General features: G+C 72.2%; 52 protein-coding genes and 1 tRNA gene (2 of these 53 running past the window's edge). 26 read left to right on the top strand and 27 right to left on the bottom strand.

The window, feature by feature from the left end; genetic code table 11:
• Both B0675_RS34650 and B0675_RS34645 read left to right on the top strand, forming a co-directional pair.
• Positions 1 to 436: the 3' end of an aldehyde dehydrogenase family protein gene (locus B0675_RS34650; protein ID WP_081223554.1), read on the top strand. The gene continues 953 nt to the left of window position 1, outside the view; the window shows 436 of its 1389 coding nt (coding positions 954-1389); its start codon lies off the left edge, out of view; its stop codon occupies positions 434 to 436.
• Between the two features lie 10 nt (positions 437 to 446).
• A complete protein-coding gene (locus tag B0675_RS34645) occupies positions 447 to 1529 on the top strand; it encodes a Zn-dependent alcohol dehydrogenase (RefSeq protein ID WP_081223553.1) in 1083 nt (360 codons plus the stop codon).
• A gap of 171 nt (positions 1530 to 1700) precedes the next feature.
• Here B0675_RS34645 and B0675_RS34635 read toward each other — a convergent pair whose 3' ends face one another.
• The 3 genes from B0675_RS34635 to B0675_RS34625 form a co-directional block, all read right to left on the bottom strand.
• The gene (locus tag B0675_RS34635; RefSeq protein ID WP_241540076.1) at positions 1701 to 2708 is read right to left on the bottom strand and encodes a DMT family transporter; all 1008 of its coding nucleotides are present in this window, start codon (positions 2706 to 2708) and stop codon (positions 1701 to 1703) included.
• Positions 2709 to 2828: 120 nt separating this feature from the next.
• Positions 2829 to 3554 (bottom strand): winged helix-turn-helix domain-containing protein, encoded by a 726-nt coding sequence (locus B0675_RS34630; RefSeq protein WP_179165495.1) that lies wholly within the window; start codon positions 3552 to 3554, stop codon positions 2829 to 2831.
• 106 nt (positions 3555 to 3660) lie between these two features.
• The gene (locus B0675_RS34625) at positions 3661 to 4302 is read right to left on the bottom strand and encodes a TetR/AcrR family transcriptional regulator (RefSeq protein ID WP_081223551.1); all 642 of its coding nucleotides are present in this window, start codon (positions 4300 to 4302) and stop codon (positions 3661 to 3663) included.
• A gap of 89 nt (positions 4303 to 4391) precedes the next feature.
• Here B0675_RS34625 and B0675_RS34620 point away from each other — a divergent pair, with 89 nt between their 5' ends.
• The 3 genes from B0675_RS34620 to B0675_RS34610 all read left to right on the top strand — a co-directional run bounded on the left by B0675_RS34620 (position 4392) and on the right by B0675_RS34610 (position 6649).
• Entirely contained in the window at positions 4392 to 5543 is a 1152-nt protein-coding gene (locus B0675_RS34620) for an acyl-CoA dehydrogenase family protein (protein WP_081223550.1), read from the top strand.
• Between the two features lie 130 nt (positions 5544 to 5673).
• Positions 5674 to 5928: a YiaA/YiaB family inner membrane protein gene (locus tag B0675_RS34615; protein WP_081223549.1), complete on the top strand. Its 255-nt coding sequence runs from the start codon at positions 5674 to 5676 to the stop codon at positions 5926 to 5928.
• 94 nt (positions 5929 to 6022) lie between these two features.
• Positions 6023 to 6649 carry a TetR/AcrR family transcriptional regulator gene (locus B0675_RS34610; RefSeq protein ID WP_081223548.1) on the top strand — a complete coding sequence of 209 codons (627 nt, stop codon included), beginning with the start codon at positions 6023 to 6025 and terminating at the stop codon, positions 6647 to 6649.
• A 128-nt stretch (positions 6650 to 6777) separates the two neighbouring features.
• Here the strand turns inward: B0675_RS34610 and B0675_RS34605 are convergent, their stop codons facing one another.
• The gene (locus B0675_RS34605) at positions 6778 to 7239 is read right to left on the bottom strand and encodes a MaoC family dehydratase (protein WP_081223547.1); all 462 of its coding nucleotides are present in this window, start codon (positions 7237 to 7239) and stop codon (positions 6778 to 6780) included.
• A gap of 106 nt (positions 7240 to 7345) precedes the next feature.
• Between B0675_RS34605 and soxR the strand changes: the two genes are divergently transcribed.
• Positions 7346 to 7888, top strand: coding sequence for a redox-sensitive transcriptional activator SoxR (gene soxR, locus B0675_RS34600; protein WP_241540075.1), 543 nt, complete (start codon positions 7346 to 7348; stop codon positions 7886 to 7888).
• A gap of 30 nt (positions 7889 to 7918) precedes the next feature.
• Here the strand turns inward: soxR and B0675_RS34595 are convergent, their stop codons facing one another.
• The 3 genes from B0675_RS34595 to B0675_RS34585 all read right to left on the bottom strand — a co-directional run bounded on the left by B0675_RS34595 (position 7919) and on the right by B0675_RS34585 (position 10823).
• Positions 7919 to 8986 (bottom strand): RNA ligase (ATP), encoded by a 1068-nt coding sequence (locus tag B0675_RS34595; RefSeq protein ID WP_081223546.1) that lies wholly within the window; start codon positions 8984 to 8986, stop codon positions 7919 to 7921.
• Between the two features lie 156 nt (positions 8987 to 9142).
• Positions 9143 to 9868, bottom strand: coding sequence for a 3-keto-5-aminohexanoate cleavage protein (locus B0675_RS34590; RefSeq protein WP_081224048.1), 726 nt, complete (start codon positions 9866 to 9868; stop codon positions 9143 to 9145).
• Between the two features lie 352 nt (positions 9869 to 10220).
• Positions 10221 to 10823, bottom strand: coding sequence for a hypothetical protein (locus B0675_RS34585; RefSeq protein WP_081223545.1), 603 nt, complete (start codon positions 10821 to 10823; stop codon positions 10221 to 10223).
• A 285-nt stretch (positions 10824 to 11108) separates the two neighbouring features.
• Here B0675_RS34585 and B0675_RS34580 point away from each other — a divergent pair, with 285 nt between their 5' ends.
• Positions 11109 to 13898 carry a penicillin acylase family protein gene (locus B0675_RS34580; RefSeq protein WP_081223544.1) on the top strand — a complete coding sequence of 930 codons (2790 nt, stop codon included), beginning with the start codon at positions 11109 to 11111 and terminating at the stop codon, positions 13896 to 13898.
• Between the two features lie 143 nt (positions 13899 to 14041).
• Here B0675_RS34580 and B0675_RS34575 read toward each other — a convergent pair whose 3' ends face one another.
• Positions 14042 to 15286, bottom strand: coding sequence for a DUF1343 domain-containing protein (locus B0675_RS34575; protein ID WP_081223543.1), 1245 nt, complete (start codon positions 15284 to 15286; stop codon positions 14042 to 14044).
• 197 nt (positions 15287 to 15483) lie between these two features.
• Here B0675_RS34575 and B0675_RS34570 point away from each other — a divergent pair, with 197 nt between their 5' ends.
• The 3 genes from B0675_RS34570 (at position 15484) to B0675_RS34560 (ending at position 18598) form a co-directional block, all read left to right on the top strand.
• Positions 15484 to 16248 carry an SDR family oxidoreductase gene (locus B0675_RS34570; RefSeq protein ID WP_081223542.1) on the top strand — a complete coding sequence of 255 codons (765 nt, stop codon included), beginning with the start codon at positions 15484 to 15486 and terminating at the stop codon, positions 16246 to 16248.
• Positions 16245 to 17906, top strand: a complete 1662-nt coding sequence (locus tag B0675_RS34565; protein ID WP_081223541.1) for an AMP-binding protein — start codon at positions 16245 to 16247, stop codon at positions 17904 to 17906. The genes B0675_RS34570 and B0675_RS34565 overlap by 4 nt, the downstream gene beginning before the upstream one ends.
• Before the next feature lie 98 nt (positions 17907 to 18004).
• Positions 18005 to 18598 carry a TetR/AcrR family transcriptional regulator gene (locus tag B0675_RS34560; RefSeq protein ID WP_081223540.1) on the top strand — a complete coding sequence of 198 codons (594 nt, stop codon included), beginning with the start codon at positions 18005 to 18007 and terminating at the stop codon, positions 18596 to 18598.
• Positions 18599 to 18730: 132 nt separating this feature from the next.
• Here B0675_RS34560 and B0675_RS34555 read toward each other — a convergent pair whose 3' ends face one another.
• The 7 genes from B0675_RS34555 to B0675_RS34525 all read right to left on the bottom strand — a co-directional run bounded on the left by B0675_RS34555 (position 18731) and on the right by B0675_RS34525 (position 24252).
• Complete coding sequence (locus B0675_RS34555) at positions 18731 to 19945, bottom strand: acyl-CoA dehydrogenase family protein (RefSeq protein ID WP_081223539.1); 1215 nt, start codon at positions 19943 to 19945, stop codon at positions 18731 to 18733.
• A gap of 6 nt (positions 19946 to 19951) precedes the next feature.
• On the bottom strand, positions 19952 to 20974 hold the full coding sequence (locus B0675_RS34550) for a phosphotransferase family protein (protein WP_081223538.1): 1023 nt from the start codon (positions 20972 to 20974) through the stop codon (positions 19952 to 19954).
• A gap of 148 nt (positions 20975 to 21122) precedes the next feature.
• A complete protein-coding gene (locus B0675_RS34545; RefSeq protein ID WP_081223537.1) occupies positions 21123 to 21419 on the bottom strand; it encodes a hypothetical protein in 297 nt (98 codons plus the stop codon).
• 288 nt (positions 21420 to 21707) lie between these two features.
• On the bottom strand, positions 21708 to 22037 hold the full coding sequence (locus tag B0675_RS34540; RefSeq protein ID WP_081223536.1) for a DUF202 domain-containing protein: 330 nt from the start codon (positions 22035 to 22037) through the stop codon (positions 21708 to 21710).
• Complete coding sequence (locus B0675_RS34535; protein WP_081224047.1) at positions 22034 to 22426, bottom strand: DUF202 domain-containing protein; 393 nt, start codon at positions 22424 to 22426, stop codon at positions 22034 to 22036. Before B0675_RS34535 ends, B0675_RS34540 begins: the two co-directional genes overlap by 4 nt.
• Positions 22427 to 22770: 344 nt before the next feature.
• Entirely contained in the window at positions 22771 to 23286 is a 516-nt protein-coding gene (locus tag B0675_RS34530; RefSeq protein WP_081223535.1) for an NUDIX domain-containing protein, read from the bottom strand.
• Positions 23287 to 23358: 72 nt separating this feature from the next.
• Positions 23359 to 24252: a DMT family transporter gene (locus B0675_RS34525; protein ID WP_081223534.1), complete on the bottom strand. Its 894-nt coding sequence runs from the start codon at positions 24250 to 24252 to the stop codon at positions 23359 to 23361.
• 299 nt (positions 24253 to 24551) lie between these two features.
• Here B0675_RS34525 and B0675_RS34515 point away from each other — a divergent pair, with 299 nt between their 5' ends.
• From B0675_RS34515 to B0675_RS34495, 5 genes are all read left to right on the top strand, one after another.
• Entirely contained in the window at positions 24552 to 26207 is a 1656-nt protein-coding gene (locus B0675_RS34515) for an FAD-binding dehydrogenase (RefSeq protein ID WP_081223532.1), read from the top strand.
• Positions 26208 to 26461: 254 nt separating this feature from the next.
• A complete protein-coding gene (locus tag B0675_RS34510) occupies positions 26462 to 27412 on the top strand; it encodes a hypothetical protein (RefSeq protein ID WP_081223531.1) in 951 nt (316 codons plus the stop codon).
• A 40-nt stretch (positions 27413 to 27452) separates the two neighbouring features.
• Positions 27453 to 29018: an APC family permease gene (locus B0675_RS34505; RefSeq protein ID WP_081223530.1), complete on the top strand. Its 1566-nt coding sequence runs from the start codon at positions 27453 to 27455 to the stop codon at positions 29016 to 29018.
• A gap of 123 nt (positions 29019 to 29141) precedes the next feature.
• The gene (locus tag B0675_RS34500) at positions 29142 to 29909 is read left to right on the top strand and encodes a molybdopterin-dependent oxidoreductase (RefSeq protein WP_081223529.1); all 768 of its coding nucleotides are present in this window, start codon (positions 29142 to 29144) and stop codon (positions 29907 to 29909) included.
• A complete protein-coding gene (locus B0675_RS34495; protein ID WP_081223528.1) occupies positions 29893 to 30537 on the top strand; it encodes a cytochrome b/b6 domain-containing protein in 645 nt (214 codons plus the stop codon). Before B0675_RS34500 ends, B0675_RS34495 begins: the two co-directional genes overlap by 17 nt.
• 104 nt (positions 30538 to 30641) lie before the next feature.
• Here B0675_RS34495 and B0675_RS34490 read toward each other — a convergent pair whose 3' ends face one another.
• Together B0675_RS34490 and B0675_RS34485 are read right to left on the bottom strand one after the other, a co-directional pair.
• The gene (locus B0675_RS34490) at positions 30642 to 32039 is read right to left on the bottom strand and encodes a gluconate:H+ symporter (protein ID WP_081223527.1); all 1398 of its coding nucleotides are present in this window, start codon (positions 32037 to 32039) and stop codon (positions 30642 to 30644) included.
• Positions 32040 to 32177: 138 nt separating this feature from the next.
• Entirely contained in the window at positions 32178 to 32702 is a 525-nt protein-coding gene (locus B0675_RS34485) for a gluconokinase (protein WP_081223526.1), read from the bottom strand.
• Between the two features lie 130 nt (positions 32703 to 32832).
• Here B0675_RS34485 and B0675_RS34480 point away from each other — a divergent pair, with 130 nt between their 5' ends.
• Positions 32833 to 33534, top strand: a complete 702-nt coding sequence (locus B0675_RS34480) for a FadR/GntR family transcriptional regulator (protein WP_081224046.1) — start codon at positions 32833 to 32835, stop codon at positions 33532 to 33534.
• A 17-nt stretch (positions 33535 to 33551) separates the two neighbouring features.
• On the opposite strand, the gene B0675_RS34475 is transcribed toward B0675_RS34480, so the two are convergent.
• The 4 genes from B0675_RS34475 to B0675_RS34460 form a co-directional block, all read right to left on the bottom strand.
• A complete protein-coding gene (locus tag B0675_RS34475) occupies positions 33552 to 33926 on the bottom strand; it encodes a YchJ family metal-binding protein (protein ID WP_081223525.1) in 375 nt (124 codons plus the stop codon).
• Positions 33927 to 33930: 4 nt separating this feature from the next.
• On the bottom strand, positions 33931 to 35328 hold the full coding sequence (locus B0675_RS34470) for a M1 family metallopeptidase (protein WP_081223524.1): 1398 nt from the start codon (positions 35326 to 35328) through the stop codon (positions 33931 to 33933).
• Between the two features lie 73 nt (positions 35329 to 35401).
• Entirely contained in the window at positions 35402 to 39277 is a 3876-nt protein-coding gene (locus B0675_RS34465) for a Pls/PosA family non-ribosomal peptide synthetase (protein ID WP_081223523.1), read from the bottom strand.
• A gap of 327 nt (positions 39278 to 39604) precedes the next feature.
• A tRNA-Leu gene (locus tag B0675_RS34460) sits at positions 39605 to 39689 on the bottom strand.
• 187 nt (positions 39690 to 39876) lie between these two features.
• Here B0675_RS34460 and B0675_RS34455 point away from each other — a divergent pair.
• The 3 genes from B0675_RS34455 to B0675_RS34445 all read left to right on the top strand — a co-directional run bounded on the left by B0675_RS34455 (position 39877) and on the right by B0675_RS34445 (position 42896).
• On the top strand, positions 39877 to 41202 hold the full coding sequence (locus tag B0675_RS34455) for a M20/M25/M40 family metallo-hydrolase (protein ID WP_081223522.1): 1326 nt from the start codon (positions 39877 to 39879) through the stop codon (positions 41200 to 41202).
• Positions 41203 to 41346: 144 nt separating this feature from the next.
• Positions 41347 to 41580, top strand: coding sequence for a chaplin ChpH (chpH, locus tag B0675_RS34450; protein ID WP_081223521.1), 234 nt, complete (start codon positions 41347 to 41349; stop codon positions 41578 to 41580).
• A 194-nt stretch (positions 41581 to 41774) separates the two neighbouring features.
• Positions 41775 to 42896, top strand: a complete 1122-nt coding sequence (locus tag B0675_RS34445; protein WP_081223520.1) for a chaplin — start codon at positions 41775 to 41777, stop codon at positions 42894 to 42896.
• 105 nt (positions 42897 to 43001) lie between these two features.
• On the opposite strand, the gene B0675_RS34440 is transcribed toward B0675_RS34445, so the two are convergent.
• Positions 43002 to 43190 (bottom strand): DUF5703 family protein, encoded by a 189-nt coding sequence (locus B0675_RS34440; RefSeq protein WP_081223519.1) that lies wholly within the window; start codon positions 43188 to 43190, stop codon positions 43002 to 43004.
• A 47-nt stretch (positions 43191 to 43237) separates the two neighbouring features.
• Here B0675_RS34440 and B0675_RS34435 point away from each other — a divergent pair, with 47 nt between their 5' ends.
• The gene (locus B0675_RS34435; protein WP_081223518.1) at positions 43238 to 43930 is read left to right on the top strand and encodes a hypothetical protein; all 693 of its coding nucleotides are present in this window, start codon (positions 43238 to 43240) and stop codon (positions 43928 to 43930) included.
• 191 nt (positions 43931 to 44121) lie between these two features.
• On the opposite strand, the gene B0675_RS34430 is transcribed toward B0675_RS34435, so the two are convergent.
• Positions 44122 to 46446 carry a helix-hairpin-helix domain-containing protein gene (locus tag B0675_RS34430; protein ID WP_081223517.1) on the bottom strand — a complete coding sequence of 775 codons (2325 nt, stop codon included), beginning with the start codon at positions 46444 to 46446 and terminating at the stop codon, positions 44122 to 44124.
• The gene (locus B0675_RS34425; protein ID WP_081223516.1) at positions 46443 to 47426 is read right to left on the bottom strand and encodes an aldo/keto reductase; all 984 of its coding nucleotides are present in this window, start codon (positions 47424 to 47426) and stop codon (positions 46443 to 46445) included. Before B0675_RS34425 ends, B0675_RS34430 begins: the two co-directional genes overlap by 4 nt.
• Before the next feature lie 310 nt (positions 47427 to 47736).
• Here B0675_RS34425 and B0675_RS34420 point away from each other — a divergent pair, with 310 nt between their 5' ends.
• Both B0675_RS34420 and B0675_RS34415 read left to right on the top strand, forming a co-directional pair.
• Positions 47737 to 48792, top strand: a complete 1056-nt coding sequence (locus tag B0675_RS34420; protein WP_081223515.1) for an LLM class F420-dependent oxidoreductase — start codon at positions 47737 to 47739, stop codon at positions 48790 to 48792.
• A gap of 225 nt (positions 48793 to 49017) precedes the next feature.
• The gene (locus tag B0675_RS34415; RefSeq protein WP_081223514.1) at positions 49018 to 49806 is read left to right on the top strand and encodes a hypothetical protein; all 789 of its coding nucleotides are present in this window, start codon (positions 49018 to 49020) and stop codon (positions 49804 to 49806) included.
• Positions 49807 to 49822: 16 nt separating this feature from the next.
• On the opposite strand, the gene corA is transcribed toward B0675_RS34415, so the two are convergent.
• Positions 49823 to 50821, bottom strand: a complete 999-nt coding sequence (corA, locus tag B0675_RS34410) for a magnesium/cobalt transporter CorA (protein ID WP_081223513.1) — start codon at positions 50819 to 50821, stop codon at positions 49823 to 49825.
• Positions 50822 to 50919: 98 nt separating this feature from the next.
• On the opposite strand from corA, the gene B0675_RS34405 reads away from it, so the two are divergent.
• From B0675_RS34405 to mshC, 4 genes are all read left to right on the top strand, one after another.
• Positions 50920 to 51606: a histidine phosphatase family protein gene (locus B0675_RS34405; protein WP_081223512.1), complete on the top strand. Its 687-nt coding sequence runs from the start codon at positions 50920 to 50922 to the stop codon at positions 51604 to 51606.
• A 120-nt stretch (positions 51607 to 51726) separates the two neighbouring features.
• On the top strand, positions 51727 to 52317 hold the full coding sequence (locus tag B0675_RS34400; protein ID WP_081223511.1) for a DUF3090 domain-containing protein: 591 nt from the start codon (positions 51727 to 51729) through the stop codon (positions 52315 to 52317).
• Positions 52281 to 53108, top strand: coding sequence for an SCO1664 family protein (locus B0675_RS34395; protein WP_081223510.1), 828 nt, complete (start codon positions 52281 to 52283; stop codon positions 53106 to 53108). The genes B0675_RS34400 and B0675_RS34395 overlap by 37 nt, the downstream gene beginning before the upstream one ends.
• 109 nt (positions 53109 to 53217) lie before the next feature.
• On the top strand, positions 53218 to 54447 hold the full coding sequence (gene mshC / locus B0675_RS34390; protein WP_081223509.1) for a cysteine--1-D-myo-inosityl 2-amino-2-deoxy-alpha-D-glucopyranoside ligase: 1230 nt from the start codon (positions 53218 to 53220) through the stop codon (positions 54445 to 54447).
• Between the two features lie 227 nt (positions 54448 to 54674).
• Here the strand turns inward: mshC and B0675_RS34385 are convergent, their stop codons facing one another.
• Together B0675_RS34385 and B0675_RS34380 are read right to left on the bottom strand one after the other, a co-directional pair.
• Positions 54675 to 55826: a PAC2 family protein gene (locus tag B0675_RS34385; RefSeq protein ID WP_081223508.1), complete on the bottom strand. Its 1152-nt coding sequence runs from the start codon at positions 55824 to 55826 to the stop codon at positions 54675 to 54677.
• Positions 55827 to 56129: 303 nt separating this feature from the next.
• Positions 56130 to 56244: the 3' end of a FadR/GntR family transcriptional regulator gene (locus tag B0675_RS34380; RefSeq protein ID WP_081223507.1), read on the bottom strand. It continues 557 nt past the right edge of the window; the window shows 115 of its 672 coding nt (coding positions 558-672); its start codon lies beyond the right edge, outside the window; the stop codon is at positions 56130 to 56132.

Genomic DNA, 56244 nt, shown 5'->3' with positions numbered 1-56244 from the left:
GCAGGAGAGGGTGCGGGGATACATCGAGAAGGGCGTCGCCGAGGGTGCCCGGCTCGTCGCGGGCGGCCCCGAATCCCCGCGCGAGCAGGGCTACTTCGTGAGCCCCACCGTCTTCGCCGACGTGACGCCGCAGATGACGATCGCGCAGGAGGAGATCTTCGGCCCGGTCCTGTCGATCCTCCGGTACGAGGACGAGGAGGACGCGCTGCGCATCGCCAACGGCACCGTGTACGGGCTCGCGGGCGCAGTGTGGGCGGGTGAGGAGGCCGAGGCCGTCGCCTTCGCGCGCAGGCTCGACACCGGCCAGGTCGACATCAACGGCGGCCGCTTCAATCCGCTGGCCCCCTTCGGGGGGTACAAGCAGTCGGGCGTGGGACGCGAACTCGGCGCCCACGGCCTCTCCGAGTACCTCCAGACCAAGTCCCTCCAGTTCTAGGAGCGTTCACGTGGTTCGCGCCGCAGTCCTTCCCGCCGTGGGTGCCCCGCTGGAGATCGCCGAGATCGAACTCCCCGAGCCCGGGCCGGGTCAGGTCCGGGTCCGGCTGGCCGCCGCCGGTGTCTGCCACTCCGACCTCTCCCTCTCCGACGGCACCATGCGGGTGCCGGTGCCCGCCGTCCTCGGCCACGAGGGCGCCGGCACGGTCGTCGCCGTCGGTGAGGGCGTCACCGAGGTCGCACCCGGCGCCGAGGTCGTCCTCAACTGGGCCCCCTCGTGCGGCCGTTGCCACGCCTGCTCGCTGGGCGAGGTGTGGTTGTGCGCCGACGCGCTCACCGGCGCCGGGAACGTCTACGCCCGTCGCGCCTCCGACGGCAGCGACCTGCACCCCGGTCTGAACGTCGCCGCCTTCGCCGAGGAGACCGTGGTCCCGGTCTCCTGCCTGCTGCCGGTCCCCGAGGGCATCCCCGTCACCGACGCGGCCCTGCTCGGCTGCGCCGTCCTCACCGGATACGGCGCCGTGCACCACTCCGCCCGCGTCCGCGAGGGCGAGACCGTCGCGGTGTTCGGGGTCGGCGGGGTCGGACTCGTCGCGCTCCAGGCCGCCAGGATCGCGGGCGCCTCGAAGATCGTCGCCGTGGACGTCTCGCCCGAGAAGGAGGCGCTCGCGCGCGCGGCGGGCGCCACCGACTACGTCGTCGCCTCCGAGACCACCGCCCGCGAGATCCGGGCCCTCACCGGCAAGCAGGGTGTCGACGTCGCCGTCGAGTGCGTCGGCCGGGCGGTCACCATCCGCACCGCCTGGGAGTCCACCCGGCGCGGCGGCCGCACCACCGTCGTCGGCATCGGCGGCAAGGACCAGCAGGTCACCTTCAACGCGCTGGAGATCTTCCACTGGGGCAGGACCCTCGCGGGCTGCGTGTACGGCAACTCCGACCCGGCTCGTGATCTCCCGGTGCTCGCCGACCACGTCCGCGCGGGCCGCCTGGACCTCGCGGGTCTGGTCACCGACCGCATCGGCCTGGACGACATCCCGGCGGCCTTCGACAACATGATCGCCGGCAAGGGCGGCCGGGCCCTGGTCGTCTTCTAGACGGCGCCCCACCACGCTCCGTTGAATCGCCGGAGGGGCTGGATCCAGCCCCTCCGGCGTTTGAGGACGAGGCCGTTCACGGCCGAACGGGGGGTCTGGGGGCGGCAGCCCCCAGGTACGGGACGGGAAGGGGCGGAGGGGACGAAGAACGACCTGTGGTGCGCCGGGGCGTCACGCCTCGTCGGCGTGGCACTCCGCCGACCGCTTCCCGCCGGCCGGCGCGGGCCCCGACACCGCGGCCCCTTCCCGCACGGCCGCCGCGGCCGCCGCCGTCCGCGGACGGGACCGGGACACCGCCACGCCCGCGAGGCACAGCACGCCGCCCGCCAGCGTCAGCAGCCCCGGCACCTCGTCGAGGAGCAGCCAGGACATCAGCACCACCAGGGCGGGCACCGCGTACGTGGTCGCGCCCATCCGGCTCGCGCTCGTGCGCGCCAGTGCGTACGCCCAGGTCGTGAAGGCCAGGGCGGTCGGGAAGACACCCAGGTAGACCATGTTGAGCGTCGCCGAGACGGGCGCGTCCGCCGCGTCGTGGACCAGCTGACCGGCGAAGGGCAGGCATACCACGGCCCCGATCAGACAGCCGTACGTCGTCACCTGGAGCGCGCTCGCCCGCCCCAGCGCCGGCTTCTGCGCGACCACCCCGCCCGCGTACGCGACGGCGGCGAGCAGACACAGCACGACACCGAGCACCGAGGAACCCCCGCCGCCCGACATCGACAGGCCCACCGCGACCGCGCCCGCGAACGACACCGCCATGCCCGCCAGCAGCCGGGGCGGCATCGCGTCCCCCAGCAGCCGCGAGCCGAGCAGCGCGATCAGGATCGGGCCGATGTTCACCACCAGGGCGGCCGTGCCGGCGTCCACCTGCTGCTCGCCCCAGTTCAGGGCCACCATGTAGAAGCCGAACCACAGCACGCCGGACACCGCGATCCCGCGCCAGGCGCCGCGCGGCGGCAGTCCCTCGCGCCGCACCGCGCAGACGGCCCCGAGCACCAGCACTCCCGAGAGCAGCCGCCCGAGGGCCAGCGCGCCCGGTGCGTACGCGGCGCCCGCGCTGCGGATCGAGACGAAGGCGGAGGCCCACAGCCCGACGGTGACGACCGCCGCGGCCGCGGCGAGCAGCCCCTCACGGCGGTGGTTCGAGCCGGACGATCCGGCGGGGGAGTCGTTCATCATGCTCCTGAGACTAGGGGCGGCGCGGCCGTCGGGCTCGCGGATATCGGACGGGGACGCCGGTGAGGGGAGCCGGTACCAGCGGTACGCCGGAGGGAACGATCCGGCGAGGATCGGTGCAGCTCAGTGGAGTGCGGTGGCCTCGATGCCGAGGAGGTCGGCGAAGGCGCGCTCGCCGACCGCTGTCACCCCGACCGCCCGGTCCGAGCCGATCCGGACGCACCAGCCGGCGTCCAGGGCGTGCCGGCACAGCGCCGCGCCCGCGGTGCCCGCGAGGTGCGGCCGGCGCTCCGTCCAGTCGAGGCAGGCGCGGGCCAGGGGCCGTCGGCCGGTGCGTTCGAGGGGGATGCCCGCGCCGCCGAACCAGCGCACACCGGCGTCGGTGAGCGCGAACCCCGTGTCCTGGCGCAGTAGTCCACGTCCGGTCAGCGCGTCGGTGAGGGCGATGCCGAGCCGCCCCGCCAGATGGTCGTAGCACGTACGGCCGCGGGCCATCGCCGAGCCGGTGCCCGACTCCCGCAGGGTGCGCGGCCGTTCGGCGGGGCGCGGCCCCACGTGCGCCGCGAGGTCCTCGACGAGCTGGGCGACGCGGGCGTCGGCGAGCCGCACATAGCGGTGCCTCCCCTGCCGTTCCTCGGTGAGGAGGCCGCCCACGACCAGTTTGCCGAGGTGTTCGCTCGCGGTCGACGGCGCGACGCCCGCGTGCCGCGCCAGTTCACCGGCGGTCCACGCCCGCCCGTCGAGCAGCGCGAGCAGGAACGCGGCCCGCGTCTCGTCCGCCAGCAGCCCGGCCAGTGCCGCGAGCCCCGGGCCCACCGGATCCTTCGACCTCGTCATGCGGTCCAGCATGCGACAGGGACCGTTCGGTGGCGGCCGAAGGGTCGGGGGAACCGGTGCCGGAGCGGTGGCGCACCGCTCGGAGCGGGCCGGGGGGGCGCCCCGGCACGGTGTCCGGTCAGGAGTCCTGCGTCCGTCGCGCGTACTGCACCGCGAGGCCGTCCAGCAGCGCACCGAGCCCGGTCTCGAAGGCCCGCTCGTCGATCTTGTCCTGCTGGTCCGCGAGGAGGTGCGCCTGACCGAGGTGCGGGTAGTCGGCGGGGTCGTACGCGCTCTCGTCGTCGACGAAGCCCCCGGCGAACGACCCCAGCGCGGAGCCCATGATGAAGTACCGCATCAGCGCGCCGATCGAGGTGGCCTGCGCGGGCGGCCACCCGGCGTCGACCATCGCCCCGAAGACGGCGTCGGCGAGCCGGAGTCCGGCGGGACGCCGGCCAGGCCCGCGCGCGAGCACGGGGACGATGTTCGGATGGTCGCGCAGGGCCGTCCGGTAGGAGACGGCCCAGTCGTGCAGCGCCGTCCGCCAGTCCCGGCCGTCCTCGAACATCGACAGGTCGACCTGAGCGCTCACCGAGTCCGCGACCGCCTCCAGGATCTGGTCCTTGGTGCGGAAGTGGTTGTAGAGCGAGGGACCGCTGACCCCCAGCTCCGCGGCGAGCCGGCGCGTCGAGACGGCCGCCAGGCCCTCGGCGTCCACCAGGGCCCGTGCCGTCTCGACGATGCGGTCGGTGCTGAGGAGGGGCTTGCGCGGTCGGGCCATGGCGCACATAGTAGGGCTGCGTCAGGAAACTAGCAGTGCTAATTTAAATGTACTGCTTTCAAGGGCCGCTATCTGTGGGGTGACTCGGCATGAACCTAGGTCTCAGCGAGGAGCAGACCGCCGTCCGGCAGCTCGCCAGGGACTTCGTGCAGCGCGAGATCGCCCCGCACGTCGTCGCGTGGGACCGTGCCGAGGAGGTCGACCGTTCGATCGTGAAGAAGCTCGGCGACATCGGCTTCCTCGGCCTGACCGTCGACGAGGAGTACGGCGGCAGCGGCGGTGACCATCTCGCGTACTGCCTGGTCACCGAGGAGCTGGGGCGCGGCGACTCCTCCGTGCGCGGCATCGTCTCCGTCTCGCTCGGGCTCGTCGCCAAGACGATCGCCTCCTGGGGGAACGAGGAGCAGAAGCGGCGGTGGCTGCCGGGACTCACCTCCGGCGAGTTCGTCGGCTGCTTCGGCCTCACCGAGCCGGGCACCGGTTCCGACGCCGGACAGCTGTCGACCCGGGCCGTGCGTGACGGCGACGACTACGTCATCAACGGCAGCAAGATGTTCATCACGAACGGCACCTGGGCCGACGTGGTGCTGCTGTTCGCCCGCTCCACCGACGCCCCCGGCCACAAGGGCGTCTCCGCCTTCCTGGTGCCGACCGACACCCCCGGTCTGACCCGCCGCACGATCCACGGCAAGCTCGGGCTGCGCGGCCAGGCCACCGCCGAACTCGCCTTCGAGGACGTGCGGGTGCCGGCGAGCGCCATGCTGGCGCCCGAGGGCAAGGGCTTCGCGGTCGCCATGTCCGCGCTGGCCAAGGGGCGGATGTCGGTGGCCGCGGGCTGCGTCGGGATCGCCCAGGCCGCACTGGACGCGGCGGTGACGTACGCGACCGAGCGCGAGCAGTTCGGCAGGACCATCGCACACCACCAGCTCGTCCAGGAACTGCTCAGCGACATCGCCGTCGACGTGGACGCGGCACGGCTGCTGACCTGGCGGGTCGCCGATCTCATCGACCGCGGGCAGCCCTTCGCGACCGAGTCCTCGAAGGCCAAGCTCTTCGCCTCCGAGGCCGCCGTGCGCGCCGCCAACAACGCCCTCCAGGTCTTCGGAGGCTACGGCTACATCGACGAGTACCCGGCGGGCAAACTCCTGCGCGACGCCCGCGTGATGACCCTCTACGAGGGCACCAGCCAGATCCAGAAACTGGTCATCGGACGTGCTCTGACCGGAGTCTCCGCCTTCTGACCCCGCCCCGGCCCACTCCGGCCCGCCCTCGGTCCTCCGCCGACGGCGGGCCGCCGTCGTCCCCGGTCTGAGTACGCCTCTGAGTACGACGGCGGATGTGGCCCCGGCCGGGTCCGTCGATCCTTCTCCCATGAGTGAGACACCGGTCAAACAGCAGAACACCGCCGCCTTCTACGGGCAGGCCGTGGCGTCCTTCTCCGTCGCCATGGCCGCCACCGCCCTCGGCATCTTCAAGCTCCAGGCCGACGCCTGGGTGCGGGCCTTCCTGGCCGTCGCCGTCCTCTACCTCGTGACGTCCGCCTTCACCCTCGCCAAGGTCATCCGGGACCGCCAGGACGGCCAGCGCGCGGGCGGCCGGGTGTACGACCCCTTCGAGAAGCTCTGACCTCCCAAATCCGGGACGGGGCGCAGGTACTAAGCGCTCGCTCAGGTTCGGGGGTATGGTGTTCACCCTGGCAGTGGAGAAGGGGCGAACAGCGATGAGTACGGCGCAGGAGACGCCCGGCGGCGAGACGCAGCCGTGGGCCGAGGTCACCCCGGATGCGGCACGGCGGCTGCTCGTCGCCGCCGTGGAGGCCTTCGCCGAGCGCGGGTACCACGCGACCACGACCCGCGACATCGCGGGCCGCGCCGGGATGAGCCCGGCCGCGCTCTACATCCACTACAAGACCAAGGAAGAGCTGCTCCACCGGATCAGCCGGATCGGCCACGACAAGGCGCTCGACATCGTGCGCTCCGCGGCCGAGGGGCGGGGCACCGCCGCCGAGCGGCTCTCCGACGCCGTGCGGTCCTTCGTGCGGTGGCACGCCGGCCAGCACACGACGGCGCGCGTCGTGCAGTACGAGCTGGACGCCCTCGGGCCCGACGCGCGCGCCGAGATCATCGCGCTGCGCCGCCAGGTGGACGCCGAGGTCCGCGGCATCATCGAGGACGGCGTCGCCGCGGGCGACTTCGACGTCCCGGACGTGCCCGGCACCACGCTCGCGGTGCTGTCCCTGTGCATCGACGTGGCGCGCTGGTTCAGCGTCGACGGGCCCCGGACACCGGACGAGGTCGGCGCGCTCTACGCCGACCTCGTCCTGCGGATGGTCGGGGCCAAGGCGTAGGGCCCGGCGGACGCGTGTCCACCGGGCCCCGAGTTCGTTCCTCGGCCCGCGGCTGACCGGCCCTTTCCGCGGGCCGGTCCCTTCCGGGGCGCGGACCGTCCTCCCGGATCCGGGGCGGTCCGGCGGTCTCAGAGGTAGTAGCGCGAGACGGACTCCGCCACGCAGACCGGCTTGTCGCCGCCCTCGCGCTCGACGGTGAACGCCACGGTCACCTGGACGCCACCGGGCACGTCGTCCACGGCGGTGATCGTCGCGGTGGAGCGCAGCCGCGAGCCGACCGGCACGGGAGCGGGGAAACGGACCTTGTTCGTCCCGTAGTTGACGCCCATCTTCACGCCCTCGACCGCGATCAGCTGCGGGCCGAAGAGCGGCAGCAGCGACAGGGTGAGGTAGCCGTGCGCGATCGTGGTGCCGAACGGACCCGACGCGGCCTTCTCGGGGTGGACATGGATCCACTGGTGGTCGCCGGTCGCCTCCGCGAAGAGGTCGATCCGCTTCTGCTCGATCTCGACCCAGTCGGTGTATCCCAGCTGCTCGCCCACCGCGCTGCGCAGTTCGTCGACCGTCGCGAACGTCCTCGGCTCTGCCATGTCCCTGGCCTCCCGCATCTCATAGTCTAAGCGACTGCTTAGCATGCTCGGGCGGGCGGCGCATGTCAACGGACCCGGCGTGTGACGCGGTGGGTAGGTTGGGAGCGTGCCCCAGATCCCTGAGAAGATCCACGAGCTGACCGTCGGCCAGTTGTCGGCCCGCAGCGGCGCCGCCGTCTCCGCCCTGCACTTCTACGAGTCGAAGGGCCTGATCAGCAGCCGCCGGACCTCGGGAAACCAACGCCGCTACCATCGCGACGCGCTCCGCAGGGTCGCCTTCGTGCGGGCCGCCCAGCGGGTCGGCATCCCGCTCGCCACCATCCGCGAGGCGCTCGCCGAACTGCCCGAGGAGCGCACCCCGACCCGGGAGGACTGGGCCCGCCTCTCCGAGGCCTGGCGCTCCGAGCTCGACGAGCGCATCAAACAGCTCGGCCGGCTGCGCGACCACCTCACCGACTGCATCGGCTGTGGCTGCCTCTCGCTGGAGAACTGCGTGCTCTCCAACCCCGACGACGTCTTCGGCGAGCGCCGGACCGGCTCGCGCCTCATGGTGGAGCGCCCCGACGGCCAGGAGGTCGTGAGCACGCGCGACCGGGCGGCGGACGGCGGATCCGGGCAGCGGGAGGAGCCGGTGGGGGACTGCCGCTGAACGCGCGTCCCCCACCTCGGTCCGCCTCGCCTACTCGTACTCCGTCCCGCCCTTGCGGGTCAGGTAGGCCGGGCTGACGGCCTTCGCCACCGCCCGGCCGCCCGTCACCGGGCTGTACCGCTCGACGGCCGGGCGGATCACGACCCCCTCGCGCAGGTGCAGCCCACGGCCGGACACCGTCTCCCGGCCGGAGGCGGTCTCCAGGACGCGGCCGATGGCGTACGGGCCCTCGTACAGCCTTGGTACGAGCGGGAGTTCACCGGTGAGCAGCTCCGCCGCGTCCAGCCAGCGGACCTCGCCGTCGATCTCCGCCGACACGTCGAACACGGCGTAACCGATGGCCTCGCGGCGGCCGTCGGCACCGTACGTCAGGTCCTGTACGCCCGCTCCGTAGACCTCGCCGAAGATGCCGACCCGGCGCGCGCCGAGGCGTTCGGCGAGCCGGGCGGCCGCCTCCGGGACACCGTGAGCGTGTACGGCGCGCCAGTACAGATTGCGCGGATTCTCCTTCAGGGCGAGGGACTTGGAGCCGAAGCCCTTCGAGGAGACGTGCACGCGGTCCCCGTCCGCGAGGTAGGTGAGCAGGCAGGCCGAGCCGTGCAGCTTCTCCGTCAGGACGACGGGCTCGCCCTCGGTGAAGATGTCCGGGTACCGCTGGATGTTCTCGATGTCGACCCAGGGCAGCAGACCGGGTGCCGACTCGACGTCGCCGTCCATGGTGGGCGGGATCGGGGGCACCCATTTCACGATGCCGAGCGTCTCCGCGAAGTCCGTGCCCTCCTCGGCGGCGCGCGCCAGGTCCACGTCCGCCAGAGCCTTGGGACGGCACACGATGCCCTGGGACAGCTCGCCCCGCAGCCGGACCGCCCTGACCCGGTCCGCGGCCGACCCCGCGAGCCGCCCGGTCAGGCCCAGTTCCTCGATCAGGGGAGCGGGCAGCACGGACTGCTCCGGGATGTAGACGGCGTGCTCGCCGGTGCGGAACGCGCCCTTCGCGACGACGGCCCGGTACAGGCCCACCTGGGCCAGTTCGAGCGCGTCGGCGTTCGGGTGGTCGTGCACGGTCAGCGTCTCGGCGGTGACGCGCAGCGTCGACATCGGGGCTCCTCGGATCGCTCAGCCGGGTTTCATCGCCCCCAACTGTCCGCGGGGGAAAGGGCTGGAACCACCGGATTCACGGCTGCTACGGTCGTCCGCCGCCCCCTTCGCGACGACGCCTCCCGCTCCCGGGGCGGGCCGCGGCCGAGGGCGGCCCTACCGTCGGGCTCGGGCCGACTCGTACTGCCGGAGCCCCTCCGCCACGAGCCGGCCGTTGGACTCCGCCCGCTCCCCGCCGGGGAGTTCGAGGGTGTCCTCCAGGCCGATCCGGGTCGCGAGCCCGAGGTGGCCCGCCAGACGCAGCACCGGCCAGGCGCCGCCGTCCTCGCCGTGCAGCAGGACGGGCCGATCGGGTGTGCCGAGCGTCGCGAGCAGTTCACGGGCCGATGCCTCGGCCGTGTGCCCGCAGGTGTCCGTCACCTCGGCCAGCACCCGTAGGACCCGGGGCGCGAGCGGCGACGCGGCGAACCGGGCGGCGCCGTCCGTGCCGGACCAGATCCCCGCCTCCACGCCGATCCCGCGGTCCAGGAGGGCTGCGGCGATCGCCTCGGCACCCGGCTCGTGCCAGTTGACCGACGCGTGGTCGGGCAGCACCGTCCACGAGCGGACCCGCGCGGCGCGGTCCGCGGGGTCGGGCTCGGCCCATGCCCCGGTGGTGACGCCGACGGTGACGCCGACCCGGGACCGGATCGCGTCGAGTGTCATCGCCAGCACCCTCGGGGACAACGTATCCTGCCCGCACGGGGTCTTGGGGTGGACATGGATGTCGCGGGCGCCGGCCGCCACCGCCTCGGCGGCCGAGCGGGCCATGGCCTCCGGGTACAGGGGCACGACGGCACCGGCGGCGGGACCGCGTGCTCCGTTCAGACAGACCTGCACCATGCGTCCGATGATGCCGGACGGCACGCGCCGGGGGTGGATCGTGCGGCGGAACTCCGGTGACACCGGCGATATCCGGACACCGGTGCCCCCGGAGGCACCGGACGCCCCACCGCCGGCACCGGACACGGCGGCGCACCGGCCGACAGCACGGCCGATGTCCGCGGCGGCGGACCCGGCCGGGCGTCGTCACCGGTGAACGGTCACCGGGGTCGCGGACGATGGCGTTGTCAGGACAGGGGGTTGCCCGGGCCGTGCGGCGGCCGGCTCTCCCGGCGCCGGGAACCGCGCGCCCGGCCACGGACCGTCCGCGGCCGCGCAGCCCCCGCACCCGCCGTTCGGCCCGGCGAGGGACTCACGCCGACACGAGCAGTCGGCCGCGCCGGGCGCCGGCCAGGGCTTCCGGGGTCAGGACGGGCCGGGGCACCACGATGCCGCAGCTCGTGCAGACGGGGCCCGACGAGGGTTCGTGGGCCAGGTCGTACATCCACTGGAGGTTGCCTCCGGCGCACACCGGGCACACGGCGCCCGGCTCGCGCTCCAGCGCGGCGATCAGCCGGCGCAGCACCTCGGCGAGGGACTCATGCGGGTGGACACGGGGGTTGTCGCACCAGGCGACTCCGAAGCCGCCCCAGGTCAGCCGGTGCCAGTCGTCGACACTGCCCGGCCTGCGCAGCCCGTCGTGCTTCTCCTTCTTGCGACGCTGCGCGAACTCGACCTCGTAGGCGAGCCAGACGGACCGGGCCTCCTCCAGCTCCTCCAATGCGGCCACGAGCCGCACCGGGTCGGGGGAGCGGTCCTCGGGACCGAAACCGGCCCGGGAACTCAGATGGTCCCAGGTCGCCCGATGCCCGTAAGGGGCGAACCTTTCCAGACACTTGCGCAGTGAGTACCGCCGCAGTGCCAGATCACACCTCGGATCTCGCACCTGTCTCGCCAGACTCCGGAAACCGGCCATCGTCCTGCACCTCCGTCACACCTGCACCTGTACTCCGGTCACTTCGGCGCCGTCTCGTACGGACCTCGCCGAATAGACGTATCGACACGCGATTCGGCTCCATCCGTTTTTCGATGACTGCCATAAGCCACCGGCCGAGCGCCCTCGGCCTGCCTCCCGTTGCCGTCAACCGCCCGTGGGCGGCGCCCATGGTCGCGATGAATCCTCAAAACTGACGCATGTTCATCTTCACTCCCGGGGATACCGGCGGTAACGTCCGGCCCACCCCAGTCGGTAGGAGCTGACATGCCACCGAGCACCCCACGCACCACCCTGGACAGACTGAGAACTCCCCGCAGATTCCCCAAGTTCCTCAAGGCCGCTTCCCTATGCGTGCTCATTGCCGGTCTTTTGTCGCCGCTTTCCCCGGCGGTCGCCGCCGACACCTCGGCGGCCGCGACGAACGACTACTGCGGCGGTCAGTGTTCGGACATCCTGCCGCCGGGCGAGAACGGCAACGCGACCCTGGCGCAGATCCTGCTCAACCAGGCCTTCGGCACCCAGCCCGGCCACGCGGAGGACCAGCTCACCCCGTACGGCAACCTGGCCTCCGGCTACCCCGCACTCACCGACACGAAGATCAACGACTTCTTCAACGACGCGTCCTTCGGCGTCGCCCCGGGTCAGGTCGCCTCGACCACGAAGCCCGGCGGACGCAGTGACGTGACGATCGTGCGGGACAAGAAAACGGGCGTTCCGCACATCACGGGCACCACGCGGTACGGCACCGAGTACGGCGCCGGGTTCGCCGCCGCCCAGGACCGGCTGTGGCTGATGGACGTCTTCCGGCACGTCGGACGCGGCCAGCTGACCGGCTTCGCCGGCGGGGCCCCCTCCAACCAGGGCCTGGAGCAGGAGTTCTGGCGCAACGCGCCCTACACCGAGGCCGACCTGCAGGCCCAGATCGACAGCGCGACCAGCAACGCCGGAGCGCGCGGCGTCCAGGCCCTCGCCGACGCGAAGGCCTACCTGGACGGCATCAACGCCTACATCGACGCCTCCGACAGTGGCCGCTACTTCCCCGGTGAGTACGTCCTGACCGGCCACAAGGACGCCATCACCAACGCCGGCACCATCGACCACTTCCAGCTCACCGACCTGGTGGCGCTGGCCTCCGTCATCGGATCGCTGTTCGGCTCCGGAGGCGGCGGCGAGGTCAACAACGCCCTCTCGCTGCTCGCCGCCCAGTCCAAGTACGGCGTCACCGAGGGCACCAAGGTCTGGGAGTCCTTCCGCGAGCGCAACGACCCGGAGGCGGCCCTCACCGTGCACAACGGCGAGAGCTTCCCGTACGGCGGCAAGCCGGACAGCGCGCAGGGCCAGGCCCTGCCCGACCCCGGCTCGGTCACCCAGGAGCCGCTCGTCTACGACCGCACCGGCAGCGCGACGGCCGCGAGCGCGACCGGCGCCTCCGCCACCGCGGCGAAGACCTCGCTCACCTCGGCGAAGCGCGGGATGTCCAACGCCCTGGTGGTCAGCGGCAAGCACACCGCGAGCGGGCACCCGATCGCCGTCTTCGGCCCCCAGACCGGCTACTTCGCGCCACAGCTGCTCATGCTCCAGGAGATACAGGGCCCGGGCCTGAGCGCCCGCGGCGCCTCCTTCGCGGGCCTGAGCATGTACGTCGAGCTGGGCCGGGGCCAGGACTACTCCTGGAGCGCGACGACCTCCGGCCAGGACATCATCGACACCTACGCCGTCGAGCTGTGCCAGGACGACTACCACTACCTCTACCACGGCACCTGCACGGCGATGGACAAGGTCGAGCGGACCAACTCCTGGAAGCCGACCGTCGCGGACGGCACCGCGGCCGGCTCGTACCGGATGCAGGTCTACCGGACCAAGTACGGCCCCGTGGAGTACCGCGCGACCGTCGGCGGCAAGAAGGTCGCGTACACCACCCTGCGCTCGTCCTTCCTGCACGAGGCCGACTCGATCATCGGGTTCCAGATGCTCAACGACCCGGACTACGTGAAGAGCCCGGCGACCTTCCAGAGCGCGGTGCAGCACATCAACTACACCTTCAACTGGTTCTACGCCGACTCCGCGCACACCGCGTACTACAACAGCGGGGACAACCCGGTGCGGGCCGGCGGGGTCGACGCCGAGTTCCCGGTGTGGGCGCGGGCCGCCTACGACTGGCAGGGCTGGGACCCGGCCACCAACACCGCGGCCTACACCCCGGCCTCCCAGCACCCCAACTCCGTGGACCAGGACTACTACATCTCCTGGAACAACAAACAGGCCAAGGACTACACCACGGCCTCCTGGGGCGACGGCTCGGTGCACCGCGGCGACCTGCTGGACGACCGGGTCTCGAAGCTCGTCCGGGCGGGCGGGGTGACCCGGACCGCGCTGGTGAAGGCCATGGCCGACGCGGCCCTCGCCGACCTGCGGGCCGAGGACGTGCTCCCCGACCTGCTGAAGGTCGTGAACAGTTCCCCGGTCACCGACCCCACGGCCGCGGCGGCGGTGGGAAAGCTGAACGCCTGGCTGACCGCGGGCGCCCGGCGCACGGAGACCTCGGCCGGCTCGCACACCTACGCCGACGCCGACGCGATCCGCATCCTGGACGCCTGGTGGCCGCTGCTGGTCAAGGCGGAGTTCCAGCCGGGGCTCGGCAACGACCTGTACGCCGCCTTCGGCAACAACCTGCCCATCGACGAGGCCCCGTCCGCCGGGCACGGGCCGACCGGCTCGCACGCCGGAAGCTCCTTCCAGTACGGCTGGTGGAGCTATGTCGACAAGGACATCCGGGCGGTACTGGGGGAGTCCGTGCAGGGCGGTCTGTCGCAGAAGTACTGCGGTGGCGGCAGCCTCAGCGCCTGCCGGGACGCGCTCGTCGGCTCGCTGAAGGAGGCGGCGGGCAAGACCGCGGCCACCGTCTACCCCGGCGACGACCAGTGCTCCGCCGGCGACCAGTGGTGTGCCGACTCGATCGTCCAGCGGGCGCTCGGCGGCATCAAGCACGGCAGGATCACCTGGCAGAACCGGCCGACCTACCAGCAGGTCGTCGAGTTCACCGGACACAGGTGAGCACCCGGCCGCGCCCGTAGGCGCGGCCGCACCGGACCGGGGGCGGACCGTGGACACGGCCCGCCCCCGGGCGCCGTGCCGCGCCCGTCGCCGGATCGGCACGGCGGTCGGATCGGCACGGCGTTCGACCGTCCCGGCCGCGGTCACCTGTAGAGCAGGTACTCCTTGCGGGTCCGGCGGAACGCGCCGAGTTCGTCCTGCCAGGCCGCCACGACCTCGTCCGTGCCCGCGCCCGCGTCGATCATCGTGCGCACCTGCGTGGAGCCCGTCAGCTTGTCGATCCAGTTGTCGGAACGCCAGGCGAAACCGCTCCACACCTTCCGGGCGGTCACCAGGAGCGCGATTCCCGTGCGGACCGGGTCGTACGCCGCCCGGTCGTGCACATGGATCTGCACGCCCCCGACGGTCTTCCCCTCGAACTTGGAGAACGTCGGGGCGAAGTAGGCCTCTCTGAAGTACACGCCGGGCAGCCCCAGTCCGTTCGCCGCCGCGGCCCAGCGTCCGTCGACGCCCTCCGCGCCCAGCAACTCGAAGGGCCGGGTCGTGCCGCGCCCCTCCGACAGGTTCGTCCCCTCGAAGAGACACGTCCCTGAGTACACGAGGGCGGTGTCGGCCGTCGGCATGTTCGGACTCGGCGGCACCCAGGGCAGCCCCGAGGCGTCGTAGAAGTCGCTCCGCCGCCAGCCCGACATCAGGACGGTGTCCAGCTCGACGGGCCGGGTGAGGAACTCCCCGTTGAACAGCCGGGCCAGCTCCGCCACCGTCATCCCGTGCGCCTGCGCGATCGGCTGCCGGCCGACGAAGGTCGCGAACTCCTTGTGCAGGACCGGCCCGAGGGCCGCCCGGCCGGTGACCGGGTTCGGCCGGTCGAGCACCACGAACCGCTTCCCGGCGAGCCGGGCCGCCTCCATGCAGTCGTACAGCGTCCAGATGTACGTGTAGAACCGGGCCCCCGCGTCCTGGATGTCGAACACGACGGTGTCCACGCCGGAAGCCGTGAAGACGTCGGCGAGGGGCTGCCCGCTCTTCAAGTACGTGTCGTAGACGGGAAGTCCGGTCGCCGGGTCGTCGTAGCGGCCCTCGGACCCGCCGGCCTGCGCGGTGCCCCGGAAGCCGTGCTCCGGACCGAAGACGGCGGTCAGATCCACCCGTTGGTCGGCGTGCATGACGTCCACGATGTGCCGGACGTCCCGCGTGACGCCGGTCGGGTTGGTGACCACGCCGACGCGGCCGCCGCGCAGCGAGGCGTACCCGGAGGCGGCGAGCCGCTCGAACCCGGTGCGGAACCGGTGGCCGGATGCGGCGGCCGGCACCGCCGCCGCGGGCAGCGGGGTCAGGGCCGCGGCGGCGGTGCCGGCCGCGAGCAGTGACCGTCGGGACATGCGCATGGTGTGACCTCCGTGATCGCGGAAGGTTGGCACGTGCACGCTAAGGGCTCACGGCGGAAGTTCGTAGACCGCCGTTCCGTTTCTCCCGTCGTGGCTCGTCACGCGGCCCCCGGCGCGCGCCCGGGCCCCTTCCCTAGGCACATACCGACTGGTTAGTCTGGCGTGGCAGCAGAGCCGTGTCGCGTCGAAGGAGACCGATGGTGGGAGCCGTGCAGAGTGCGGGAGTGGTCGTCACCGGAGCGGGAGGTGGCATCGGAGCCGCGCTGGCCCGACGCTTCGCCGCCGAGGGGGCGCGGGTCGTCGTCAACGACCTCGACGCCGCGAAGGCGAAGGCCGTCGCGGACGAGATCGGCGGGATCGCGGTCCCCGGGGACGCGTCCCTGATCATCGAGGAGGCGCGCGACGCCCTCGACGGCATCGTGGACGTCTACTGCGCGAACGCCGGTGTCGGCTCGGGCGGTTCCGAAGCGGCCGACGAGGATGTCTGGGCGCTCGCGTGGGACGTCAACGTGATGGCGCACGTGCGCGCCGCCCACGCCCTCCTTCCGGACTGGCTGGAGCGCGGCAGCGGCCGGTTCGTCTCCACCGTCTCCGCCGCGGGCCTGCTCACCATGATCGGCGCCGCGCCGTACAGCGTCACCAAGCACGGCGCGTACGCCTTCGCCGAGTGGCTCTCCCTCACCTACCGCCACCGCGGGGTGAACGTGCACGCGATCTGCCCGCAGGGCGTCCGCACCGACATGCTCGCCGCCACCGGCAGCGCGGGCGACCTGGTGCTCCGGCCGACCGCCATCGACCCCGAGGACGTCGCCGACGCGCTCATGAAGGGGATCGAGGAGAACCGCTTCCTCATCCTTCCGCACCCCGAGGTCGCCGGGTACTACCAGGCCCGCGCCGCGGACCCCGACCGCTGGATGACGAACATGAACCACCTCCAGCAGAAGTGGGAGACCGCCGAGTGACCAGCTATGCCGACCGGCCCTGGGTGGCCCTGCTCAGCGACGCCCAGCGCGCGCCGGTGCACCCCGCCGACACCCTGGTGCACGCGCTCCGGGACGCCGTCGCGCACACCCCGGACCGCACCGCCCTCGCCTACTTCGACGGGAAACTGAGCTACCGCGAGGTCGACGAGCTGAGCGACTCCGTCGCCGGACACCTCGCCGGGCGCGGCCTCGGACGGGGAGACCGGGTGGCCGTCCTGCTCCAGAACTCCCCGCAGTTCGTCCTCGCCCTGCTCGGCGCCTGGAAGGCCGGAGCGACGGTCGTACCGGTCAACCCGATGTACAAGGCGGGGGAGGTCCGGCACGTCCTGCACGACGCCGAGGTGACCGCCCTCGTCTGCTCCGACCGCGCGTGGGACGGCTATCTGCGTGAGACGGCCGCAGACTCCCCCGTTCGGATCGTGCTGACCGCCTGCGAACTGGACCTCCAGACGCGGGGCGACACCCGGGTGCTGTCCTTCGAGCGGCTGCCGCTCGACGCGGGCGCCGACGACCTCGTGGCCGTCGCCCGGCAGGGGCACACCGCCCCGCAGGACCGCGACCTCGGGCCGTCCGACATCGCCCTCATCAGTTACACCTCGGGCACCAGCGGCACCCCCAAGGGAGCCACCAACACGCACGGCAACATCATGTACAACGCGGAGCGGCAGCGGACCGGGCTCGCCCTGCCCGAGGCGCCCGTGTACTTCGCGATGGCGCCGCTGTTCCACATCACCGGCATGGTCTGCCAGCTCGCGGCCTGTCTCAACAGCGAGGGCACGCTGGTCCTGGCCTACCGCTTCGAGGCGGGTGTCGTCCTCGACGCGTTCGCCGAGCACCGGCCGCTCTACACCGTCGGGCCGTCCACCGCCTTCATGGCGCTGGCCGCCCATCCGGCGGTCACCCCGGACCACTTCTCCTCGTTCGTGAACATCTCCTCCGGCGGCGCCCCGCTGCCGCCCGCCCTCGTCGAGAAGTTCCGCGCCGGCTTCGGCCCGTACATCCGCAACGGCTACGGGCTCACCGAGTGCACCGCGCCCTGCGCCTCCGTGCCGCCACAGCTGGAGGCGCCGGTCGACCCGGTCTCCGGAACGCTCGCTGTCGGCGTGCCGGGCCCCGACTCGGTCGTGCGTATCGTCGACGACCTGGGCCAGGACGTCCCCTTCGGGGAACAGGGCGAGATCCTCGTGCGCGGCCCCCAGGTCGTGCCGGGCTACTGGCGACGCCCCGAGGCCACCGCCGAGACCTTCCCGGACGGCGAACTGCGCACCGGAGACATCGGCTTCATGGACACCGCCGGCTGGCTCTACGTCGTCGACCGCAAGAAGGACATGATCAACGCCTCCGGGTTCAAGGTCTGGCCGCGCGAGGTCGAGGACGTCCTCTACACCCACCCCTCGGTCCGTGAGGCCGCCGTCGTCGGGATCCCCGACGGCTACCGCGGCGAGACCGTCAAGGCCTACATCAGCCTGCGTCCGGGCACCTCCGAGGACCCCGACGCGCTCGCCGCCTGGTGCAAGGAGAGACTGGCCGCCTACAAATATCCGCGGCAGGTGGTGATCCTGCCCGAACTGCCGAAGACGGCGAGTGGGAAGATCCTGCGGCGGGAACTGCGTTCCCGCACGGAGGACTCCCCGTAGTTCCCGGGGCCGACGGTTCCCGGGGAACACGGCGCTCCCCGGGAACGCCCCGAGAACGACAACGATCGATGTGAACGCACGGAAGGCAGGTGGCGGCAGTGCCCAGGACGACGGACGGTGACGGTACGCCCGTCCCGCAGCGGCTGCTGGCCGCCGCCACCCGGCTCTTCGCCGAGCAGGGCTACGACCGGACCTCCGTGCAGGAGATCGTCGAGGCGGCGGGCGTCACCAAGGGGGCGCTGTACCACTACTTCGGCTCCAAGGACGACCTGCTGCACGAGGTCTACGCGCGCGTGCTGCGCCTCCAGCAGGAGCGGCTGGACGCCTTCGCCGACTCGGACGCGCCGGTGGAGGAGCGGCTGCGGGGCGCGGCGGCCGACGTGGTCGTCACCACCATCGACAACCTCGACGACGCCTCGATCTTCTTCCGCTCCATGCATCAGCTCGGCCCCGAGAAGCTCAAGCAGGTGCGTTCGGAGCGGCGGCGGTATCACGAGCGGTTCCGCGCGCTGATCGAGGAGGGCCAGAAGAAGGGCGTCTTCTCCACGGCGACCCCGGCCGACCTCGTCGTCGACTACCACTTCGGCTCGGTCCACCACCTGTCCACGTGGTATCGCCCGGACGGCCCCCTCGCCCGCCAGGAGGTCGCCGACCACCTGGCCGACCTCCTGCTGCGCGCGCTGCGCCCGTAACCAGCCTCCCAGCCGCCGGACGGGTCACATACAGCCCGTCCGGCGCTTGGCGAGCGGGGGTCCAGGGGCGCGCCCCTGGTTACGGGACGGGCAGGGGCGGAGGGGGCGAGACACCCCCCCCGCCCACGGGCGTCACCCGTACTTCTTGATCTCCCGGTACGCCAGCGACCGCTGGTGGACCTCGTCCGGTCCGTCGGCGAGCTTCAGCGTCCGCGCACTCGCCCAGAGCTCGGCCAGCGGGAAGTCCTGGCTCACCCCACCCGCACCGTGCAGCTGCACGGCCTTGTCGAGGATGTCGACGACCGTGCGCGGAGTGGCGATCTTGATGGCCTGGATCTCCGTGTGGGCCCCCTTGTTGCCGACGGTGTCCATCATCCAGGCGGTCTTCAGGACCAGCAGCCGGAGCTGCTCGACGGCGACCCGCGCGTCGGCGATCCAGTTCTGCACGACACCCTGCTGGGCCAGCGGCTTGCCGAACGCCGTACGGGTCACGGCCCGCCTGCACATCAGCTCGATGGCCCGCTCGGCCATGCCGATCAGCCGCATGCAGTGGTGGATCCGGCCCGGACCGAGCCGCGCCTGCGCGATGCCGAACCCGCCGCCCTCCTCGCCCACCAGGTTGGTCACCGGCACCCGGACGTGGTCGAAGACGACCTCGGCGTGCCCGCCGTGCGAGTGGTCCTCGTAGCCGTACACCTGCATGGCCCGGCGGACCTCCAGGCCCGGTGTGTCCCGGGGGACCAGGACCATCGACTGCTGGCGGCGGATGTCCGGGCCGTCCGGGTCCGTCTTGCCCATCACGATGAAGATCCTGCAGTCGGGGTTCATCGCCCCGGAGATGTACCACTTGCGGCCGGTGATGACGTACTCGTCGCCGTCCCGCTCGATCAGCGTGGTGATGTTCGTGGCGTCGGAGGACGCGACCTCGGGCTCGGTCATCGCGAACGCGGAGCGGATCTCGCCGGCCAGCAGCGGCTCCAGCCACTGCTTCCGCTGCTGCTCGTCACCGAACTGGGTGAGCACCTCCATGTTGCCGGTGTCCGGCGCGGCGCAGTTCAGCGCCGTGGGCGCCAGGTGCGGGCTGCGGCCCGTGATCTCCGCGAGCGGCGCGTACTGCAGGTTGGTGAGGCCGGCGCCGTACTCGGAGTCCGGCAGGAAGAGGTTCCACAGGCCCTGCCTGCGGGCCTCGGCCTTCAACTCGCCGACCACGGCCGGAGTGTCCCACGGCGAGGCCAGCAGGGCGCGCTGCTCCTCGGCGACGGCCTCCGCCGGATAGACGTGCTCGTCCATGAAGGCGAGCAGCTTCTGGCGCAGCTCTTCGGTGCGCGCGTCGAATCCGAAGTCCATGGCGGATCAGCCTTCCTGAAGGGTGGTCAGACCGTGCTCGATGAAGACGGGTGTCAGTTCGCCGATGCGGTCGAAGCCCGCGCCGACGGTCTGGCCCTTCGTGTAGCGGTAGTGGATGCCTTCGAGGATCACCGCGAGCTTGAACCAGGCGAACGCCGTGTACCAGGAGACCGCGGACACGTCGCGCCCCGAGCGCGCGGCGTACCGCTCGACGATCTCGGAGGCTTCCGGGTGACCGGCGGCCGAAGCCGTCGTGCTGATGGGGGAGTTCGGAAGGTCCAGGCGCGTGCTGTACATGACGAGCAGGCCCAGGTCGGTGAGCGGATCGCCGAGGGTGGACATCTCCCAGTCCAGGATCGCCCTGATCCGGTCGTCGGGGCCGATCAGCACGTTGTCGAGCCGGTAGTCGCCGTGCACGACCGTGGCCGCGGGGGAGTGGGGCAGTTCGCGCCCGAGGGCGGCGTGCAGTTCGTCGATGCCCGGCAGCTCGCGGTTGCGGGACGCGTCCAACTGCTTGCCCCAGCGCCGCAGTTGCCGGTCGAGGAACCCCTCGGGCCGGCCGAAGTCCGCGAGGCCCACCTCGGCCGGGTCCACCGCGTGCAGTTCCACCAGGGTGTCCACCAGGCCGAGCACCGCCTCGCGCGTGCGCTCCGGGCCGAGCGGGGCGAGCTGGTCGGCGGTGCGGAAGGGCGTGCCCTCCACGAACTCCATGACGTAGAAGGGCGCGCCGAGCACGGAGTCGTCCTCGCAGAGCAGAACGGGGTCCGGGACCGGTACGGCCGTCGGGTGCAGCGCGCTGATCACCCGGTGCTCGCGCTTCATGTCGTGCGCGGTCGCCAGCACATGGCCGAGCGGGGGCCGCCGCACGACCCATCGCGCGGTGCCGTCGGAGACCGCGTAGGTGAGATTGGACCGTCCGCCCTCGATCAGCCGGCCGGTCAGCGGGCCGTTCACCAGCCCGGGCCGCTCGCGGTCGAGCAGGTCACGCAACCGGTCGAGATCGAGACCTGGCGGGTGATCCGGACTCATCTTTGCTCCTCAGCGCACGGAAACAGGTGGTGACCATGATGCCGACCAGTCGGTATGTCGTCCAGCGGCTGTGCGAAACGTGATCGGCGTCTCCCCCGGTGAGTCCGTGACCGGGGGAGACGCCGAGACGCCTGCGGAGCGTGGGAGGTCAGTGGTCGTCCCAGTGCCCCTCGTGCTCGGCGTGCCGGTGCCCCTCGTGCAGGTAGTCGACGTGGTCGCCGTGCGGGACCGCGGGGTGTCCGCAGCCCTCGCCGTGCTGGTGGGAGTGGGCTTCGTGCGCGACGTGCCCGCTCTGCTCGCACTCGTCCCAGTGGCCCGCGTGCTCGCGGTGCAGGTGCCCGTCGTGCGCGTAGTCGACGTGGTCCCCGTGCCGCACCTGGGCGTGACCGCAGTCCGGGCCGTGGGTGTGCTGGTGGGTGGGGTGCTCCTGGTGAAGGGTGGTCATCGTGCTCACCTTCGGGCGGCGTGGAGTGGACGGTCCGTCCGCCTCCGGAGCGGGGCGGAACGCCACCTCAGGCTAGCGCCGTGAACAGGCGGATATCGGGTCATTCATCAGCAATTCGCCCTGCGTGACGTCCGGGGACGGCAGGAACACCAGCGCCGCATCGCCCATGAACGCGTCCCGTGTGCGCGTACCGCCGTGGGACGGGCGACCGCCCCACGGGCTCGAAGGGCGCTCAGACCCGGGAACCGGATACCGCGGACTCCCCGGGCCCGATCCGGATCGGCGGGCCTAGAACACCAAGGCGACCGCGCACACCGCCAGGACGAGCGTGCACGCCGCGGTGGCCACCGCGTGCCGGGGGCTGAGGACGTCAGGACCGGCCGGTCCGGCGAGGGCCAGCGCGCGGATGCGCTGGTGGGCGAGCGCGAGGAAGCACAGCCACAGCACGCAGGCGACCGCGCACGCCGCGATCCCCGCCACCGAGTCCCTGTCCTGCAGTGCCGCCTTCGCGGCCAGCACGGCGACGACGGTGCTGGAGAGGGTGGTGCGCCGCCAGGCGAGCCGGGTGCGCTCCGGCTGGAGGCCGGGATCCCGTTCCTCGCGTGCCGGCGGGGTCATCCGGCCCAGCCGGCGAGGACCACCACGATCATCGCGACCGCGACGACCGCCACGGCGATGCTCAGCACCGCCGGGAACCCCGACACCGGCAGGTCCTCGCCGCGCCGCATCGCCCGCTCGCAGCGCACCCAGTGGTTGACGGCCCGCAGGGAGCAGAGCACACCCGCCGCCAGCAGCGCGAGGGCGAGCCCGGCACGCCAGGCCCAGCGCAGGTCCGGCAGGAACTGGTCCACCGCGAAGCCGCCGCCGATCAGCGCGAGCGCGGTGCGCAGCCAGGCCAGGAAGGTCCGCTCGTTGGCCAGGGAGAACCGGTAGTCCGGCGTCCCGCCCTCCTCCCGGATCTGCCGGGGCGCGAACCACAGCCGGACATTACGCACGAGTTCGATCACGTCCAGGACCCTACCGGGAGCCCGCCACGCGCCGGTGTCCGTGCCGCCCGCCACCGTCCGGGGCCGCCGACGCGCTCACCGCGGCCGGAATGGCCGCCGAGGCGGCACCGGGTGCCGCCGTGCGCCTCCTGGACCACCCTTCTGGGACGGCCCCACCTGGACACCCCAGGGCCCCAGCCCGCTCAGCGGCAGCACCGGGGAGCCGAGCCCGCTCCCGCTGTGCGACGGGCCGTACAGCCCGCGCACCGTCCGGCTCGCCCAGGGCATCACCGCGGACCAGGAGCGCGCACTGGCCGCCGCGCTCACCGTCCGGCACCCCGTGGCGGCCCCGGAAGGGTGGAACCTCAGCCCATCGCCCGGTAGTCCCTGAGCCGCTCGTGGGCCGCGAGGCCGTCGGGGACCCAGGTCCAGTCCGCCAGCCTGGCCTCCACCTCCTCGTCGGTGAGGAAGTCGTGCCAGGCGACCTCCTCCACCTGCGGGTCCACCGGAAGGTCGCAGCGCACCTCGTAGACCGCGGACCACCACGTCCGGCCGGCCCCGTCGTCGTACAGGAAGCGGAAGAGAGGGGTCGGCCGGGGGAGCCCGGAGACGCCGAGTTCCTCCTCGGCCTCGCGCAGCGCGGCGTCGTCGTAGGACTCGCCGGTGCCGACGACCCCGCCGACGAACATGTCGTAGAAGGAGGGGAACACCAGCTTGGTCGCGGTACGCCGGTGGACGAAGACCCGGCCCTCGGCGTCCCGAGCCTGGATGAACACGCACCGGTGACGCAGCCCGCGCTCGTACGCCTCCCCGCGCGGGGACTGCCCGATGACCTGGTCGTTCTCGTCCACGATGTCGAGGATCTCGTCAGCGGCACTCATGGCCCCATCCAAGCAGCCGGGGGCGGCCGAGGGGGGCCGTGGACGGGGAGCCCGTGTCGTCGGCGGGTCGCGTCAGTGCGGCTGGAGGTCCCGCGAGTGCTCCGGCTCCGCCGTGCCCGAGGGCATCGCCGGGTGCATCCCGAGCAGGATGATCCCCGCCACGACCCCCGCGAGCCCCGCCGCCTGCCAGGCGAGGGCGCCCACGTCGGTGCGGAGCTGGTCGCCGAGGAAACCCACCCCGCAGGCGATGCCGGCCAGCGGCTGGGCGGCGGTGAGCGCGGGCAGCGACATCCGCAGCGGAGCGGTCTCGAAGGCGCTCTGGACCAGGATCAGGCCGGTCACACCGAGGACGAGGACCGTGTACGGCTGCCAGCCGGTGAGCAGCTCGGACCAGCCGCCGTCGCCGAACCGCTGGCCGCTCACCCGGGTGAGCGCGTCCTGCAGGCCGTACAGCAGGCCGGCGGCGGTGGCGAGGAGCACGGGTCCCGCGCTCAGCCGGGAGCGTTTCGCGTAGGCGGTGAGCAGCAGGGCGAGCCCGACCACGATCCCGATGATCAGCCAGTGCCGCAGCGGATCGTCGATGGCCTCGCCGCCCTGCGGCTGCCCGGCGACGATGAACGCCGAGACGCCGCCCGCGAGCAGGACGAGCCCCGCCCAGCCCTGCCGCCCGAGCGGCTGTTTGGTCTGGTGGCGGGAGAGGGCCAGCGCGAAGAGGAGGTTCGTGGCGAGGAGCGGCTCCACGAGGGAGACCTCGCCCTTGCCGAGCGCGACCGCGCCGAGCACCATGCCGCAGACCATGAGCCCGATGCCGCCCAGCCAGCGCGGGACCCGGACGAGGTCCAGCAGGATGCGCGGGGAGAGGAAGTCGCTCAGCGGGGCGTGCGAGGCGGCGTTCTGCTGGAGCACGAAGCCGAAGCCCAGGCAGCAGGCCGCGCTCACTGCGAGGACCAGAACGAGAACCGACACGCTGGGTACCTCGATACATCGGGGTCGGGGGCCACGGTGCGTTTCCCGCCGACTTTAGTGCCAAGGGCCGGGGCCTGCTCCGGGAGTCCCGAGAGTCAGGCGGTTGACTCGGTCACCTTTCTTGCCGAAGGATCTGACCGATCAGTAACAACGGCTGGTCGCCCGTCGTGGCCGACCACCACATCTCCAATGTCTCATCAACCAGCGACGCTGCCGATCGGTTCGTGACAAACGTCATCACGTCGCCCCCTCGGGCGCCGATCCGATCCGACCAGTCGGAATGCCGAGAGGACGGGCCCATGGCCTACGACGCAGATGTGATCGTCATCGGAGCGGGCCTTGCGGGGCTCGCGGCGACCGCCGAGCTCGTCGACGCGGGCCGCAAGGTGATCCTCCTCGACCAGGAGCCCGAACAGTCGATCGGCGGGCAGGCGCACTGGTCCTTCGGCGGGCTCTTCTTCGTCGACTCCCCGGAACAGCGCCGCCTGCGGATCAAGGACAGTCACGCCCTGGCCCTCCAGGACTGGATGGGTACGGCCGGCTTCGACCGTCCGGAGGACCACTGGCCGCGCCGCTGGGCCGAGGCGTACGTCGACTTCGCGGCCGGTGAGAAGAGGTCCTGGCTGCACGGCCAGGGCGTGCGCTTCTTCCCGGTGGTCGGCTGGGCCGAACGCGGGGGCTACGACGCCACCGGGCACGGCAACTCCGTACCGCGCTTCCACATCACCTGGGGGACCGGCCCCGGCCTGGTCGCGCCCTTCGAACGCCGGGTGCGCGAGGGCGTCGCCCGCGGCCTCGTCGAGCTGCGGTTCCGCCACCGGGTGACCGGCCTGTCCCGCAGCGCCGGCTCGGTCGACACCGTCACCGGCGAGATCCTGGAACCGTCCGGCATCGAGCGCGGCCAGGCCAGCAGCCGCGAGGTCACCGGCGCCTTCGAGCTCCGGGCCCAGGCCGTGATCGTCACCTCGGGCGGCATCGGCGGCAACCACGACCTCGTCCGCGCCAACTGGCCGGAGCGCCTCGGCACCCCGCCCGAACGGATGATCTCCGGCGTGCCCGCGCACGTCGACGGGGCCATGCTCGGGATCGCCGAGGAGGCGGGCGCCCGGCTCATCAACCGTGACCGCATGTGGCACTACACCGAGGGCATCCAGAACTGGAACCCCATCTGGGACAAGCACGGCATCCGCATCCTGCCCGGACCGTCCTCCCTCTGGCTGGACGCGCGCGGCAACCGGCTGCCCGTCCCGCTCTTCCCCGGCTTCGACACCCTCGGCACCCTCGAACACATCATGAGCACCGGGTACGACTACACGTGGTTCGTGCTCGACCAGAAGATCATCGGCAAGGAGTTCGCGCTCTCCGGCTCGGAGCAGAACCCCGACCTGACCGGCAAGTCGGTCCGCGACGTCATCGGACGCGCCCGCGCCGACGTGCCCGCCCCGGTGAAGGCCTTCATGGACCACGGCGCCGACTTCGTCGTGGAGAAGGACCTCGCCGCCCTGGTGCGCGGCATGAACGCGCTCAGCAAGGAGCCGCTCATCGACGAGGCCGCGCTGCACCGCGAGATCGTGGCGCGCGACCGGGAGATCGCCAACCCGTTCACCAAGGACCTCCAGGTCATGTCCATCCGCGGAGCCCGCAAGTACCTCGGTGACAAGCTGATCCGCACCGCGAGCCCGCACCGCATCCTCGACCCCAAGGCGGGCCCGCTGATCGCCGTCCGCCTCAACATCCTCACCCGCAAGACCCTCGGCGGCCTGGAGACCGACCTCTCCTCGCGCGTGCTGACCGAGGGCGGCGAGGCGCTGGAGGGCGTGTACGCGGCCGGTGAGGCCGCCGGGTTCGGCGGCGGCGGTGTGCACGGTTACCGGTCCCTGGAAGGCACCTTCCTCGGCGGCTGCCTCTTCTCCGGCCGGACGGCGGGCCGCGCGGCGGCCGGGGCGGTCGGCTGAGCCCAGGCCTCCGTGGCGGGCCGGGTACGGGCAGATCCGCGCGGAGGCCGTACCTCGGTGGAGGTCGGACGTCGAGGGACGTCCGACCTTCCGGGGACGCTTCGGGACGATGAGGGCGGTGCGGGTCAACTTCACCACAAGCCCCGCCAGTTGACACGTGTAGCGACTTGGCCGGCTCTTGACGTGACCTCTGGCTGAGGGTTTGCTGTCCGTGATCACTCTCTGACGAACCGCGCCTGTGAGGTTGAGCAGCGGTGTCACCACCCCCGCCACCCCTGGGCCGCGGCCGCAAGCGTGCGGCCCAGTCGTTCGACGCCGCCCTCGACGACGCCGAACTCGTCGCCGCCCGCACCTCGTTGAGCCAGGGGCGGTGGACCGCCGTCCGCGCCCTGCTCGCCGGGACCGGCGAGGACTGGGACCGCCGCGGACACCGCCTCACCGTTCTCGCGCAGGAGTCCGCCACCCTCGCCTGGGCCCGTGACTGGCAGCTCGCCGAACCCGAGTCCCCCGACGCGGCCGTACTGCTCGGCTGTGCCGCCGTCGAGCGCGCCCTGAACGGCAAGGAACGCCCCGAACGCGCCCGCGACGCCTGCCGGTCCGCGGCGGCGCTCGTCCCCGCCGACCCCACGCCCTGGCTCTCCCTGCTCCTCCTGGAGCGCTCGCTCGGCGCGGAGGAGGACGTCGTCCGGCTCTTCGACGAGGTGCGCCACCGGCACCCCGACCACCACCACGCGCACCACCTGATGGTCGCCCGGCTCGCCGAACGCCGCGCCACCGCGGGCCAGGACCCGCTGCACGAGGTCTACGACTTCGCCAACTGGGCCGCCGAGCAGGCCCCCGCCGATTCGCCGCTCGCGATCCTCCCCGTGGTCGCGCACGCCGAACGCTTCCGGGTGCTCGCCGCCGCCGGGAGCGAACCCGCGGATCCGGTCGCCTCCGGACACTGGGTCGGACGGCGGGCCCGGCAGGTGATGAAGGCCGCCTTCGACTGGTGGCTGGAGTGGGAGCGCGACGACCATCCGCGGCGCCTCGTCGACCTCAACTTCCTTGCCCACGCCAAGTTCTGCGAGGGCCGGGGTGCCGAGGCGGCCGCCCTGTTCCACCGCATCGGCGAGCACCCCACCCCGGCTCCCTGGTCCTATCCGGACCGCGATCCGTACACAGCCTTCCGTACCGCACGCGCCAGCGCGCTCGGCACGGTGTGAACGCCCCCCGACGACCAGACATCCGAAAGGACGACCCGCGATGACGACGGGCAGTTCGAGCACATCGAGTACGTCGAGCACGGGAAGACCGGCCGCCGACGAGGCCGGCATCAGCACCTTCAAGGGGCAGGACCGCGCCCTGCGCGCCGGCCGCCTCGGCACGGGGGGCCTGCTGCTGTCCGTCCTCGCGGCGACCGCCCCCCTCATGGTGGTCGCAGGTGTCATGCCCACCACATTCGCGGTGATGGGCATCGTCGGGCAGCCGCTGCTCTTCGTCATCCTCGGTGTCGTCCTCGTGCTCTTCAGCGTCGGGTACGCCGAGATGAGCCGGCACGTCCACAACGCCGGCGCCTTCTACGCGTACATCTCCCGCGGACTCGGCGGCACCCCCGGCGCCGCCGCGGCGGCGGTCGCCCTGGTCGCCTACAGCGCGCTCCAGGTCGGCATCTACGGACTCTTCGGCTTCGAGGTCTCCGGGCTGTTCGCCACCTACCTCGACACCGAACTCGTATGGTGGATACCGGCGCTCGCCGCCGTGCTCGTCGTCGGCGCGCTGGCCTGGCTGAAGATCGACGTCAACGCCTGGGTACTCGGCGTGCTGCTGGTCATCGAGGTCGTCCTCGTCGTCGTCTTCGACGTCGCGGCCGTCGCGGATCCCGCCCGGCAGGGCCTGTCGCTGCACGCGTTCAACCCGGACACCCTCACCGGAGCAGGCGTCGGCACCGCGCTGTGCTTCTGCATCGCGGCCTTCACCGGCTTCGAACAGGCCCCGGTCTACGCGGAGGAGACCAGCCGCCCGCACATCCTGGTCCCGCGCGTCATGTTCCTCGCGATCGGCTTCGTCGCCGTCTTCTTCGCGATCAGCTCCTGGGCGCTGACGGTGGCCACCGGGCCCTCCGCGATCATCGGGACGTCCCAGAAGCAGAGCGCCGGACTGCTGTTCTTCCTCACCGAGTCACGGCTCGGCACCACGTTCACCGACGTCCTGCACGTCCTCTTCGTGACCGGCATGTTCGCCGCGCTGCTCAGCTTCCACAACGTCGTCTCGCGCTACGCCTTCGCCATGGGCCGTGAGGGACTGCTGCCCGCCGCCTTCGGCCGGACCACGGAGTCCAGCGGCGCCCCCGGCACCGGCTCCCTGCTGCACACCGTCGTCTCCCTGGTCGTCGTCGGCGGCTTCGCACTCGCCGACGACAAGCCGACCGGCGACCCGACCGCACCCGTGCTGCACCTCTTCACCTGGGGCGGCAACGTCGGAGCGCTCGGGGTCATCCTCCTGATGGCGGCCGCCTCGCTGTCGGTCATCGTGTTCTTCGTCCGCCGCGGCGCCGCCCGTGCCCAGGCCTGGCGCCTGGCCACCTCCGCCGTCGCCGGCGCCGCCCTCCTCGTCATCGTGGTCTACACCGTCAAGGACTTCGACGTCCTCGTCGGCGCCGGTCCGGGCTCCACCCTCAGCTGGCTGCTGCCCGCCGTCATCGGGGCCGCCGCGGTCGTCGGACTGGTCCAGGGACTCGTGCTGCGCTCCCGCAAGCCCGAGGCGCACGCCCGGATCGGTCTCGGGAACGAGGCGTTCCAGTTGGACAAGGCGGCCGAGTCCACCTCCTGAAGCGGCCCGCACGTCCTGTTCGGAGACCCGCGCTTCGAACAGGACGTGAGAAGAGATGACGGAACGCTGACGAGCACCCGCCACCGCTGGCCTTTTGGGGGTCGCGGGTGCTCGAATCAATGAGTGAACACTGAACGGCCCGGCGAACCGGACCCCGAGCGGCCCGACGAGCCCGCCCGTCCCGAGGAACGCGGCAAGCCCATCGGCCGACGCGTCCTGCTCGGCACCCTCGGACTCGGCGCCCTCGGCGTGCTGACGGCGCCGACCCTCCAGCGCACCATGGAGTCCTTCCTGGCCGGCGCGTCCGAGAAGGACCCCACGGGACTGACCGGGCTGCTGCCCAACGGCGGCGGCTTCCGCTACTACTCGGTGACCTCCTCCGTCCCGCACAAGGACGAGAAGACCTACCGGCTCACCGTCGACGGCCTGGTCGACCACCCCGCCTCGTACACGCTCGCCGACCTGCGTGCCCTGCCGCAGACCCGGCTGGTCCACGACGTCCAGTGCGTCACCGGCTGGCGGGTCCCCGGCACCCCCTTCGAGGGCGTCCGGCTGTCCGACCTGCTCGACGCCGCGGGAGTCCACCACACGGCCGGGGCGGTCCGCTTCACCTGTTTCGACGGGGCGTACTCGGAGAGCCTGACGCTCCGCCAGGCCCGCCGCGCGGACGTCCTGGTGGCCCTGCGCATGCAGGACAAGCCCCTCGGCCACAACCACGGCGGCCCCGCACGCCTCTACGTCGCGCCGATGTACTTCTACAAATCCGCCAAGTGGCTCTCCGGCATCACCGTCACCGAGGACGTCCGTCCCGGGTACTGGGAGGACCGGGGGTACGACGTCGACGCCTGGGTCGGCCGTTCGAACGGACGCGACGATGAACCCACGAGCTGACGGCGCCCCCGACGTGTCCGCCGCCCCCGCCCCGTCCCGCCAGGTCCACCGCTTCACCCGGGCCGAACACTGGGTGCACCGCGTCACGGCCCTGCTGATGGGCGTGTGCGTGGTCACCGCGGCCTGCCTCTATGTGCCCGAGCTGGCCGAACTCGTCGGCCGCCGCGAACTCGTCGTCCGCGTCCACGAGTGGGCCGGTCTGATGCTCCCGGTGCCGGTCGTCGCGGGCCTCGCCTCCCGCGCGTTCCGCCGCGACCTCGGTCACCTGAACCGCTTCGGCCCGCACGACCGCGTCTGGCTGCGGGCGGCGCTGCGCCGCGACAAGGACCGGGACTCCCGCCCCGCGGCCAAGTTCAACGCGGGGCAGAAGGTCTACGCCGCCTGGATCGCCGGCGCCACCCTGGTCATGGTGGGCACCGGGCTGCTGATGTGGTTCACCCACCTCACACCTCTGATGTGGCGCACCTCGGCGACCTTCGTGCACGACTGGCTGGCCCTGACGATCGGCATCGTCCTCGCGGGCCACATCGGCATGGCGCTGGGCGACCCGGAGGCGAGGCGGGGTCTGCGCACCGGGTCGGTGAGCCGTGAGTGGGCCGAGCGGGAGCACCCGTTGTGGCGGCCGTGAGCCGCGGCACCGCCTGAGCCCGCGGAACGGTGAAGCGGGTCCGGAGACCCCGGACCCGCTTCCGACCGGCGTGATCCGGTCCCGTCCTGAAGAGCCGTCAGGCCCTAGACGACGAGCGACAGCAGCAGCACCAGTGCGCCCGCCACCACCGAGATGATCGTCTCCATGACGGACCACGTCTTGATGGTCTGGCCGACGTCCAGGCCGAAGTACTCCTTCACCAGCCAGAAGCCCGCGTCGTTGACATGGCTGAAGAAGAGGGAGCCCGCGCCGATCGCCAGGACGAGCAGCGCCGTGTGCGTGCTCGACATGTCGGCCGCCAGCGGCGCCACCAGCCCCGCCGCCGAGATGGTGGCCACGGTCGCTGAGCCCGTCGCCAGCCGGATGATCACGGCGATCAGCCAGGCGAGCAGCAGCGCGGGGATCGACCAGTCCTTGGAGATCTCCAGGATCATCCGGCCCACACCGGAGTCGATCAGGGTCTGCTTGAAGCCGCCGCCCGCGCCCACGATCAGCAGGACACCGGCGATGGGCGCGAGCGACTTCTCGACGGTCGTCGAGATGCGGTCCCGGGTGAAGCCGGCCGCGCGGCCGAGGGTGAACATGCCCACGATCACGGCGGCGAGCAGCGCGATCAGCGGCGCTCCGACGACGTCGAAGACGCGCTGTGTCATGTTCTCGGGGTCGTCGACGACGATGTCCACCAGCGCCTTGGCCAGCATCAGCACGACGGGCAGCAGCATCGTGGCGAGCGTGGCACCGAAGCTGGGGCGCCGGTCCAGGTCCTCGGAGGCGCGCTGCGGGATCATGCGGTCGGGCGCCTGGACGTCCACCCAGCGGGCGGCGTAGCGGGAGAACACCGGACCGGCGATGATCACGGTCGGGATGGCGACCAGGACACCGAGGGCGAGGGTGATGCCGAGGTTCGCCTTGACCGCGTCGATCGCGACCAGCGGACCGGGGTGCGGCGGAATGAGACCGTGCATCACCGACAGGCCCGCGAGGGCCGGGATGCCGATCCGCATCAACGTGTAGTTGCCGCGCCGCGCGACCATCAGCACCACCGGGATCAGCAGCACGATGCCGACCTCGAAGAACAGCGGCAGGCCGATCACGGAGGCGATGAGCACCATCGCCCAGGGCATGGCGCGACCGCCCGCCTTCGCCAGGATGGTGTCGACGATCTGGTCGGCGCCGCCCGAGTCGGCGAGCAGCCGGCCGAGTATCGCGCCGAGGGCGATCAGCACACCCACGCCGGCCACGGTCGACCCGAGCCCGTTGGAGAAGCTGACGATGACCTTGTCGAGCGGGGCTCCGGCGAACGCGCCGAGGGCGAGCGAGCCGATGGTCAGGGCCAGGAAGGCGTGCAGTTTGAACTTGGTGATGAGCAGGACGATGACGGCGATGCCCGCCAGCACGGCTGTGCCCAGTTGAGCGTGGCCCGCCGAGGTGATCGGTTCGACGGTGTCCGCTGCCAGCATCTCGACACTGAGTCTGGTCACGGTGATTCCCTTGCTTGTGGAAGGTCGCGGGGGAAGGTGGTGCGGGGTGGCCGCTCCCGGGAGGAGGCAGCGCTGAACCCGGCGCGGGCGCTGCGCCCGCGAGGTGACGCGGCGAGGCGCCCGAGGTGAGGGGTGCGGTTACTGCGGCGGTGCGAGGTGCGCGAGGGCGGCCACGGCCCGCTCGGTGATCTCGGCGGGCTCGCCGGAGACGTCCACCTCGACTCCCGCCTCGTCCGCCGCCAGCGGCTGGAGCGTGGCGAACTGGGAGTCCAGGAGGGCGGTGGGCATGAAGTGGCCCTTGCGGTGCGACATCCGGTCCTCGATGAGCTGTCGGTCACCGGTGAGATGCACGAAGGCGATGCCCGGGGCGGCGGCACGCAGCCGGTCCCGGTAGCCGCGCTTGAGAGCCGAGCAGCTGACCACGCCGCCGAGGCCGGCCCGGTCGTGCGCCCATCGGCCGATGGCGTCCAGCCAGGGCGCGCGGTCGTCGTCGGTCAGCGGCGTCCCGGCCGACATCTTGGTGATGTTGGCCTGCGGATGGAAGTCGTCGCCCTCGGCGTACGGAACACCGAGCCGGGCCGCGAGCAGCGGTCCGATGGTGGTCTTGCCGGTACCGGCGACGCCCATGACCACAAGGACATGAGGGGTGGGACTGTGCTGCATCGGGCTCTCGCTGTCTTCGTCGACATCTGATGTCGACGCCACTGAAACGCATTAGGTACGACAAATTCAAGAGTGTGTGACGTATAAGTCTGACTTTTTGATTGTGGCGTCCGCCTCGTACGCTGACGTCATGACCACACGGGGCCGGGGGCTGCACGGACGAGTACTGGAATCCCTCGGACCGGCCATCACGGCGGGCGACTACCCGCCGGGAAGCGTCCTACGCACCGACGAACTCGCCCAGCGCTTCGAGGTGTCCCGCTCCGTGATGCGCGAGGCGGTCCGGGTCCTCGAATCCATGTACCTGGTCGAGTCCCGCCGCCGCGTGGGCGTGACGGTCCGCCCCAAGTCCGAATGGAACGTCTACGACCCCCAGGTCATCCGCTGGAGACTGGCCGGCTCCGACCGCCCCCACCAGCTGCGTTCCCTCACCGTGCTGCGCTCCGCCCTCGAACCGGTCGCCGCCGGACTCGCCGCCCGGTACGCCACCGCCGCCCAGTGCGCGGAACTCACCGAGTGCGCGCTGGGCATGGTCGCCACCTCACGCGGGCACCAGCTGGAGGGCTATCTCGTCCACGACGTCGCCTTCCACCGCGTGATCCTCAACGCGTCCGGCAACGAGATGTTCGCCCGCCTCGGGGACGTCGTCGCGGAGGTCCTGTCCGGCCGGACCCACCACGAGGTCATGTTCGCGGACCCCGACCCCGCCGCCGTCACCCTGCACGTCAAGGTCGCCGAGGCCGTCCGCGAGGGCGACGCCGCGCTCGCCGAGCGGCTCACCCGGGAGATCACGGTCGGCGCACTCCAGGAACTGGACATCCTGGCGCCCTGACCTGAGGACTCGGACGGTCAGTCGAGGAAGTCGCCGTCCACGTAGACCCAGGCGCCGTCGACCCGCTCGAACCGGCTGCGCTCGTGCAGCGAACCGCCCCGGTACCCGGCGCGGAAGGTGACGGTCCCGGTCGTGTGGAACGCCGAGCCCTGCTCCGTGCCGAGGATCTCCAGGCCCGTCCACCGCATCCCGGGGTCGAACTCCACCCGGGCGGGACGCGTCCGCGGATGCCAGGTCCGCAGCAGATAGGCCTCGTCCTCCTGGACGAAGGCGCAGTACCGCGACCGCATGAGGGCCTCGGCGCTCGGCGCCGCGGACTCACCGCGGTGGAAGCGCCCGCAGCACCGCGCGTACGGCTCGGCGAGCCCACAGGGACAGGAACGGCTGGTCATCGCGTCATTCTCCCCGTACTCGGGCCGAGTCGGCGTTCGTGGGCGGATAACCGGGCCGGGCCGGCAGCACCTGCGCGGCGGGGGAGGGCAGCGGCGGGAGCGCCGTCTCGTACAGCCAGGCCGTGAAGAGGTCGTCCAGCGGCTCGGCGGTGTGGCGCGCGACGTGCGTGGTGAACACGGACGTGGTGACCACACCGCTCCGGTGCAGCACCGTCCAGCCGCGCAGCATACGGAAGAACGCCTCGTCGCCCAGCGCGCAGCGGATCGCGTGCACCGCCAGCCCGCCGCGCTCGTAGAGCCGGTCGTCGAACATCAGCTTGCGGCCCGGGTCGGACAGCAGCAGATCCTGCGGCAGCGCCGACAGCTTCCGGTGCGCGGCCGAGGCCAGCCGGTGGGCCGTCCGTCCGCCGGAACGCTCCGACCACAGCCACTCCGCGTACTTCGCGAGGCCCTCGTTCAGCCAGATGTGCCGCCAGTCGGCGATCGACACGCTGTTGCCGAACCACTGGTGCGCCAGCTCGTGCGCGATCAGCCGCTCCGAACCCCGCGCACCGTCCACGTGGTTGGCGCCGAACAGCGACAACCCCTGCGCCTCGACCGGGACGTCGAGCTCCTCCTCGGTCACCACCACCGCGTACTCACCGAACGGATACGGCCCGAAGAGATCCTGGAAGAGCTCCATCATCGCGGGCTGCCGCGCGAAGTCCCGGGAGAACTCGGGGAGCAGCCGCGCGGGCAGATGCCCGGACTGCGGCACGCCGACCAGACCCGGATCGCCGAGCAGCACCGTCTGGTACTTGCCGATCGACAGGCCGACCAGATAGCTGGAGGTCGGCGCCGACTGCTCGTACACCCAGGTCGTCGTGGACGCCTTCGTCGTCCGCGTCAGCAGACGCCCGCCCGCCACCACCGCGTACGCGGAGGGCGTGGTGATCGAGATCTGGTACGCCGCCTTGTCGGCCGGCCGGTCGTTGCACGGGTACCAGGACGGCGAACCGACCGGCTGGCTCGCCACCAGCGCGCCGTCCTCCAGTTCCTCCCAGCCGATCCCGCCCCACGGACTGTTCACCGGCCTGGGGTTGCCCGACCACTGCACCTCGACCGTGAACGCGGCACCGGCCCGGACCGGCTTCGGCGGACGGATCCGCAGCCGGCCCCCGCGGTGCGTGTAGTGCGCCGCCTTCCCGTCGACCCGGATGCGGCCGATCCGGAAGTCCGCCAGGTTCAGCTGGAACTCGGCGAGCGCCGACCGGCCCGCTATGGCGTTGAGCCGTGCGGTGCCGGAGAGCCGGTTCGGGGCGGGGCGGTAGTCCAGCGCGAGTTCGTACCGGTGCACCCGGTAACGGGGATCGCCGTTGGCCGGGAAATAGGGGTCCGGTCCCGCTGTCTGCTGAACGCTCACTGCTGCGACTGCTCCCTGCCCTGTGCTCGGCGTACCGCTGTACCGCCCTTCGTTGCCGACCGGCCGACGTCTTCTACGAGCGCCACGCCTCGATCGGGTTGCCCAGCCAGCGGGTGTCGTCGGGAACGGACTCCGCCGCCATCACGAGCGACGCGGGACCCAGGGTCGAGCGGGCCCCGACGGTGCTGCCGGGCAGGACGATTCCGCCCGGGCCCAGGGTGGCGCCCTCACGGAGCACCACAGTATCCGTCCGCAAGATCCGGTCGTGGAAGAGGTGGGTCTGCAGGACACAGCCCCGGTTCACCGTGGTCGCGTCCTCCAGTGTCACCAGGTCCGTCTCGGGAAGCCAGTAGCTCTCCACCCACGTACCCCGCCCGATGCGCGCACCGAGTCCGCGCAGCCACGCCGTCATCAGCGGAGTGCCCGGCACCGAACCCGCCAGCCACGGCACGGCGACGACCTCCACGAAGGTGTCGGCCAGCTCGTTGCGCCACACGAAGCCGCTCCACAGCGGATGTTCACCGGCACGGTGCCGGCCCACCAGCAGCCACTTCGCCACCACCGACACCAGGCACCCGAGCACCCCGGCGGCCGGCAGCACCGCTCCCGGGAACACCCACGCCCAGGGACCCAGCGCACACAGCGCGGCGACGGTCAGGACCGCCAGCGCGGCCGAGCAGAACACCGGCACGATCCGGCACGCCTCCACCAGACCGCGCGCCCACAGCAGCCGGGCCGGCGGGTCGTACGTACGGCTCTGGTCGCCGTCCTGCGTCGAGCGCGGCAGCTTCACCGGCGGCAGACCCAGGTACGAGCTGCCCTTCTTCGCCTTCTTCGGCGTCGCCGACAGCACGCCCACCAGACCCCCGTCCGGCACGCTGCGGCCCGGCGCCGTCATCCCGGAGTTGCCGAGGAACGCCCGGCGGCCGATCTCGGCCCGCCCGATGCGCATCCAGCCGCCGCCGAGCTCGTACGGCGCGGTCAGCGTGTCGTCGGCGAGGAAGGCACCCTCGCCGACCGTCGTCAGACTCGGCAGCGCGAGGACCGTCGAGATCTCGGCGCCCCGCCCGATCCTCATCCCGAGCAGCCGCAGCCACACCGGCGTGATCAGCCCCGCGTACAGCGGGAACAGCGTCTCCCGCGAGCGGTCCATCAGCTGCGTGACCGACCACGCCTGCCAGCCGATCCGGCTGTGCGTGGGATGCGTGCCCTCTCGCAGCCCGAGACTCAGCAGCCGCACGAGGACCAGGAGCACCAGCGCGTACGCCAGACCGAAGGCGAGCGTCGCCGGCACCAGCGCGATCGCCGCACCGCGCAGCGCCGTACCCAACCCGGCGTCCGCGCTCACGAAGACCCGCGCCACGAGCAGCGCCGCGACGGCGGCCAGCACCGGAAGCGCCGTGAGCGCGAAGCCGCTCACGCCGTACATGACCCGCCAGTACGTGCCGCGCCGCGGCCGGTCCTTCGGCCACGCCCGCTTCGCCTTGCCCAGCTTGCCCGCCGGGGCACCCGCCCAGCGCTGCCCGGTCGGGATCTGCCCGACGACCGCCGAGCCGGGCGCCACCTCGGCACGCTTGCCGACCCGGGCCCCCGGGAACAGGATGCTGCGCGTCCCGACGACGGCACCGGCGCCCACCTTCACCGCGCCGATCTCCAGCCGGTCACCGTCCAGCCAGTACCCCGACAGGTCCACCTCGGACTCCACGGCGGCACCCCGGCCCAGCTTGAGCATGCCGGTCACCGGCGGCAGCGAGTGCAGGTCCACGTCCGGGCCCACCCGGGCGCCCAACGCGCGGGCGTACCGCTCCAGCCAGGAACCCGTCAGGGAGGTCGCGCCACTGAACTCGGCGAGCCGCTCCGCCGTCCACAGCCGCAGATGGACGGAGCCACCCCGCGGATACCGGCCGGCCTTCAGCCCGCGCAGCAGCAGCCGCGCCCCGCCGGCCGCGATCGCGAGGCGTCCCGGCGGGCTGAACAGCACGAGAGCGCCGACGCCCACCAGCCACCACGACGTGCTCGGTGCCCACGGGTACGGGCCGAACCAGTGCAGGACGTTCCCGAGCGCGGCGAGCGCCACGGTCCAGCGCAGGCCGAGCAGCGTGAACAACGGCATCAGCACGAGGAGCTGGATCACCTTCGCGCGCATCGGTACCGGCGCGACCGTACGGCCGGCGCCGTCGTCCTGGACGGACTTCTCCAGATGACGGGCCAGCTTGCGCAGAACGGGCTGCTGGTAGATGTCGAGCACCGCGGCGCTCGGGTAGCGGGTCCGCAGCCGGGTGGTGAGCTGGGCGGCGGCGAGACTGCTGCCGCCGATCGAGAAGAAGTCGTCGGCCGAACCGCCGACGGGGATACCGAGCACCTCGCTCCACTGCTCGGCCAGCCACGCCTCGGTGCCGTAGAGCTGCTCCTTCGCGCCGCCGGACTCCAGCCCCTCCAGCGGCCAGGGCAGCGCGTTCCGGTCGACCTTGCCGGACGTCCGGGTGGGCAGGTCCTCGACCGGCGCGAGCAGCGGTACGAGTGCGGCGGGCAGTTCGGCCCGCAGCTTCTCGACCGCGGTCGCGTGGTCCCAGCCGTCCTGCGTCACGACATAGCCCACCAGGAGCTGGTTGCCGCCGCGGGCCCTCCGTACGGCGGCGGCGGCGCCCGCGACGCCGGGCAGCCCCTGGAGAGCCGCGTCCACCTCACCCAGTTCGATCCGGCGCCCGCCGAGCTTGATCTGCTCGTCCGCACGCCCGAGGAAGACCAGCCCCTCCGGTTCGGCCCGGACCAGGTCACCGCTGCGGTACGCCCGCTCCCAGCCCAGGGAGGCGAGCGGCGCGTACTTCTCCGCGTCCTTCTCGGCGTCGAGGTAGCGGGCGAGCCCGGCCCCGCCGATCACCAACTGGCCGCTCGCGCCCATCGGCACCAGCTCGCCGGCCTCGTCGACGACGGCCAGCTCCCAGCCGTTCAGCGGCAGCCCGATCCGGATGGGCTCCTCACCGGTCAACAGCGAGGCACAGGCCACCACGGTCGCCTCGGTCGGCCCGTACGTGTTCCACACCTCGCGGCCCTCGGTCACCAGGCGCTGGGTCAGCTCGGGCGGGCAGGCCTCACCGCCGAAGATCAGCAGCCGGACCTCGTTGAGGGCCTCCGGCTCCCACAACGCGGCGAGAGTGGGCACGGTGGAGACCACGGTGATCTCCTGCTCGACCAGCCAGGGTCCCAGATCGGCGCCGCTGCGCACCTGGGAGCGGGGCACCGGCACCAGGCAGGCGCCGTACCGCCAGGCGAGCCACATCTCCTCGCAGGAGGCGTCGAAGGCGACGGACAGGCCCGCCATGACCCGGTCACCGGGGCCGATCGGCTCCTCGGTCAGGAAGAGGTCCGCCTCGGCGTCGACGAACGCGGCGGCGCTGCGGTGGCTGACGGCCACGCCCTTGGGCTTGCCCGTGGAGCCGGAGGTGAAGATGATCCACGCGTCGTGCTCGACGCCGGGGCGTGCGGCGGGCACCTCGGAGCGGCTCCCGGCCGTCAGCTCGTGCCCGGCCCCGACGACCGCGCGCACGCCCGCCTCGCCGAAGACCAGCTCGGCCCGCTCGTCCGGGTCCTCCGCGTCCACCGGGACGTAGGCGGCACCGGCCGCGAGGACGCCCAGAATCGCGACGTACAGCTCGTTCGTGCCGGACGGGACCCGTACACCGACCCGGTCGCCGAGCCCGACCCCCGCCTGCGCGAGCCGCCACCGCATGGCCTCGACCTCCGCGGCCAGCTCACGGTAGGTGAGGGCGCGCCGCCCGTCGTCGAGAGCGGGCTCGTCGGGGTACGCCCGGACGGAGGCGTCGAGGATGTCGACGAGGGTGCGCGGCGATGCGGCCGGGGCGGCGGAGAAGCGCGCCCGGTCACCGAACTCCGCGCGCACCTCGTCGTCGGACAACGCGACTGCGGGGCCTTGCTGGAGGGCTGCCATCGGGTCCTCACGTGTTGTTCCCGGGAGACTCCGGGGCGCTGGTGGGCCCGCAGGTACGCCTGGGGATATTCCGGTCCAGCTCCGAGCAAGCCTGGAATTTTAGTACGACGCTAGCCCCGGGCCTGGTCATCAGCCATGCGAGGGCCTCTCCCGGGTCAGCGGAACGTCTGATTCCGGTGTCCTGACGTGGAGGTATGTCAGCGTGACGAGATCTGCCCCACATCTGTCCGTGACGCCGCGGACACACGGAGCGAGGGCTCTCTCCCGGCGGCCCGGCATCACGAGTGAGGGCCCCGACCTGACGGTCGGGGCCCTCACTCTTCTGTGTGTCCGAGGGGGGACTTGAACCCCCACGCCCGTTAAAGGGCACTAGCACCTCAAGCTAGCGCGTCTGCCATTCCGCCACCCGGACAAGGTGTCTGTCGCGCGGGGTTTCCCTCGCGGCGACAGAGAAAACATTACCAGGCTTTCCAGGAGCCCCGATCACCCCCCGTCGCGGCGTGAACGGCGTGTGACGGGCCGGGACCTGCCTTGGGGAGAGCGGGGTGGGAGAGGGAGGATGAGGGGGACCACCAGCGGCGACAGCGGGAGGAAGCAGCGTGAGCGACACCGGCACGACCAGCAGCGTCACGGGCCAGGACGAGGTCGTGGACCTCTGCCGCGAGCTGATCCGGATCGACACCAGCAACTACGGAGACCACTCCGGCCCGGGTGAGCGCAAGGCCGCGGAATACGTCGCCGAGAAGCTCGCCGAGGTCGGACTGGAGCCGCGGATCTTCGAGTCCCACCCGGGCCGCGCCTCCACGGTGGTCCGCATCGAGGGCGAGGACCGCTCGCGGCCCGGACTTCTGATCCACGGCCACACCGACGTCGTCCCCGCCAACGCGGCGGACTGGACCCACGACCCCTTCTCCGGCGAGATCGCCGACGGCATGGTGTGGGGCCGCGGAGCGGTCGACATGAAGGACATGGACGCGATGACGCTGGCGGTGGTGCGCGAGCGGATGCGCACCGGCCGCAAGCCCCCGCGCGACATCGTCCTCGCCTTCCTCGCCGACGAGGAGGCGGGCGGGACGTGGGGCGCCCGGCACCTCGTCGACAAGCACCCGGACCTCTTCGAGGGCGTCACGGAGGCGATCGGCGAGGTCGGCGGCTTCTCCTTCACGGTCAACGAGAAGCTCCGGCTCTACCTGATCGAGACCGCCCAGAAGGGCATGCACTGGATGAAGCTGACCGTGGACGGCACCGCCGGCCACGGTTCGATGATCCACAAGGACAACGCGATCACCGAGCTGTCCGAGGCCGTCGGTCGGCTCGGCCGGCACAAGTTCCCGGTGCGTGTGACGAAGACGCTGCGGCACTTCCTCGACGAGCTGGGCGACGCCCTCGGCACCGAGCTCGACCCCGAGAACATGGACGAGACGCTCGCCAAGCTCGGCGGCATGGCCAAGCTCATCGGCGCCTCCCTGCAGAACACCGCCAACCCGACCCAGCTCGGCGCCGGCTACAAGGTGAACGTGATCCCCGGGCAGGCCACCGCCCACGTCGACGCCCGCTACCTGCCGGGATACGAGGAGGAGTTCCTCGCCGACCTCGACCGCATCCTCGGTCCGCGCGTGAAGCGCGAGGACGTGCACGCGGACAAGGCCCTGGAGACGAGCTTCGACGGCGCCCTCGTCGACGCGATGCAGACCGCTCTCTCCGCCGAGGACCCGATCGCCCGCGCGGTGCCCTACATGCTCTCGGCCGGCACGGACGCCAAGTCGTTCGACGACCTCGGCATCCGCTGCTTCGGCTTCGCCCCGCTGAAGCTGCCGCCGGAGCTGGACTTCGCGGGCATGTTCCACGGTGTGGACGAGCGGGTGCCGGTCGACGCGCTGCAGTTCGGCGTGCGCGTACTGGACCGCTTCATCGACGCGTCGTGACGTTGACGCCGACATTCGCCCGCCCGTACGAAGATCGCCCGGCACGGGTGAATGTGCTCATCAGCTCGTAGCTCTACTACTCCTTCCTCGTTACAGGTGTTGCGATCAGCTACTTGGGATCGCATTTGCCTACAAGGAGGAATAATGATCAAGAAGGTCGTCGCCGCTGCGGCTGCCACTGGTGGTCTGGTTCTCGCGGGTGCGGGCCTGGCTGTCGCCGACTCCGGTGCTCAGGGTGCCGCCGTGCACTCCCCGGGCGTCGTCTCCGGCAACGTCATCCAGGTGCCCGTTCACATCCCCGTGAACGTCTGCGGCAACACGGTCTCCGTGATCGGGCTGCTGAACCCCGCCTTCGGCAACACCTGCTTCAACAAGTGACGTCGTGCCCCGTCTCCCGACGGGGCACCCCATGGGGTCACCTCATGAGGGTCACTTCGTGAAGGTCTGAGCTCGTCGGCCCCGGAGTGCGCGCCATGCGCTCCGGGGCCGACCTGCTTTCCGCGTACACGTCTCGTGGGCGTGCGCGCGTTCTGGATGGTCCACGTCCCAAGGACTGAGGCAGGGATACAGCTATGCGACAGGTCACCCGCAAAGGCCTGATGACCGTGGCCGCGGCGAGTGGTGTGATCGCCGTGACCGGCGTGTCCGCGCACGCCGACACGGGAGCGAACGGCTCGGCGTCGGACTCGCCCGGCGTGCTCTCGGGCAACACGGTTCAGGTACCGGTGCACGTACCGGTCAACGTCTGCGGCAACACGGTGAGTGTGGTCGGGGTGCTCAACCCGGCCGTCGGCAACAAGTGCGCGAACCAGAGCGGCCGGGGCGGCCCGTCCGGTGGCTACGGCGGATCCCACTCCGCCGGTGGCTCCCGGGCCGGCGGCCACGCGACCCGCTCACCCGGCGTCGGCTCCGGCAACCACGTACAGGTGCCGATCGACGCCCCCGTCAACGTGTGCGGCAACAGCGTCAACGTCATCGGGATCGGCAACGCGACAGCCGCCAACGGCTGCGCCGACGACTCGACCGGCGGCCACTCCACCACCCCGCCGGGAGGCGGCCACCCGGGGACACCCGGCCACCCGGGCCACCCCGGACATCCGGGCACGCCCGGTCACCCCGGCAACCCGGGCACCCCCGGCCACCCCGGTCACGGGGGTCATCCGGGCCAGCCGGGTCACCCCGGTCAGCCGGGTCACCCGGGCCATGGCGGTCACCCCGGTCACCCCGGTCAGCCGGGTCACCCGGGTCAGCCCGGACACCCGGGGCACCCGGGGCACCCAGGGCACCCGGGCCATGGAGGTCACCCGGGTCAGCCCGGACATCCGGGTACGCCGGGTCAGCCCGGACACCCGGGCCAGCCCGGTCAGCCCGGGCACGGACATCACGGCCACCACGGCCACTCGGGTCACCCCGGTCAGCCGGGCAACCCCGGAACGCCTGGTCAGCCGGGTACTCCGGGACAGGCCGGCGGCACGTCAGGGTCGGGCGGCGGCAAGCACCGGGCCGGCGTCTCGCAGGTGACGCACCTGGGCGCGCGGTCCACGGTCCGGACGCCGCAGGCAGCGCAGAACGGCCCCGCGCAGCTCGCGCACACGGGCAGCGAGCTGCCCATCGGTGCCGTCGTCCCGGCCGGAGCGGCCGCGCTGCTCGCAGGCGCCGTGCTCTTCCGCCGGGCGCGCTCGGCACGGGTGTGATCCCGCACGGCACAGATGTGATCACGACGCCACGGCTTCCCCGGTGGCGTCGTGCCGGAGTGGGCCCCGCGAAGGCGGGGCTCCTCCCGTTCCAGCGCCCTTACGTCACCACGTCGCCCGCACCTGGCGGATGATCCGCCGGCGCAGCCGCACCCTGCGGCTGCCGTCGCGGAGCAGACTCAGGCGGTCCAACTCCCAGTGTCCGTACTCGGCATGGTCCGTCAGCAGACGTGTCGTCTCCTTGCGGGAAACCCCGCGAGGCACGTACACGTCGACAAATTCGTATTCCGGCATCGCATCTATTGTGCGGGCAGAGGCCCGGTACGGATAGCGTCTGCACTATGTCTGATGCTGTGCAGCCCACCGCTGCCGAGGTACGAGCCGCCGCCGAGGCGGTCAAGACCGCTCTCGACCGTCACCTGGCCGCGGTCGAGCGCAGGACGGGCGACGACGACCCGGCCGTATACGAAGCGTTCAACGAGCTCGCCGCCGCGGCCGAGGAGTACGACGAGCTCCTCTATGACCGCTACGACGAGGTCACCCCCTTCGAGATCCCCGGCGGCGACGACACGCTGCCTCCGTACACCGGCCCGGAGGAGCCGAACGCGCTGAGTGTGGTGATCCGCCGGGACTACTCGGTGGTGGAGCCGCAGCGACTGCTGGCGCAGGCCCAGCGCGTGGAGGCCGTCGAGGAGGACGGTGCCACCGCCACCGAGGGCTTCGACGCGGCGTCCGGCACCTTGCACGGGGCGCTCGGGGTCCTGTTCGGCGAGTTCGAACCGGACGAGATCGCCTCCCGGCACAAGGAGTTCGGGCTGGAGGAGGGCGACTCCACCCTGTGGGTGACCGCGGCCGACGAGTCCGCCGAGCCCGGCGAATGGCTGGAGGCCCCCTTCGAGGCGATCGACCCGCAGCGCGTCGTGTGCCGCTTCGACGTCAGCGCGGTGTTCGACGACGAGTCGGACGACGAGGACCTCGAGGACGACCTCGACGCCGACGCGGAGCTGGTGGACCCGCTGGACGCGGACCGCTGAGGCGCGGTCCGGTACAGATCTGAGGCGTCACCTCGCCGGCAGGTACGGGGGTGGCGGTCACCGGGACACGGTGACCGCCACCCCCGTTTCCGTCGGCCAGGTCGAGTCGACCGGACCGGACCGGACCGGAGCCGAAGGTCGCTGGCGCGGTGGCTTCCGGTGCGACGGCCCTGCTGAGCGGGGAGCCCCGGTCAGCTCGCCGTCGCCGCCGGTGTCTGGGCCTTCAGCAGGGCCGGCAGACGGGTGGTGCGGGGCTTCTGCGGGACCTCCGCCACGGCGTGCTGCAACGCCTGCTCCACGCCGTGCACGACGGACAGATGCCGCTCCGCCCGTCCGAAGGCCGTGTACACCCACGGGCGGGTCAGGGCCGCCGCCGCGTCGCCCGGGAGCACCACGACCACGGCGGGCCGGCGCAGTCCCACCGCTTGGTGCGCGGTGAGTGCCCAGGCGTGTCGCACGGTCTGCTCGACCCGCTCCTTCGCCACGACGACGGGTTCGCCGGCGCACTCCAGGTGCAGTCCGTCGGCGTCGGCCTTCACCACCCGGCCCAGCAGGACGCGGCCCGGCGCGGGGGAGTAGGCGATCCGGTCGTCCGGGTCGAACCCCCCGAAGCGACCGGGGCCGGGATTCAGCCGCTCCTTGAGAGCGGTGTTCAGCGCGCGGGTGCCGACCGCGCCGCCGTGCCCGGGCGTGATCACCTGGGTCTGCTCCGCGGGAATGCCGATCGCCCGCGGCACCGAGTCGGCGACGAGCTGCACCGTGCGGTGCACCGCCTCCCCGGCGTCGCGCACCGGAACGATCACGACCTCCTTGCCGGGCGCCTCCACCTGGTTGAGCTCGCCGATGCCGATGCCCGAGACCAGCTCTCCGACGGGTCCGGGGTCGGGTGTCCGGGAGGCCACCTGCGGGCAGGCGCGGGCGGCGATCAGGTCGGCGAAGACCCGCCCCGGGCCCGCCGACCACAGCACTCCTGGGTCACCGCTCAGCACGAGGCGGGCCCCGTCCGGCAGGGACTCGGCGAGCACGGCGGCCGTCTCGACGTCGAGCTGCGGCGCGTCGAGGACGACCAGGACGTCCAGGTCCAGAGCCCCGTCGGCGTCGCGGCCCGGACCCTCCGCACCGGAGAGCAGCCCTTCGACGGTGGCGGTGCCGGTGGCTTCGCCGTGGCCCGCGGTGTCCTGGGCGGGTCCGGCCAGCAGCTGTGTGAGACGGTCACGGCCGTCGGCGGTGTGGGCGGCGGCCCAGCCGCGCAGACCGAGGCCGCGGGTCACGTGCAGCAGCGCCGCCACCTCGGACCGGGAGGCGTCACCACCGGTGTGCAGCACCAGGCCGTGGGCGGCCGCCGCGCGGATCAGCTCGCCCGCGGAACGGGGCGCGGCACCGGCGGCCTCCTCCCAGTCGGCGGCCGAACCGTCCGCCTTGGGCACCGAGTTCATGATCCGGCCCAGTCCGTCGGAGAGGCTCTCCTCGGCCAGCGCGTACCGCTCCAGGCCGATGAGGATGCGCACCGGGCGCTCCTGCGGCTCCTCCGAGTCGTCCTGCGGCGCCGCCGGCGCCGGGTCCAGGGCGTCCTGGAAGACCAGGGCGTCGCCCTCCGCGAGCGCGGCCTGCACGGCGGCGTCCGGATCGGGCACGGCGCGCTGCGCGAGCGCCGCGACGAGCGCGGGAGCGTCCAGGGCGGTGTGCCCCGCCACGGCGGCCTGTTCCAGGAGCCACACGGTCAGCGCCCGGCCCCGACGCTCGTCGTCCGGACCGCACCCGTCGCCGAGCAGCGCCCGCGCGAACCCGTCCGCCGGCTCGGGCCGCACCCCGGCCACCCGCAGCAACTGCCAGGGGTCCTCACGCAGTTGACTGTCGGCGCCCTCGCCCAGCGTGGCGACGACCTGGGGCGCGAGCGTCTCCGGCGCGCCTCCCTCGGTCAGCACGGCCCGGACGGCGTCGACGGCCTCCGGCGCGGCGGCACTCGGTGAGGCGGCCTGGGCTGCGACGGGCCCCGGCCGCCGCGCCGGCTCCTCGACGACCCGGCGCGGCGGGGGCGTCGGCTCACGGAAGGCGGTGGCCACGGGCTTCTCGCCGCTCTCCACGGCCCGTACGGCCGCGAGCAGGTCCGCGGCCGTGCCGCTGAGCTTGGTCCCGGCCGCGATCGGCGTCTGCTTCTCCGCCTTCCGCCGCTTGATCCGCTCGCGCTCCAGCCGCTGGGCCGCCAGCTCCGCCGCCGCCTCGGACACCTGGGCGGCGGCCTCGGCCTCCGTGGCGGTCCCCGTCCCGGCTGTTGCCTCGGCGTCGGTATCGCCGCCGCCTGCGCCGTCCCCGGCTTCGGCGCCGGTGCCGGCCTCCGCGGCCGGGCGCGTCCCGTCGTCCGTCCCCGCTCCTTCCGGCGCGGTCCCGTCCCCGTCCCCGGAGAACGTGCCCGACGCACCCGCGTCCGCGCCCGTGTCCTGCGGGTCGCCCGCGGTCGAGTCCGCGCCCGGCGCCCCCGGCTCCGCTTCCTCCGTGGTCTCGGGCTCCGTGCTCACAGCGTGCTCCAGTCGTGATCGGGATAGTGGTGCACCGGGGCCGACACGTCGTCGAGGGCCCGGCAGATCTCGTCAGGAAGACTAAGGGTCTCCACTGACAACGCGGCCGTGAGCTGCTGCGCGTTGCGCGCGCCGACGATCGGTGCGGCGACGCCGGGTCGGTCGCGGATCCACGCGAGCGCGACCTGCAGGGGCGTCACGGCAAGCCCGTCCGCCGCGATCGACACCGCCTCCACGATGCTGCTCGCCGTCTCGTCGAGATACGGCGCCACGAACGGCGCGAGGTGCTCCGACCCGCCCCGCGAGTCGGTCGGCGTTCCGGCCCGGTACTTGCCGGTGAGCACGCCCCGCCCGAGCGGCGAGGAGGGCAGCAGGCCGACACCCAGGTCGAGGGCGGCCGGCAGCACCTCCCGCTCGATGCCCCGCTGGAGCAGGGAGTACTCCATCTGCGTGCTGGCCAGACGCGTGCGTATGCCGGGCGCGGCGAGCTGCCAGGTGGCCGCCTTGGCGAGTTGCCAGCCGCAGAAGTTGGACACGCCCGCGTACCGGGCGCGGCCACTGCTGACCGCCAGGTCGAGGGCCTGGAGGGTCTCGTCCAGGGGCGTGTGGGGGTCGTAGGCGTGGACGTGCCACAGGTCCACGTAGTCGGTGCCCAGGCGGGCCAGTGAGGCGTCCAGGGCCGACAGCAGATGGCTGCGCGAACCGTCGAAGCGGCGCTCGGGGTCCGGCACGCTTCCGGCCTTCGTCGAGATGACCAGGTCGCGGCGCGGCACGAGCCCCTCGACCAGGCGTCCCAGCAGGTACTCGGCCTCCCCGTCGCCGTACACGTCCGCCGTGTCGACGAGGGTCCCGCCCGCTTCCCAGAACGCCTTCAACAGGTCCGCCGCGTCGTGCTCGTCGGTGTCCCGGCCCCAGGTGAGGGTGCCGAGTCCGATCCGGGACACGCGCAGGCCGGTACGGCCGAGATGCCTCTGCTCCATGAACGCCGAGATTACTGTCCGGAACCGGCCGCGTGGGGGCCTGTGGACAACCGAAATCCCACCGATCGCCGCACGTGACGGCCCGCGGTCCGGAACCGGGGCGGCCACCGGCGTACGCGGGCGCACGGACCTCGCGTCGACAGGGGCTCAGCGAGGCCCCGGGCCCAGTTCACCGAGGAGTTCGGCGAGGAGGCCCGGACCGTGCGACGGGCAGGCGCCGACAAGGCCGAAGGTGCCGCTCCCCGGCCGTGGCGTCCGCACGCTAGGGTCTCGGCCAAGGGACGTTACTGATCGGTAAGGGGAATCGGCCATGCAGCTCGGCATCAACCTCGGCTACTGGGGCGCGGGAATGGACGCGGACAATCTCGCCGTGGCCCAGGAGGCCGACCGGCTCGGGTACGCCGTCTGCTGGGCCGCCGAGGCCTACGGCTCCGACGCCGCCACCGTGCTCAGCTGGGTCGCCGCCCAGACCGAGCGCATCGACATCGGCTCGGCCATCTTCCAGATCCCGGCCCGCCAGCCGGCCATGACCGCGATGACCGCCGCGACCCTCGACTCCCTGTCGGGCGGCCGCTTCCGCCTCGGGCTCGGCGTCTCGGGACCGCAGGTCTCCGAGGGCTGGTACGGCGTCAAGTTCGACAAGCCGCTGGCCCGCACCCGCGAGTACGTGGAGATCGTCCGCAAGGCCATGACCCGCGAGCGGCTGTCGTTCGAGGGCGAGCACTGGACCCTGCCGCTGCCGGGCGGCCCGGGCAAGCCGCTCAAGCTCACCGTGCACCCCGAACGCGAGCACATCCCGCTGTACGTCGCCGCGATCGGCCCCAAGAACCTGGAGCAGACCGGCGAGATCGCGGACGGCGCGCTGCTCATCTTCCCCTCGGCCGAGCACCTGGAGGAGACCGCGGTCAAGCACCTGCGCGCGGGCCGGGAGAAGGCGGGCAGGACGATGGACGGCTTCGACGTCTGCCCGACCCTGCCGCTCGCCCTCGGCGACGACAAGGACGTCAGCGCGCTCGCCGACATGTTCCGCCCGTACACCGCCCTGTACGTCGGCGGCATGGGCAGCCGGAAGCAGAACTTCTACAACCAGCTCGCCCAGCGCATGGGCTACGAGAAGGAAGCCGCCGAGATCCAGGACAAGTACCTGTCCGGCGACAAGGAGGGCGCGGCGGCCGCCATCCCGCACGCGCTGATCGACCAGACGACCCTGCTGGGCTCGGTCGACCGCATCGCCGACCGGATGACGGCGTACGCCGCCGCCGGTGTCACCACGCTCACGCTGGCTCCGGCGGGCTTCACCCTGGAGGACCGGATCGCCTCGCTGCGGGCCGGTTCCGACGCCCTGGAGCGCGCCGGACTGGCGTAACCGCGCCGGAACGGATCCGGTGGAAGTCTGCGGCCGTGGTGGGGGCTCGGGGGTCTTCCCCGCCACGGCCGTCACGGGGAACAACGCGCCGGCGGCCCCTTGGTTACGCGCCCGGGCCCGGTTCTGCGTCCGTCGTTCGGCGGATTTGTCCGACACATCGGTTGCCGGTCGCCCGACATCCCATTTGACTCGTTTTCTGCGGAACCCTGCGGAGAGGTGTCAGAGATGCTTTCGGCCAAGAGTCTGTTCCAGGAGATCCTCGACAACGACGAGTCGTACCGGCTCTTCTGCTCCATCGCGGCCAGCGGGGAGTCGCAGGGCGGCTGGGAGAACGCCAGGATCGCCGCCCTGGTCCCGGCGGGCGAACGCGACCTCGCCCCCAAGATCGCCCGCCACGGCGCCGACGAGGACAAGCACGGGCGGATCTTCAACGCCCTCATGAGGAAGCGCGGGCTGGAACCCGTCGAGGTCCCGGCCGACACCGACTACACGATGCTCCTGGAGCGGCACGGCATCGGCCTGGCGCACGAGCAGCTCAAGGGCGACCGGCCGCTCACCGTGCAGGACGTCGTCACCTACCTGGCCCACAGCCGGGTCACCGAACAGCGCGCCTCCGAACAGATGGACCTGTTGCGCAAGCACTTCGCCGACCACCCCGACCTCGGGCGCGCGGTGAAGATGATCTCCAACGACGAGGACAACCACCTCGCCTACTGCCACGAGGAACTGCTGCGCTTCGCCCACGCCGGCCACGGCCGCGCGATCCAGCGGACCCTGCGGACCTGCGCGCACGCCGAGATCCGCGTCTACCGGGACGTGAGCCTCGCCGTGATGGCCCACATGGGACACATCCTCGGCTGGTCCCGCGCGAAGGCGGCCGTCCTCGCCGCGGGCATCCACGCCGTGTACGCGTACGAGCGGGCCGTGGGCTGGCGCCGGATGGTCTCGCTGGAGATGCCGGAGCGGCGCGGCGCCCTCGACGGCCCCGCCACCACCGCGCCCGAGTTCGCCTGACGGCGGCGGGCCGCCGCTACAGCCAGCCCCGCCGCTTGAACTGCCGGTACAGCAGGACCTCCAGCACGACCATGATCCCCACCACGGCCGGATACGACCACACCCAGTGCAGCTCGGGCATGTGGTCGAAGTTCATGCCGTAGATCCCCGCGATCATTGTGGGGACCGCCGCCATCGCGGCCCAGGCGGAGATCTTCCGCATGTCGTCGTTCTGCCGCACGCTCATCTGAGCGAGATGCGCGGAAAGGATGTCGGACACCAGCCGGTCCAGACCCTCCACCGACTCGTTGACCCGCATCAGGTGGTCGTTGACGTCCCGGAAGAAGGGCTGCGCGTCGGCGTTCACGAACGGCAGCGGCGCCGTCGCGAGCCCCGCGCCCGAGAGCCGGGTCAGCGGCGCCGCCAGCGGCACCGTGGCCCTGCGGAACTCCTGGACCTGCCGCTTGAAGCCGTAGATCCGCGATGCCGTGTTCCGTGAACCGCCGAGCTGCGGCGAGAACACCTCCGCCTCCAGCTCCTCCAGGTCGGTGCCGAGTTCGGTGGACACCTCCAGGTAGTGGTCCACCGTGGCGTCCGCGATCGAGTACAGCACCGCCGTCGGCCCGTGCCGCAGCATCTCGGGATCCGCCTCCAGACGACGCCGTACGGCCGCGAGCGGCGACTCCTCGCCGTGCCGCACGGTCACCACGAACGAGTCCCCGAGGAAGACCATCACCTCGCCGGAGGAGACGGCGTCGCTCTCCGGTTCGTACGCCACCGGCTTCAGGACCATGAAGAGCGAGTCCTCGTACAGCTCCAGCTTCGGCCGCTGATGGGCCTTGAGGGCGTCCTCGACGGCCAGCGGATGCAGCCCGAACTCCTCGGTGACCAGGCCGAACTCCCTCTCGGTGGGCTCGTACAGGCCGATCCACACGAAGGCGTCGCCCTCGGCACGGCACTGTGCGAGGGCGTCGGAGAGGTCGTCCGGGCCCTCCGTCCGTTTACCGTCCCGGTAGATGGCGCAGTCGACGATCACGGAGCGTATTCTCCTGTCCTTGGGGCCCTGTCGCACTCCGGCCGCCGCTGTCCACAGCGCCCACCGGGTCCGCGAGCCGTCCGTCTACCCTGGGCCGCATGCCCACCCTGATCCTCGTCCGGCACGGACGTTCCACCGCCAACACCGCGGGCCTGCTCGCCGGCTGGACCCCCGGCGTCGCCCTCGACGAGCGCGGGACCCAGCAGGCCGCGGCACTGCCCGGGAGGCTCGCCGGGCTGTCGATCGCCGAGATCGTCGCCAGCCCCCTCCAGCGCTGCCAGGAGACCGTCCGGCCGTTGCGGGAGGCCCGCCCCGAGGTGCCCGCGCACAGCGACGAGCGCATCGGCGAGGCCCACTACGGCGACTGGTCGGGCCGCAAGCTCGCCGAGCTCAAGGACGAGCCGCTGATGGAGGTCGTCCAGGCGCATCCGTCCGCGGCCGCGTTCCCGGGCGGCGAGTCGATGCGGGCCATGCAGACGCGGGCCGCCGAGGCGGTGCGCGAGTGGAACGCGCGCGTGGAGCGCGACCACGGCAGCGACGCGGTCTACCTCATGTGCTCGCACGGCGACATCATCAAGGCGCTCGTCGCCGACGCACTCGGACTTCATCTCGACCTCTTCCAGCGGATCTCTGTTGAACCGTGTTCCATCACAGCGATCCGTTACACCCGCCTGAGGCCATTTCTCGTGCGGCTCGGGGACACCGGCGACTTCGCTTCCCTGGCGCCGCGTGAGGAACCCCCGAGCGGCGACGCCCCGGTCGGGGGCGGCGCGGGCGCACCGTGATCGTCGGCCGCAGTAGGGTGAAGCGGTCGAAGCAGCGCAGTAGTTGTCAGCAAGTTCTCAGCAGCCGATGCGGGGCGGCGCGGTCAGCCGTCCCTCATGCCGATCCAATGGAGACAGGACGTGTCCCGTCAGGTGTTCCTCTACGACCCCCCGGACCGCTTCGTGGCCGGTACGGTCGGGTTGCCCGGGCGCCGTACCTTCTTCCTGCAGGCCACCTCGGGGCCCCGGGTGACGAGCGTGGCCCTGGAGAAGACCCAGGTCGCCGCACTCGCCGAGCGGATGGAAGAACTCCTCGACGAGGTCGTCCGGCGCACCGGCGGCAGCGCCCCGGTCCCGGCGATGGCCCCCACCGAGGTGTCCGACACCGCCCCCCTCGACACACCCGTCGAGGAGGAGTTCCGCGTCGGCACCATGGCGCTGGCCTGGGACGGTGACGAGCAGCGCATGATCGTCGAGGCACAGGCCCTCGTGGAACTGGAGGCGGAGTCCGACGAGGACCTCGCCGAGGCCGAGGAGCGTCTCCTCCAGGACGAGGAGAACGGCCCGCCGATGCTCCGGGTCCGCCTCACCGGAGCCCAGGCCCGCGCCTTCGCCAAGCGGGCCCTCGACGTCGTCAACGCGGGCCGCCCGCCCTGCCCGCTGTGCAGCCTCCCGCTCGACCCGGAAGGACACGTATGTCCGCGCCAGAACGGATACCGCCGCGGAGCGTGACGACCGCCGAGCTGCTTGCCCGGGGCGAGCTGAAAGTACGCGGACAGATCCGTGAGGCCTCGAACGCGGTGCTCTACTGCTCCGTGTCGTACGAGGGCCGCGAGGCGTTCTGCGTCTACAAACCCGTCGCCGGCGAGCGTCCCCTGTGGGACTTCCCCGACGGCACGCTCGCCCAGCGCGAGGTCGCCGCGTACGAGGTGTCCGAGGCGACCGGATGGGGGCTCGTGCCCACCACCGTGCTGCGCGACGGACCCTACGGCGAGGGCATGTGCCAGCTGTGGATCGAGCCCTCGGGCGGCGAGGACGGGGAAGGCCTGCTCGCGCTCGTGGAGGGCGAGGAGCCGGCCGAGGGGTGGAAGGCGATCGGCTTCGCCGAGGTCGGCGAGGGCGAGACGGCTCTGCTCGTGCACGCCGACGACGCCCGGCTGAGGCGGCTCGCCGTCCTCGACGCGGTGATCAACAACGCCGACCGCAAGGGCGGCCACCTGCTGCCCACCGGCGAGGGCCGCCTCTACGGCATCGACCACGGGGTCACCTTCAACGCCGAGAACAAACTGCGCACGCTGCTGTGGGGCTGGGCCGGCGAGCCGCTCACGGCCGAGGCGGTGGGGGTTCTCACCTCCCTGCGGGACGCCCTGGCCCCGGGGGAGCCACTGGCCACCCGGTTGGCCGAACTCGTCACCGCCGCCGAGATCGAGGCCACGCGCGGGCGCATCGCGGCCATGCTCACGTCCGGCAGGCACCCCGAGCCCAGCGGCGAGTGGCCCGCCATCCCCTGGCCGCCGGTGTAGCGCGCGAGCGCCGCTCCGGCCGGGGCGGCGCACCGCGCAAGAGGGCCTTCCCGGCCATCTCGGGCTGGCCGGTTCGTATACGGAAGTTCCGTCCGGTTAGTCTCATGACATGTATGCCTGGCCCGCTTCCGACGTCCCCGCCCTGCCCGGTGAGGGCCGCGACCTCCGGATCCACGACACCGCGACGGGTGGGCTCGTCACCCTCGACCCCGGTCCCGTCGCCCGTATCTACGTCTGCGGCATCACGCCGTACGACGCGACCCACATGGGGCACGCGGCGACCTACAACGCGTTCGACCTCGTGCAGCGCGTGTGGCTCGACACCAAGCGGCAGGTTCACTACGTCCAGAACGTGACGGACGTCGACGATCCGCTGCTGGAGCGGGCCGAGCGCGACGGCGTCGACTGGGTGGGCCTCGCCGAGAAGGAGACCGCCCTCTTCCGCGAGGACATGACCGCCCTGCGGATGCTGCCGCCGCAGCACTACATAGGCGCCGTCGAGGCCATACCCGGCATCGTGCCGCTCGTCGAGCGGCTGCGGGACGCGGGGGCGGCCTACGAGCTCGAGGGCGACGTCTACTTCTCCGTCGAGTCCGACCCCGACTTCGGCAAGGTGTCCAACCTGGACGCCGCGACGATGCGTCTGCTCTCCGCCGAGCGCGGCGGCGACCCGGACCGGGCCGGCAAGAAGAACCCCCTCGACCCGATGCTGTGGATGGCCGCCCGTGAGGGCGAGCCGAGCTGGGACGGCGGTTCGCTGGGCCGCGGGCGCCCCGGCTGGCACATCGAGTGCGTCGCCATCGCCCTCGACCACCTGGGCATGGGCTTCGACGTCCAGGGCGGCGGTTCCGACCTCGCCTTCCCGCACCACGAGATGGGCGCCTCGCACGCGCAGGTGCTGACGGGCGAGTTCCCGATGGCCAAGGCGTACGTCCACGCCGGCATGGTCGGTCTGAACGGCGAGAAGATGTCGAAGTCGAAGGGCAACCTCGTCTTCGTGTCCCAGCTCCGGCGCGACGGCGTCGACCCGGCCGCCATCCGCCTCGCGCTCCTCGCGCACCACTACCGGGCCGACTGGGAGTGGACGGACGCGGTCCTCGCCGAGGCGGTCGCCCGCCTGGAGGACTGGCGGGCCGCTGTGTCCCGCCCCGACGGACCGCCGGCCGAGGCGCTGGTCGAGGAGATCCGCGCCGCGCTCACCGACGACCTGGACGCTCCGGCCGCGCTCGCCGCGGTCGACCGCTGGGCCGCGCTCCAGCACGGCACGGGCGGTACGGACGAAGGCGCCCCCGGCGTCGTCTCGCGTGCCGTGGACGCCCTCCTGGGCGTGGCGCTGTAACGGTTCCCCCTACGATCGGGCGCCGGGCGGAGTGATCCGCCCGGCGCCCTGTGCGTGCCGCCGTCCGCCGCCCCACTGTTCAAGCACTGGCGAGACGGGTGTCATGTGCCGGGAGGGCAGCGGTCGTTGACGACATGGCGGAGGGGCGGGGCGCGTCGTGCGCGCCCCGCCCCTCCGCCGTACTGCTCTCCTGCTCAGCCGGTCGACTCGTGGTCCCGCCGCTCCGCTCAGTCCTCGGAGGGGTCCGACGTGTCGGAGGGTTCGGAGGGGTCCGAGGTCTCCGGGTCCGGCGCTCCCGACGGACGCGGGGAGTCCCGGGAGCCGGGCGCGCGTCCCCGGGGGTCCGAGCGGGTCCCGCCGGCCGTCTCGTCCGTCCCCTTGCGCGGGTCGGTGTCCGAGCCGCCGTCCTGTCCCGCGTCGGACTCGGGTCGTTGCGGCATCGGCGGACGCCCCCGCTCGCCGGGCATGCCCGGGGTGTCGCGGAGGTACGACTCGCCACTCTCCGTCGCGTGGCCGCCCGGCCCTGCGGCCGGGCCGCCGCCGTCCCTGCGGCGCAGGTAGCGCTCGAACTCGCGCGCGATCGCCTCGCCGGACGCCTCGGGGAGCTCGGCGGTGTCCCGGGCCTCCTCCAGCGTCTGTACGTACTCGGCGACCTCGCTGTCCTCGGCGGCCAGTTGGTCGACCCCGAGCTGCCAGGCCCGCGCGTCCTCGGGCAGCTCGCCCAGCGGGATCCGCAGGTCGATGAGGTCCTCCAGGCGGTTGAGGAGGGCCAGGGTCGCCTTCGGGTTGGGCGGTTGCGACACGTAGTGCGGTACGGCGGCCCACAGCGACACCGCCGGGACACCGGCGTGGGTGCACGCCTCCTGGAGGATGCCGACGATGCCCGTGGGGCCCTCGTACTTGGTCTCCTCCAGGTCCATCGTGCGGGCCAGGTCGGCGTCCGAGGTGACGCCGCTGACCGGCACCGGACGGGTGTGCGGGGTGTCACCGAGCAGCGCGCCCATGATCACCACCAGCTCGACGCCCAGCTCGTGCGCGAAGCCGAGCAGTTCGTTGCAGAACGAGCGCCAGCGCATCGACGGCTCGATCCCGCGGACCAGCACCAGGTCGCGGGGCTTGTCGCCGCCGACCCGGACCACCGACAGGCGCGTCGTGGGCCAGGTGATCTTGCGGACGCCGCCGTCCAGCCAGACGGTGGGCCGGTTGACCTGGAAGTCGTAGTAGTCCTCGGCGTCGAGCGCCGCGAACACCTCGCCCTTCCATTCCTTGTCCAGGTGCGCGACCGCCGTGGAGGCGGCGTCGCCGGCGTCGTTCCAGCCCTCGAACGCGGCCACCATGACTGGGTCGATCAGCTCGGGAACCCCCTCCAGCTCGATCACCCAGCGCCTCCTTCCGATGTGCCCTCGCGTACGCACCAACCTTACGGCGTGCCGAGGGGCCCGCTGCAGCCCCCTCGCACGGGGGAGTGAACGGATCACTGCCCCGTCCGGGGCCCTGAAACACGCCGGACCACCGTCCCGGACGACCCGTCAGTCATCCGAGCTGTACACGATCAACTCGCCCGAGCGGCCGGACCCTTGCCCTCTGGCCGTCCCATAGGTCGGATGACGGCGAGAGGTCGGATGTCCCCGCGGCGCCCCGCCCCGGCGCCGGGGCGAGGGGAACGTCGGGCCGAGCGGTGCCTACAGCGTGGACCTGAGCCACTGCTCCACACTGGCGATGTGCACGGTCGCCCAGGACCGCGCCGCCTCCGCGTCCCGGTCCCGCAGGGCGGCCAGGATGGCCCGGTGTTCGTGC

The organism is Streptomyces sp. M41(2017) (assembly GCF_002078175.1).
Lineage (GTDB): Bacteria > Actinomycetota > Actinomycetes > Streptomycetales > Streptomycetaceae > Streptomyces.
Note: the sequence above shows the minus strand (reverse complement) of the source record. Positions and strands in the feature narration are given on the sequence as shown.

What these genes read in the sequence shown, in the direction of transcription:
- B0675_RS34635 (WP_241540076.1), bottom strand. Translation starts at nt 2,708, where the DNA reads ATGATGAACGACTCCCCCGCCGGATCGTCCGGCTCGAACCACCGCCGT.
- B0675_RS34630 (WP_179165495.1), bottom strand. Translation starts at nt 3,554, where the DNA reads ATGCTGGACCGCATGACGAGGTCGAAGGATCCGGTGGGCCCGGGGCTC.
- B0675_RS34625 (WP_081223551.1), bottom strand. Translation starts at nt 4,302, where the DNA reads ATGGCCCGACCGCGCAAGCCCCTCCTCAGCACCGACCGCATCGTCGAG.
- B0675_RS34620 (WP_081223550.1), top strand. Translation starts at nt 4,392, where the DNA reads ATGAACCTAGGTCTCAGCGAGGAGCAGACCGCCGTCCGGCAGCTCGCC.
- B0675_RS34615 (WP_081223549.1), top strand. Translation starts at nt 5,674, where the DNA reads ATGAGTGAGACACCGGTCAAACAGCAGAACACCGCCGCCTTCTACGGG.
- B0675_RS34610 (WP_081223548.1), top strand. Translation starts at nt 6,023, where the DNA reads ATGAGTACGGCGCAGGAGACGCCCGGCGGCGAGACGCAGCCGTGGGCC.
- B0675_RS34605 (WP_081223547.1), bottom strand. Translation starts at nt 7,239, where the DNA reads ATGGCAGAGCCGAGGACGTTCGCGACGGTCGACGAACTGCGCAGCGCG.
- B0675_RS34595 (WP_081223546.1), bottom strand. Translation starts at nt 8,986, where the DNA reads ATGTCGACGCTGCGCGTCACCGCCGAGACGCTGACCGTGCACGACCAC.
- B0675_RS34590 (WP_081224048.1), bottom strand. Translation starts at nt 9,868, where the DNA reads ATGGTGCAGGTCTGTCTGAACGGAGCACGCGGTCCCGCCGCCGGTGCC.
- B0675_RS34585 (WP_081223545.1), bottom strand. Translation starts at nt 10,823, where the DNA reads ATGGCCGGTTTCCGGAGTCTGGCGAGACAGGTGCGAGATCCGAGGTGT.
- B0675_RS34580 (WP_081223544.1), top strand. Translation starts at nt 11,109, where the DNA reads ATGCCACCGAGCACCCCACGCACCACCCTGGACAGACTGAGAACTCCC.
- B0675_RS34575 (WP_081223543.1), bottom strand. Translation starts at nt 15,286, where the DNA reads ATGCGCATGTCCCGACGGTCACTGCTCGCGGCCGGCACCGCCGCCGCG.
- B0675_RS34570 (WP_081223542.1), top strand. Translation starts at nt 15,484, where the DNA reads ATGGTGGGAGCCGTGCAGAGTGCGGGAGTGGTCGTCACCGGAGCGGGA.
- B0675_RS34555 (WP_081223539.1), bottom strand. Translation starts at nt 19,945, where the DNA reads ATGGACTTCGGATTCGACGCGCGCACCGAAGAGCTGCGCCAGAAGCTG.
- B0675_RS34550 (WP_081223538.1), bottom strand. Translation starts at nt 20,974, where the DNA reads ATGAGTCCGGATCACCCGCCAGGTCTCGATCTCGACCGGTTGCGTGAC.
- B0675_RS34545 (WP_081223537.1), bottom strand. Translation starts at nt 21,419, where the DNA reads ATGACCACCCTTCACCAGGAGCACCCCACCCACCAGCACACCCACGGC.
- B0675_RS34540 (WP_081223536.1), bottom strand. Translation starts at nt 22,037, where the DNA reads ATGACCCCGCCGGCACGCGAGGAACGGGATCCCGGCCTCCAGCCGGAG.
- B0675_RS34530 (WP_081223535.1), bottom strand. Translation starts at nt 23,286, where the DNA reads ATGAGTGCCGCTGACGAGATCCTCGACATCGTGGACGAGAACGACCAG.
- B0675_RS34515 (WP_081223532.1), top strand. Translation starts at nt 24,552, where the DNA reads ATGGCCTACGACGCAGATGTGATCGTCATCGGAGCGGGCCTTGCGGGG.
- B0675_RS34505 (WP_081223530.1), top strand. Translation starts at nt 27,453, where the DNA reads ATGACGACGGGCAGTTCGAGCACATCGAGTACGTCGAGCACGGGAAGA.
- B0675_RS34495 (WP_081223528.1), top strand. Translation starts at nt 29,893, where the DNA reads ATGAACCCACGAGCTGACGGCGCCCCCGACGTGTCCGCCGCCCCCGCC.
- B0675_RS34485 (WP_081223526.1), bottom strand. Translation starts at nt 32,702, where the DNA reads ATGCAGCACAGTCCCACCCCTCATGTCCTTGTGGTCATGGGCGTCGCC.
- B0675_RS34480 (WP_081224046.1), top strand. Translation starts at nt 32,833, where the DNA reads ATGACCACACGGGGCCGGGGGCTGCACGGACGAGTACTGGAATCCCTC.
- B0675_RS34475 (WP_081223525.1), bottom strand. Translation starts at nt 33,926, where the DNA reads ATGACCAGCCGTTCCTGTCCCTGTGGGCTCGCCGAGCCGTACGCGCGG.
- B0675_RS34465 (WP_081223523.1), bottom strand. Translation starts at nt 39,277, where the DNA reads ATGGCAGCCCTCCAGCAAGGCCCCGCAGTCGCGTTGTCCGACGACGAG.
- chpH (WP_081223521.1), top strand. Translation starts at nt 41,347, where the DNA reads ATGATCAAGAAGGTCGTCGCCGCTGCGGCTGCCACTGGTGGTCTGGTT.
- B0675_RS34445 (WP_081223520.1), top strand. Translation starts at nt 41,775, where the DNA reads ATGCGACAGGTCACCCGCAAAGGCCTGATGACCGTGGCCGCGGCGAGT.
- B0675_RS34440 (WP_081223519.1), bottom strand. Translation starts at nt 43,190, where the DNA reads ATGCCGGAATACGAATTTGTCGACGTGTACGTGCCTCGCGGGGTTTCC.
- B0675_RS34435 (WP_081223518.1), top strand. Translation starts at nt 43,238, where the DNA reads ATGTCTGATGCTGTGCAGCCCACCGCTGCCGAGGTACGAGCCGCCGCC.
- B0675_RS34425 (WP_081223516.1), bottom strand. Translation starts at nt 47,426, where the DNA reads ATGGAGCAGAGGCATCTCGGCCGTACCGGCCTGCGCGTGTCCCGGATC.
- B0675_RS34420 (WP_081223515.1), top strand. Translation starts at nt 47,737, where the DNA reads ATGCAGCTCGGCATCAACCTCGGCTACTGGGGCGCGGGAATGGACGCG.
- B0675_RS34415 (WP_081223514.1), top strand. Translation starts at nt 49,018, where the DNA reads ATGCTTTCGGCCAAGAGTCTGTTCCAGGAGATCCTCGACAACGACGAG.
- B0675_RS34405 (WP_081223512.1), top strand. Translation starts at nt 50,920, where the DNA reads ATGCCCACCCTGATCCTCGTCCGGCACGGACGTTCCACCGCCAACACC.
- B0675_RS34395 (WP_081223510.1), top strand. Translation starts at nt 52,281, where the DNA reads ATGTCCGCGCCAGAACGGATACCGCCGCGGAGCGTGACGACCGCCGAG.
- mshC (WP_081223509.1), top strand. Translation starts at nt 53,218, where the DNA reads ATGTATGCCTGGCCCGCTTCCGACGTCCCCGCCCTGCCCGGTGAGGGC.